The organism is Thiohalobacter thiocyanaticus (genome assembly GCF_002356355.1).
GTDB lineage: Bacteria > Pseudomonadota > Gammaproteobacteria > Thiohalobacterales > Thiohalobacteraceae > Thiohalobacter > Thiohalobacter thiocyanaticus_A.
Genome location: NZ_AP018052.1, coordinates 3,016,988 through 3,072,949, shown reverse-complemented (window position 1 = coordinate 3,072,949; position 55,962 = coordinate 3,016,988). Strand labels below are relative to the sequence as shown.

The window sequence follows — 55,962 nt, the reverse complement described above, 5'->3', positions numbered from 1 at the left end:
ATCCGCCGCCAGGCCGAGCCCTTCGGCGTCGAGGTGCAGGAACGCGACGACCTGGCCATGATCGCCGTCCAGGGGCCGAACGCACGGGAACACGTGCTGAACCTGTTGCCGGCCACCCTGCGTGACGGCGCGGCGGAACTCAAGCCCTTCTTCGCCGCGTTGAACGGCATGCAGGAATCCGGCTGGTTCGTGGCCCGCACCGGCTACACCGGCGAGGACGGCTTCGAGATCGTCCTGCCCGAAGCCGATGCCCCGCGCCTGTGGCAGGCCCTGTTCGACAATGGCGTCAGTCCCATCGGCCTGGGCGCGCGCGACACCCTGCGCCTGGAAGCGGGCATGAATCTCTACGGTTCCGACATGACCGAGGAGACCACGCCGCTGGAGTCCGGCCTGAGTTGGACCCTGGCCTGGGAGCCCGCCGAGCGTGACTTCATCGGCCGCGCGGCGCTCGAGGCCCAACGCGAGGCCGGGGTGGCAAGCAAGCTGGTCGGCCTGGTGCTCGAGGGCAAGGGCGTGATCCGCAATCACCAGAAGGTGATCACCGAGGCCGGCGAGGGCGAGGTGACCAGCGGCAGCTTCTCGCCCACGATCGGCGGCTCGATTGCGCTGGCACGCATCCCGGCCGCGGCCGGTGACAAGGTCGAGATCGAGATCCGCGGCAAGCGCATCCCGGCCCGCGTAGTCAAACCGCCCTTTGTCCGCCACGGCGAAGTCAGGGTCTGACTGAAGATCAGGAGCGCCACGGAATACACGGAAAGCACGGAAAATATGAATGTAACACCGTTAGTATCATCGCCTCGGCGCTACGCGCCCGGCGATGACAAAAAAACATTCAGTGTTTTCCGTGTATTCCGTGGCGCTCTTGATCTACGTGGCGCTCTTTAAATTACACCTCACAACGAAGAGGACAGATAGATGAGCGAAGTACCCGGCGAACTCAAATACACCAAAAGCCATGAATGGGTGCGCATCGAGGCCGACGGCAGCGTCGTGGTCGGCATCACCGATCACGCCCAGGACCAGCTCGGTGACATGGTCTATATCGAGGTGCCCGAGGCGGGAACCAGTTTCGCCGCGGGCGATGCCTGCGCCGTGGTGGAGTCCGTGAAGGCCGCTTCCGACGTCTACGCGCCCATTGCCGGCGAGGTCACCGAGGGCAACGATGCCCTGGCCGACAGCCCGGAACTGGTCAACCAGGATCCCTTCGGGGACGGCTGGCTGATGAAGCTCAACCCGGGCGACAGCAGCGAACTGGACGGACTGATGGATGCCGAAGCCTATCAGGCCTTCCTCGAGTCCGAGGAGCACTGATTCATGCCCAGAGTAGGATGGGTGGAGCGAAGCGCAACCCATCATTGCCTGGCCGCGATGGGTTACGGCGCTGCGCGCCTTCACCCATCCTACATTTGAGAATCTGCAGCTGATTGAATATGCCTTTTATTCCGCACACAGAAGATGACATCCGCGCCATGCTCGAGGCCATCGGGGCCGAGAGCATTGAGGCCCTGTTCGACGAGATCCCGCAGGATCTGCGCATCAAGCACCTGGACGGAGTGCCCGAGACCCTGGGCGAGCCCGAACTGGCCCGGCTGATGCTGGAGCGCGCCGAACAGGACGGCCGGCCGCTGAACTTCATCGGCGCCGGCGCCTACGAGCACCACATCCCGGCGGCGGTGTGGGAGATCACCACCCGTGGCGAGTTCTACAGCGCCTATACGCCCTACCAGGCCGAGGCCAGCCAGGGCACGCTGCAGGTGATCTACGAATACCAGACCATGATGACGCGGCTGATGGCCATGGACGCCTCCAACGCCTCGCTCTACGACGGCGCCTCGGCGCTGGCCGAGGCGGTGCTGATGGCGGTGCGGGCCAATCGCAAGTCGAAGTCGCGCAAGGTACTGATGCCGGTGGCCGTGCATCCGACCTATCGCGCCACCACCCGCACTATTGTCGACAATCAGGACATCGATCTGGTCGAGGTCCCCTACGATCCGGCCGGCGGCCATACCCCGGTCGAGGCACTGAAGCAGTACGAGGGCGAGGACATCACCGCCCTGGTGATCGCCCAGCCCAACTTCTTCGGCATCCTCGAGGACGTGGACGACCTGACCGACTGGGCCCACGCCAACGGCGCACTGGTCATCGCCGTGGCCAATCCCATGGCCGCGGCCCTGCTCACCCCGCCGGGGCGCTGGGGCGAGAAGGGTGCCGACATCGCCTGCGGCGAGGGCCAGCCGCTGGGCGTGCCGCTGTCCTCCGGCGGGCCCTACTACGGTTACATGTGCTGCCGCAAGGAACACGTGCGCCAGATGCCCGGGCGCATCGTCGGCCGCACCGTCGACCGCGACGGCCGCACCGGCTACACCCTGACCCTGCAGGCACGCGAGCAGCATATCCGCCGCTCCAAGGCGACCTCCAACATCTGCACCAATCAGGGCCTGCTGGTGACCGCCTCGACCATCTTCATGGCCATCGTCGGCGGCGCCGGGCTGCAGCGCATTGCCGCGGCCAGCCATGCCAACACCCGTGCGCTGGTGCAGCGGTTCCGCGACAACGCTCATGTCGGACCGGTGTTCAACCGGCCCTATTTCCACGAGTGCGTGCTCAAGGTGGGAGCGCCGCTGGACAGCATCCTACCCGGGCTGGCCGAGGATAACCTGATCGCCGGCTACGCCCTGGCGCAGGACTACCCCGAACTGGAGGACTGCCTGCTGGTCTGCGCCACCGAGACCAAGACCGGGCAGGACCTGGACCGCTACGCGGATGCGTTGAACCGGGTCGTTGGCGAGCGCGCCGATGCCGGGCGTACGTCCAAACCGAAGCTCGCCTGAGCGATTTGAGGCGATACGAGATGATGGCCACGGAAAACACGGAAAGCACGGACAGAAATAATGAACGCGTAGGTCGGGTTAGCCCGCAGGGCGTAACCCGACGAATTCCGCGGACGTTGTCGGGTTGCGCTGCGGTTGACCCTTGTACGGTGTCTTGTTGGGTTACGGCGCTTCGCGCCTAACCCAACCTACATGGAATTGTCCGTGCTTTCGGTGTTTTCCGTGGCTATGAAAACCGGAATCGGGATGTCATCAACACACAGGCACCAGGAGGTGGACCATGGCACAAATCACGCTGGAAGGTAATCCGATCAACACCATCGGCGAACTGCCGGCCGTCGGCAGCCAGCTGCCTGACTTCAAGCTGGTGGACAAGGATCTCAATGACGTGAGTCTGGCCAGCTTCAAGGGCAAGAAGAAGCTGATCAACATCGTGCCCAGCCTGGACACGGGCGTATGCGCCGCCTCCACGCGCAAGTTCGACCAGCTGGCCGGCGGCCGCGATGACGTGGTGGTGCTGACCGTCTCCGCCGACCTGCCCTTTGCCCTGGGTCGCTTCTGCAGCGCCGAGAACATCGACAAGGTGCAGGCCCTGTCGATGATGCGCGACCGCAACTTCGGCAAGGACTACGGCGTGCTGATCACCGACGGCCCGCTGGCGGGCATCAACTCCCGCGCCGTGGTGGTGGCTGACGAGAACGACCGGGTGGTCCACGCCGAGCAGGTGCCCGAGATCACCCAGGAGCCGGATTACGACAAGGCCATCGCGGCGTTGTGAATTTTTAAGATCAAGAGAAGAGCGCCACGGAATACACGGAAATCACGGAAATATCTATGTGACAGCCTTGGGTCATCGCCCGGGCGCTGCGCGCCCGGCGATGACAACAAAACATTCAGTGTTTTCCGTGTATTCCGTGGCGCTCTTGCAAGAACTTTTACCGACGAGACATTTGAATCATGCTGATTTTTGAACATTCCCGATCCGGCCGCGAGGCCCCCGGCCATTCGCCGCGCGAGCTGGCGGATGTCAGCGACATCCCCGCCGGCCTGCGACGCGAGGACGTGCCCGGGCTGCCCGAGGTGTCCGAGCTGCAGGCGGTGCGTCACTACACGCGGCTGTCGCAGAAGAACTTCTCCATCGACACCCAGTTCTATCCGCTGGGTTCCTGCACCATGAAGTACAATCCGCGGGCCTGCAACACCTACGCCATGCTGCCCGGCTTCCTGGGCCGGCATCCGCTGGCGCCGGCCGCGACCGGCCAGGGCTTCATGGCCTGCATGTACGAGTTGCAGGAGATGCTCAAGGATATCACCGGCATGAAGGCGGTCTCGCTGACCCCGGCCGCCGGCGCCCAGGGCGAGTTCACCGGTGTGGCCATGATCCGCGCCTATCACGACGCGCGTGGTGACACTGAACGCAGCGAGATCATCGTCCCGGATGCCGCCCATGGCACCAACCCGGCCACGGCCACCATGTGCGGTTACAAGGTGCGCGAGATCCCCACGCTGAAGGATGGCGATGTGGATCTCGAGGCCCTGAAGGAGGCCGTCGGCCCGCAGACGGCGGGCATCATGCTGACCAACCCGTCCACCCTGGGTGTGTTCGAGCGCAGGATCCAGGAGATCGCCCGCATCGTGCACGAGGCCGGCGGCCTGCTCTACTACGACGGTGCCAACCTCAACGCCATTCTGGGCAAGGTGCGCCCCGGCGTGATGGGTTTCGACGTCATCCACATGAACCTGCACAAGACCTTCTCCACCCCGCACGGCGGCGGCGGCCCGGGCGCCGGCCCGGTGGGCGTGTCCGAGCGCCTGGAGCCGTTCCTGCCGGTGCCGATGGTGGGCCGCGACGGCGACCGCTATCACTGGATCACCGAAAAGGAGAAGCCGCAGAGCATCGGCCGGCTGTCGGCCTTCATGGGCAATGCCGGCGTGCTGCTGCGTGCCTACATCTATGCCCGGCTGCTGGGCCGCGAGGGCATGCACCGCGTCGCCGACTTCGCCACGCTCAATGCCAACTACCTGATGGTGAAGCTGCGCGAGGCCGGCTTCGACCTGGCCTTCCCCGGGCGCCGCGCCACCCACGAGTTCATCGTCACCCTCAAGCGCCAGAAGAAGGAACTGGATGTGACGGCCATGGACTTCGCCAAGCGGCTGCTGGACTACGGCTATCACGCCCCGACCACCTACTTCCCGCTGCTGGTGCCTGAATGCCTGCTCATCGAGCCGACCGAGACCGAGGCGCGCGAGGAACTCGACGGCTTCGTCGAGGCCATGGTGAAGATCCAGGAGGAGGCCGAGACCAACGCCGAAGTGCTCAAGGAGGCCCCGCACACCCAGCCGGTGCGGCGTCTGGATGATGTGCGCGCCGCGCGCGAGCTGGATCTCGCCTGGGTGGAGAACTGAATGTGGGCAAACCGGATGGCAATACCGGTTTCATCCGTCTGATCAACGCCACCCGCTTCTCCTGGCGCGGCTGGAGCGCTGCACTGCGCCACGAGGCGGCCTTCCGCCAGGAAATGGCCGCCACCCTGGTATTCGTCCCCCTGGCGCTGTGGCTGGGCGAGACCGGTGTGGAAAAGGCCCTGATGATCGCCAGCTGGATGCTGGTGCCCATCGTCGAACTGCTCAACTCGGCCATGGAGACGGTCATCGACCGTTTCAGTGACGAGCACCACCCCCTGGCCGGTCGCGCCAAGGACATGGGTTCGGCGGCGGTGCTGACCAGTCTGCTGACGGCCGGCGCGGTCTGGGCGCTGATTTTGTTTTTCTGAGATGGCCACGGAAAACACGGAAAGCACGGACAAAGGCATAACCATTCAACAGGTGGAACCCGGCAGAATACATGGCTTCGGTATTACACCGTCATTCCCGCGTAGGCGGGAATCCATAAACCGCCGCGGCAACTGGATCCCCGCCTACGCGGGGATGACGGTGTCTCTGGTTCTGCAGGCGGCTTGTTGGGTTACGGCGCTGCGCGCCTGACCCAACCTGCTTTGAATTGTCCGTGCTTTCCGTGTATTCCGTGGCTATTACTCTGGTTCTTATCGAATTCATTTAAAGCTGTAACGGAGGTATCCGAATGTCTGCTCTGATCTGTGGTTCCATGGCCTATGACACCATCATGGTGTTCCACGACAAGTTCAAGAACCACATCCTGCCCGACAAGGTCCACATCCTGAACGTGGCCTTCCATGTGCCGGACATGCGCCGCGAGTTCGGCGGCTGCGCCGGCAACATCGCCTACAACCTCAAGCTGCTGGGCGGTGAGGGCAAGCCCATGGGCACGGTGGGCGCGGACTTCGGCCCCTATGCCGAATGGATGGACCAGCACGGCATCGCGCGCGACCACATCAAGCAGATCAACGAGACCTATACCGCGCAGGCCTTCATCACCACCGACATGGACGACAACCAGATCATCGCCTTCCATCCCGGTGCGATGGATCTGGCGCATCAGAACCGGGTCCAGGACGCCAGCGGCGTGACCCTGGGCATGGTCTCGCCCGACGGCCGGGATGGCATGATCGAGCACGCGACCCAGTTCGCCGAGGCCGGCATTCCCTTCATTTTCGACCCGGGCCAGGGGCTGCCCCTGTTCGGCGGCGACGACCTGAAGGATTTCATCGACAAGGCCAGCTATGTCTGCGTCAACGACTATGAGGGCGAACTGATCCAGGAACGCACCGGCTGGTCGCCGCACGAGATCGCCGAGCGGGTCGAGGCCCTGATCATCACCCGCGGCGCCAAGGGCTCGGAGATCTATCTCAAGAACAAGCGCATCGATATCCCGGCCGCCAGGCCGCACGAAATCAATGATCCGACCGGCTGCGGCGATGCCTTCCGCGCCGGCCTGCTCTACGGCCTGATGAATGATATGGATTGGGAGACCACCGGTCGCATCGCCGCCATGATGGGGGCGATCAAGATCGAGAAGCACGGCACCCAGAACCACAGCTTCAGCCGCGCCGAGTTCGAGGAGCGCTACAAGGAAAGCTTCGGCCACGGACTGGCCTGGTAAGTCGTCAAGCAACCAACGTCATCCCCGCCTGCGCGGGGATGACGTTGTTTAACCGTAGCCGCATATCCCGGTGCCCGAGGGACATGCAGTGAAAAGGCCTGACGGTCGAGGCTCGGGCCACAGATCTCCTCACTCCTCACTCCTCACTCTTTCACCGATTCCTCTAAAGTAATAATTGTTTCAATCCGTTAACATCGATATTGATGCCCGCTCCCATCCCCGCTAATATCCATTAAATTAATATGGTTATAATGGCCGGCGGTAATGGCAAGATAACTTCAGGTCTCTGAAAATAAAGATGAATACGCGTCTGGAAGAGGTGCTCCAGCCGTCCTGGCTGGGCTATCTGGCAGAGCCTTTCGCGGGCTGGCGCGGCTGGGTGGTCCCGCTCGGTCTGAGCCTGCTGCTGGTGTTGATCAGCCAGACCAACTTCGTCCTGTTCCATACCCTGGCCGAACTGTTCGCCATCATGGTGGCCATCATCCTGTCGGTGGTGGCGTGGCACACCTACAGTTTTTCCCGCAACCACTACCTGATGTATCTCGGGGTGGGGTATTTCTGGATCGCCATCCTGGACCTGCTGCATACATTGAGCTTTCCGGGTGTGAGTGTGATCCCCGCGCCCGATGCCGGGATGACGATCGAGTTCTGGATCGTAACCCGCTATTTCGAGGCCCTGCTGCTGCTGAGTGGCCCGCTGTTCTTCACCCGCAGGGTCCAGCCCGTACCGCTGCTGCTGCTGTTCGGCCTGATCGCCTGGCTGCTGGCGAGCTGGGTCTTCTCCGGCGTCATTCCCGACGCCTATGTCGAGGGTGAGGGGCTGACCCGGTTCAAGGTGCTCAGCGAATATGTGGTGATTCTGCTGCTGATGGCCTCGGCCGGCCTGTTGACCTGGTACCGCGGCCACATGGACCGGGACATCTATTTCCTGATGATCGGCGCCATCCTGCTCACCGTGGCCGCCGAACTGACCTTCACGCTCTACCACAGCGTCTACAGCACCCCGCTTCTGATCGGACACATTCTCAAGCTGCTGTCATTCTGGCTGATCTACTACGCCGTCATCCGCACCACCCTGACCGCGCCCTACCGGGTGCTGGCACGGGGGTCCAGCACCTATGACGCGATTCCCGACCCGACCCTGCTGGTGGATGCCGACGGCATCATCCGCCAGGTGAACCGGGCGGCGGCCACCCGGGCAGGCCGGGAGCCGGAGGCGGTGGTCGGGCGGCACTGCCATGATCTGTTCCACTCCGCGCAGTATTCCCAGGCCGAGTGCGTCATCTGCCAGCATGTCCACAGCAGCCAGCCGCTGTCCAGCTATGAGCAGTACCTGAGCGAGACGGGCGAATGGCGCGAGTACTCGCTGGCACCGTTCGGTCTCGTCGACGGCTTCAGGGGCATGGTGCATGTCGCCACCGACATCACCGCCCGCAAACGTGCCGAAGAGCAACTGATCCGTCAGGCCAACTATGATCAGCTGACGCACCTGCCCAACCGGGCGCTGGCCATGGACCGGCTGCAGGTCGGGCTGAGCCGGGCGGCGCACAATCACACCCAGGTCGCGGCCATGTTCATCGACCTCGACAATTTCAAGAACATCAATGATTCGCTCGGCCATCGGGTGGGCGACAAGCTGCTGGTGGAGGCAGCGGGGCGTTTCCAGGCGACGCTGGAGGCGGGTGAGACCCTGGCGCGCTGGGGCGGGGATGAGTTCCTGGTCCTGCTGCCCGAACTTCAGGGACTGGAACGCGCAGAAGCCGTTGCCGAACAGATCCTGCAGGCGATGTCCCGGCCCGTACAGATCGAACAGCGTGAACTGATTGTCTCCGCCAGTATCGGCATTGCGGTCTACCCGGATGACGGCCAGGACCCGGACGTGCTGCTCAGCGACGCCGATACCGCCATGTACCGGGCCAAGGCGGCCGGCAGAAACACCTATCGCTTCTTCACCCCGGAGATGAATCGCGACGCTGCCCTGCGCCTGGAACTGGAAACCGAGCTGCGCCACGCCGTCGAAAGAGGTGAGCTGTACATGGTTTATCAGCCCCAGGTTGACCTCGAGACCCGTCAGGTGATCGGCTGCGAGGCGCTGATGCGTTGGAGCAGCCGCCGTTTCGGCGAGGTGCCGCCGGACCGTTTCATCCCGCTGGCCGAGGAAAGCGGTCTCATCAATCCCATCGGTGAATGGATGCTCAACCGGGTGTTCGCGGACATCTCGGCCCTGAACCGGACCCTGGGGCGGCATCTGGCCGTCTCCATCAACATCTCCTCGCGCCAGCTCCGGGAGCCGAGCTTCCTGGAACGCTTCCGCCATTACCTGGACGAGTATGCGCTGGCACCGGACGGTCTGCTCATCGAGATCACCGAAAGCCTGCTGGTCGAGGACGACGAGGCCACCATGGGCTGTCTGGATGCCCTGGTGCGTATGGGCATGCGTCTGTCCATGGATGACTTCGGCACCGGTTATTCCTCGTTGAGCTACCTCAAGCGCTTCCCCTTCAGCGAAATCAAGATCGACCGCGATTTCGTCCGTGACATCTCCACCGACCCCGGCGATGCAGCCCTGTGTCTGGCCATTATCGCCATGGCGAAGGGGCTGGGCATCCAGGTGGTGGGCGAGGGCGTGGAAACCGAAGCCCAGGCTGACTTCCTGAGCGAACACGAAGCCGATATCGGCCAGGGTTACCTGTTCAGCCGGCCGCTGCGCCTGGAGGATCTGTGCGGGTATCTTGGTGTGGGAGTAAGGAGTGAGGAGTGAGAAGAATGCAGGTCGGGTCAGCCTGAAAGGCGTAACCCGACAGCTGCCGCGGGAAGTCGGGTTACGCTGCGCTAACCCGACCTACGGCTTATCCTCCCACACCTGCCCGTCCATCTCCAGCCGGCATTCCTCCGGGGTGATCACGAACCGCCCCTGCAGGGCCTCGATATCCTGTTCCAGCATCCAGGCATCGGCCCGTTCCAGCAGCCGCTGCAGCGCCAGGGCAATGGCCGCACGTTGTGCGTATTCCAGTCCCAGGCGTCGCCAGGCCTGTTCTGCTCGCTGCCGGCCCTGCTCGCCGAGTTCGAAGAAGCGGGTGATGAGTCGCTCGCGCAGCGCCTGCTCCCCGATTCGTTTCCGCAGCGCGTGCATGCGTTCGGCTGGCGTGCCCTGTTCGGGCAGCTGTCGTGCCAGGTCCGGCGGCAGAAAGGTCTCCGGCGCCTCGCCGTTGACCAGTCCCTGCAGGATATCCTCATCCACCATCTGGGAATAATCCGGGCGGATGTCCGTGCCGGTGCGTTCGCGCAGCTGAACCAGGGCCATGGCCTCGTCGCGGTGGCCGCTCAGGGTGAAGCCGCACAGATGATGGTCGACGATGTCATGAATCAGCACCGAGGTGGGGATGTTGCCGCCGGTATAGGCGGTGCTGGCGATGACGAATGCATCGTCGATGGCGATGTCCAGCTTCCAGCCGCGCGCACCGAAGCCGTCCTGCCATTCGCGGCGGTAGGTCACCGGTACATCGATCGGACCGGTTGTCTCTGCAGGTTGTGTCATTGTCGTGATTCCGTACTGTATCCAACGGCGTTCAGAAACAGCCCGATCAGCTGTTCGATCAGATCATCAAGGGCAATGTCACGATAGCGCGGGGCGTCGAGGATGCATTTGGCGTAAAGGGCCTCGCGCACCATGCCCTGGAACATCAGGCTGGCGGTGCGGCCATCCACCCGACCGACCTGATTCCCGGGTGCCAGTTCGGCCAGGCTGATCTCGATGAAGTCGGTGAAGCTCTTCCAACGCGAATCGAAAAACCGCTGGGCCACCGCCGCGTCCTCGAGCATGCCGTGCAGTTCCATGCGCAGGTAGTCCGGGTCGCGTGCCACACTGGCGGCGAACACCCGGGTCATGCGCAGCAGTACGCTGGCGAAATCCTCCGGCCCGCAAAGGGCTGCCTCCACGTAGCTTTCGCGCCGGCCGGCGATCTCGTCCAGCGCGGCCCCGTACAACGCCTCCTTGGAGTCGAAGTGGCGATAGAGCACGGCGGGGCTGACGCCCAACCGGCGTGCGATCTCATCCACCGACACCCCGTGAAAGCCCCGGTCGGCAAACAGCACCTTTGCCACCGCCAGGATCGAGGCCCGGCGTTCCGGGCCTTTCATGCGCCGGGTCATGTCGGGTCATGAAGTCTTGCGGATGAGGAATTCATATTCCCCGTTGCCCTCCCGGCTCGCGACCAGTTCGTGGCCGGTCTGCTGACAGAAGGCATCGAAATCCTTCACCGAGCCCGGGTCGGTGGCCACCACCTTGAGTACCTGACCGACGTTCATCGGGGTAATCGCCTTTTTCGCCCGCACAATGGGGAGGGGGCAGTTCAGGCCGCGTGCATCCAGTTCCTGGTCAAAGTCGCTCATGATTTGTCTCCATATATTTCAGTGAGTTGGAAATATATGCATGCACATCCCTGCATATAAGTGAGCGTTTACTAACTTATGTGAAGTAAGGCGTGCCGTCAAGTCACCACGGTATGGGGATGTACTGGTGCCGGGTTTGGGCTGTGCCCGGAGTGGAGAGATGGCGGGGTCTGCCTGGTCGCCGTGAACCCACCCTGTCAGGTTCTGTCCCGTGGCGGCAAACGGCTCGGAGTCCCAGGGTTTGAGGAATCGAGGGGATCGGCGATGGCGTATACTTTCCGCTCCGTTCGACAGGATGAAGTGAAAACCATGAGTGAATTACCCAGATGTCCGCAGTGCGGGTCGCAGTACACGTACATGGATGGCAGTCTGTACATCTGCCCCGAGTGCGCGCACGAATGGTCAATTGATGGCGAGGCAGAGACTGCTGATATGGGGCAGGTGGTCAAGGATGCCAATGGCAATGTCCTGCAGGACGGCGACAGCGTGGTTGTGATCAAGGACCTGAGGGTCAAGGGTTCGTCCTCGGTGGTGAAGGTCGGCACCAAGGTAAAGAATATCCGGCTGGTCGAGGGCGATCACAATATCGATTGCAGGATCGACGGCATTGGCGCCATGCAACTGAAATCGGAATTTGTGAAGAAGGCCTGATCAGGCCAGTGCCTCGCGGAGTTCTTCCCGCCTGCTGATCGGCGGCGAGCACCGGGTGCCCGTACAGATATAGGCGATCGTTCCTTCCCGCGGTATTTTCTCGGCAAGTGCCTCGGGCAGATCGGCGGCGTCATTCGGGATCGCCAGACACAGGCGCCTGGGGGCGCAGGCGGCGGCGCAATCCATCTGCCAGTCCTGGACGGCCTCGGTCTCGCCGCGCAGTATGACGGCCTCGCCGGGGTCGAGGAATTCCTCCAGGGCGTCGATCAGGCGGGTGCAGGCGAAGGCGTTCTGCTCCATCGGCAGCCACAGGGCGCGCAGGGTGGCCTCGGCGGCGTCCAGGTAGCGCGGCTCCGCCAGCAGGTGACCCAGGCGGACTAGCACGTGCGCCGCTACGCCGTTGCCGGCGGGCTGGGAGTCGTCATGCACCGGTTTGGGCCGCTGGATCAGGGCCTCGTGGTCGTCGGCGGTGAAGTAGAAGCCGCCGTCGTCGGCCTGGAAATGCCTGAGCACGACCTCGGTGAGTTCCAGGGCGAACTGCATGTCAGCGCTGTTCCAGCGCACCTGCAGCAGTTCCAGGATGGCGTCGATCAGGTAGACGTGATCATCCAGGTAGGCATTCAGATGCGCGCGTCCGTCCTTGCAGGTGGCCAGCAGCCGGCCGTCCTGCCACAGGGTGTTGCGGATGAACTCCAACGCCTGTTCGGCTGAGTCGGCATAGTCGGGCCGCTGCAGCTGGCGGGCGGCGATGGCCATGCCGCGGATCATGAGCGCGTTCCAGGCGGTGAGGATCTTGTCGTCGCGGCCGGGGCGCACCCGCTGCTCGCGCAGGGTGAAGAGTTTGTCCCGGGCACTGTCCAGCCGGCGTTCGACCTCAGCGGTATCGATGTTCAGATCGGCGGCAATGGTATCGATGCGCGCGAATACATGCGGATACCACCGGCCCTCGAAATTGGCCGCGCGCTCCAGGCCGTAGCGCGGGGCGAAGGCGGCGTATTCCTCCGCGCTCAGCGCGGCCTGCGCTTCGTCCGGCGTCCAGACATAGAACCTGCCTTCCTCGCCTTCAGAGTCGGCATCCAGGCTGGAGTAGTAGCCGCCTTCCGGAGATTGCATCTCGCGCATCACCCATTCGGCCGTGCTGTGTGCCGTGCGGGCGAACAGCGGCTCGCCGGTGGCGGCATGCAGCTGGCTGTACAGCGCCAGCAGCGGGCCGTTGTCATAGAGCATCTTCTCGAAGTGCGGGATCATCCAGTCGTCGTCGGTGGAGTAGCGGCAGAAGCCGCCGCCGATCTGGTCGTTGATCCCGCCCAGGGCCATGCGCTCGAGGGTGTGGGTGAGCATCTCCAGGGCGCGTGTGTCGGGGTTGCCCTGCCGGCGGCTGCGATCCCAGTGGCGCAGCAGCCGTTCCAGGCTGCCGGGGTGTGGAAACTTGGGTGCCTGGCCGAAGCCGCCGCGGGCCGCATCGTATTGCTCTTCCAGCTGGCGGCGCGCCACGTCCAGCGGCAGCAGGCTCAACTCGGCGGACTCGACCCGCTGCGGCGCGGCGATGGCCTGCATGGCGCGCATCAGGTCCTGGTTCTGGGTGGCGATGGCGTCCTTGCGCTCGCGGTAGAAGTCCGCGACCCGCTGCAGCAGTTCGGTGAAGCCGGGCAGGCCGAAGCGCGGCTGTTTGGGAAAGTAGGTGCCGCCGAAAAAGGGAATGCATTCCTCCGGGGTGAGGAACATGGTCAGCGGCCAGCCCCCGTTGCGCTGGGTGAGCAGGCTGTGGGCGACCTGGTAGATTTTGTCCAGGTCCGGGCGTTCCTCGCGGTCGACCTTGATGTTGACGAACAGTTCGTTCATCACCTGTGCGACCCCGGGATCCTCGAAGCTTTCGTGGGCCATGACATGGCACCAGTGGCAGGCCGAGTAGCCGATGGAAAGCAGGATGGGCTTGTCCTGGTTGCGGGCCAGTGCCAGGGCCTCCTCCCCCCAGGGATGCCAGTCCACCGGATTGTCGGCATGCTGCAGCAGGTAGGGGCTGGTCTCGCCGGCCAGGTGATTGGTCTTGACGTCAGTCATGCGGCCTCCGGACCTAACCTATATAATCTGGTGCCGACTATACCGGCCGGTTCCGGCCGAACTCAATTACACCGAGACGGCACATGGATTTATCGGTCGTGGTACCGGTCTTCAACGAAGCGGACAATATCCGGCCCCTGCTGGAGGAGATCCGCGCTGCGCTGGAAGGCCGCTTCGACTACGAGGTGATCTATGTGGACGACGGCAGCCGCGATGTCACCCTCACGCAGTTGCGCGACTGCCGGTATGAGTTTCCGCGCCTGCGCATCCTGTCTCATGCCGCCAGCTGTGGCCAGAGCGCGGCCATCCGCAGCGGGGTGCGGGCGGCGCACGCGCCCTGGATCGCCACCCTGGACGGCGACGGCCAGAACGATCCCGCCGATATCCCCCCGCTGTGGGCGCGGTTGCGTGCCGATCAGGGCAGTCCGCCCCTGTGGCTGATCGCCGGCTGGCGGCGACAGCGCCGCGACAGCGCGGCCAAACGCCTGGCCTCGCGCGTGGCCAACGGGGTGCGCCGCCGGCTGCTGGGCGACGACACGCCGGATACCGGCTGTGGACTGAAGCTGTTCCGCCGCGACGTCTTCCTCGAGTTGCCAGACTTCGATCACATGCACCGTTTTCTGCCTGCGCTGGTGCAGCGCGCCGGCGGTCGGGTGGTGTCGGTGACGGTGAATCACCGGCCGCGGGCGCGCGGGCAGAGCAAGTACGGGGTATTCGATCGGCTCTGGGTCGGCATCGTGGACCTGTGCGGGGTGGCCTGGCTGCAGCGTCGGGCGCAGCGGCCCCTGGTCTCGGAGGTGGACGCGGAGTGAACCGCCGTCTGCTGCTGCGAGGACTGATGCTCATGGCCGGCTTCGTGCTGGCCGGGCTGGTGATGAGCCGCTACCTCAATACCGCCTGGATCGATACCCATGTGCGCGGCCAGGCCTGGGGCGGGCTGGCCTATGTCGCGGTCGGCGCCCTGTTCATCGGTGCCGGCCTGTCGCGCCAGTTCGTTTCCTTTCTCGGCGGCTATGCCTTCGGTTTCATGCCCGGGGCGGTGTTCGCCCTGCTGGCCTCGGCGCTGGGCTGCATGCTGGCCTTCGGCTTCGGTCGCCTGGCCGGCCGGCGGCTGCTGCGGCCGCGGCTGGCCGGACGCATCCGCCGGGTGGACCGCTTCATCCATGACAACCCCTTCTCCATGACCCTGCTGATCCGGCTGCTGCCGGTGGGCTGGAACCTGATGGTCAACCTCGCCGCCGGGGTCTCCAGCGTGCGGCCGGCGCCCTTCTTTCTCGGTTCGGCCATCGGCTACATCCCGCAGACGGTCGTGTTTGCCCTGCTCGGCAGCGGCATGACCCTGCAGCCGGTGCTGCGCACGACGCTGTCGATCGTGCTGTTCATCATCTCCGGCGCCCTCGGCATCTATCTCTATCGGCGCTACCGTCGCGGCCGCACCCTGGACGAATCCCTGGACCGGGAACTGGGGGCATGAGTTCTGTCCGTCTGCCGGTGCCGGATGCGGCCGTCCTGCCGGCCCTAGTGGCCGCGCTCATGGCGGTGGTGCTGTGGCTGCGGCCCCTGCTGCCGGTGGACGAGACCCGATATGTGGCGGTGGCCTGGGAGATGTGGCTGCGCGGCGATTTCCTGGTGCCCCATCTCAACGGCCAGGCCTACCATCACAAGCCGCCGCTGCTGTTCTGGCTGATCCAGGCCGGCTGGGCGGTCTTCGGCGTCAACGACTGGTGGCCGCGTCTGGTCGCGCCCCTGCTCTCGCTTTTCAATCTTGTGTTAGTCGTGATGCTGGCGCGGCGGCTGTGGCCGCAGTTGGCGCTGGTGAGACAGCTTGCTCCCTGGCTGCTGCTCGGACTGCCGCTGTGGACGGCCTTTCTCACCCTGGTGCAGTTCGATCTGCTGCTGGTGGCCTGCACCCTGGCCGGGATGCTCGGGCTGTTGTCCGCGGCGGACGGCGCTCGGCGCGGCTGGTGGTGGCTGGGGCTGGCGATCGGACTCGGCGTACTCAGCAAGGGACCGGTGATTCTGCTGCACCTGCTGCCGACGGCGCTGTTGGCCCCCCTGTGGGCAGATGTCCGTCACGGCTGGCGGCGCTGGTATGCCGGCCTGCTCGGTGCCGTGGCGGTGGGCGCGGCGATCGCGCTGGCCTGGGCGGTGCCTGCGGGGATTGCCGGCGGTGCGGCCTATCGCGATGCCATCTTCTGGGGACAGACCGCGGGCCGGGTGGTGGATTCCTTCGCCCATCGCCAGCCCTGGTGGTGGTATCTGCCCTGGCTGCCTGTGCTCCTGCTGCCCTGGCTGTTGTGGGGGCGGCTCTGGCGCGGCCTGCGCTGCGGCGACTGGCGCGGGGAGCGGCAGCTGCGCTTCCTGCTCGCCTGGCTGTTGCCGGTGTTGCTCGCCTTCAGCCTGGTCAGCGGCAAGCAGGTCAAGTATCTGCTGCCGCTGGTCCCGGTCGCCGTGCTGCTGCTGGCGCGGCTGGCCGCTGCCCCTCCCGGGTTGCCGCGGCGGCCGGGACTGGCGGCGGCCTGGCTGATGCTCGGCGGCGGGCTGCTGGCCCTGGCGCCCATGCTGGTCCGTCCCGAGGCGGCTTTCTGGGTGCGGGATCTGCCGCTATGGCCGGGACTGGTCCTGGTGGGGGCCGGCCTGCTGACCCTGGCCGTGCCGCCGGTGTCGGTCCCGGCCCAGGCACGGCTGACCGCTGTGGCCACGGTACTGGTGGTGATGGCCGGCCATCTGACCGTTCTGCCGGCCGCGGCCCCTGCCTATGACCTGTGGCCGGCCGCCCGGCGTATCGCCGAACTGCAACAGGCCGGTGCGCCGGTGGCGCATGCGGGCAGATATCATGGCCAGTTCCAGTTTCCGGGCCGGCTGCAGCGGCCGCTGACCGAGCTCGAGCGGACGGCGGTGGCTGACTGGGTGCGCGCCCATCCCCGGGGATATGTGATTCTCTACCAGGCCGACTGGCCGGGACTGGGCCCGGGTGCGGTCGCGCTCTGGCCCTATCGCAGCGATGCCGCCGACCTGGCGCTGTGGCGTGCAGCAGACCTGGCCGGCGCCCTCGAAGGGTCCGGCCGGGACACAGGGACGCGCTGATGCAGCTGGGCCTGATCGTACTTGCCCTGTACCTGCTGATGCTGCCGGTCACCGGCATGGTGCCCGTACTGCGCGAACTGACGGTGGGCCGCTACCCGGACCTCGGTGAGTTCGCCCAGCACCTGTTCATGTCGGCCAACATGCTCGGCGCGCTGCTGTGCGTGCCGCTGGCCGGGCTGCTGTCCGACCTGTGGCAGCGGCGCCGGCCGATCATCGCCGGCGCCTTCGCCATGAACGCCCTGTCGCTGTTCATGCTGCTGCAGGACTGGAGCTATCCCGTCTATCTGGCCTGGCGCTTCGTCGAGGGCTGTGCCCATATCACCGCATTGAGCCTGCTGATGACCCTGGCCGCGGACCATGCCCGCCGCCGCGGCAGCGGCGCGGTGATGGGACTGGTGGGGGCGGCCATCAGTCTGGGCGTGGCCAGCGGCGCCCCCCTGGGCGGCTGGCTCGGCAATACGGACGCGGAACGGGTACTGCAGTGGGGGACGGGGCTGATGCTGCTGCTCACCCCGCTGTCCGCACTGGCGCTGCGCGACCTGCCCGTCGGGCGCAGCCACGGCGGACTGGGCCAGCTGCTGCGGGCATTGCCGGCCAACCGGCCGCTGCTGCTGCCCTATGCCTTCGCCTTCGTCGACCGGCTGACCGTGGGCTTCATCGTCTCCACCCTGTCGCTGTACCTCAGCCAGGTGATCGGCCTGGATGCGGGCCGCATCGGGCTGACCATGGCCCTGTTCCTGATCCCCTTCGCGTTGCTGACCTTCCCCGCCGGACTGTTGTCGAAGCGCTGGAACCCGCTGTTGATGATGCTGCTCGGGAGCGCGGCCTACGGCCTGACCCTGGCGGCGGTGGGGCTGGTGCCGGGCGCATCCATTCCCGGGCTGATGTTCGCCGGCGGCGTGACCGCCGCACTCATGTACGCGCCCTCGCTGGTGCTGGTGGCCGAGTTGTCGCGGCCCGAGCACAAGGCCCTGGCCATGAGCGGGTTCAATTTCGCCGGCTCGCTCGGCTTTGTGCTGGGCCCGCTCACCGGCGGCAGTCTGGTGAGCCTGTTCGGCAGCTATACCCCGGCCTTCGTGATCGTCGGCGGGCTGGAAGTGCTGTGTGCGCTGGTTTTCCTGCCGCTGGCGCTGCGTCGCCGGCCGTAGGATGGGTGAAGGCGCTTGCGCCGTAACCCATCGAACACCGCGCGCGATGGGTTGCGCTGCGCTTCACCCATCCTACCCCGGCCCTGCCCGACTTCGGTACAATGGCGGGCCTGACCGAGAAGGCCCGCCCCATGCCCCTTGCCGAAACCGCATCTCCGCTTGCCCCCCTGCGCCTGAAAAAACGCGAGGAGCGCCGGCTGCGCGCCGGCCACCTGTGGATCTACAGCAACGAGGTGGACACCCGCGCCACGCCGTTGACCGGTTTTGCGCCCGGCCAGCCGGTGCGTATCGAGGCCCACAACGGCCGACCGCTGGGCAGCGGCTATGTCAATCCGCATTCGCTCATCTGCGCCCGGCTGATCAGCCGGGATCCGGACCAGGTGCTGGACAAGTCGCTGCTGGTGCACCGGCTCAAGGTTGCCCTGTCCCTGCGCCAGCGCCTGTTCGATCAGCCCTGCTACCGGCTCTGCTACGGCGAGGCCGACGGCCTGCCGGGGCTGGTCGTCGACCGCTATGGTGACGTGCTGGCGGTGCAGCTGACCACCGCCGGCATGGAGGCCATGAAAGCGGCCGTGATCGTCGCGCTGGAACAGGTGCTGCAGCCGCGTGGCATCCTGCTGCGCAACGACGTCGAGGTGCGCCGGCTGGAAGGGCTGGAGACCTATGTCGAGACGCTGGGTGAGGTGCCGGAGCCGGTCGCGCTGAGCGAGAACGGGGCCCGGTTCGAGGTGTCGCTGCAGACCGGGCAGAAGACCGGCTGGTTTTTTGATCAGGCCGACAACCGGGTTCGGCTGCGCCGCTATGCGCGGGACGCGCGGGTGCTGGATGTGTTCAGCTATGTCGGCGCCTGGGGCGTGCAGGCCGCACTGGCCGGGGCCGCGGCCGTGACCTGCGTCGACAGTTCGGGCGAGGCGCTGGCGCGGGCCGGGCACAATGCCGGGCTGAACGGCGTCGGCGACAAGATGCAGACCCGCCAGGGCGATGCCTTCGAGGTGCTCAAGGCCCTGCGCGAGGCCGATGAGCGCTTCGACCTGGTGATCCTGGATCCGCCGGCCTTCATCAAGCGGCGCAAGGACATCGAGGCCGGCACCGAGGCCTACCAGCGGCTGAACCAGCTGGCCATCCGGCTGCTGGGCCGGGACGGTTTCCTGATCACCGCCTCCTGCTCGCATCATATGCAGCCGGAGGTCTTCCGCCGGACGGTGCACCGGGCGGCGCGCCATGTGGACCGGCGGCTGCAGATCCTGGAATGGGGGCAGCAGGCGGCGGATCATCCGCGCCATCCCGCCATCGTCGAGACCGACTACCTCAAGGCGATGTACTGTCGCGTGGTGAAGGACTGAGCATGCTGACCTACCCCGATATCGATCCTGCCATCGTCCGCTTCGGCGACTTCGCCCTGCACTGGTACGGGATGATGTACCTGGTGGGGTTCATCGGCGGTTGGTGGCTGGGCCGGGTACGGGCGCAACGGCCCGATTCCGGCTGGCAGGCACAGGAGATCGGCGATCTGCTGTTCTACGTCGCCCTGGGCGTGATCCTGGGCGGCCGGATCGGCTATATCCTGTTCTACAACTTCGGCCTGTTCCTGGAGGACCCGCTGATGCTGCTGCGCATCTGGCAGGGCGGTATGTCCTTCCACGGCGGGCTGCTGGGCGTGCTGCTGGCGATGTGGCTGTACGGGCGCCGGACCGGCCGCAGTTTCTTCCAGGTCACCGACTTCATCGCCCCGCTGGTGCCCATCGGCCTGGGCGCCGGGCGCATCGGCAACTTCATCAACGGCGAGTTGTGGGGGCGGCCCACCGATCTGCCCTGGGGCATGGTGTTCCCCTTCGTGGACAGCCAGCCGCGGCATCCGTCCATGCTCTACGAGGCCCTGCTGGAGGGGCTGGTGTTGTTCATCATCCTGTGGTGGTTCTCGTCGGGGCCGAGGCCGCGCATGGCGGTCTCGGGACTGTTCCTGCTGTGTTATGGTGGTTTCCGGTTCGCGGTGGAGTTCGTGCGCGAGCCCGACCGGCACCTCGGTTATCTGGCCTTCGACTGGCTGACCATGGGGCACCTGCTGTCGGTGCCGATGGTGCTGTTCGGCGCGCTGCTGCTGTGGCTGGCGTATCGTGGGCGTCGCAGTGAGGAGTGAGGAGTGAGGAGTGAGGAGTGAGGAGAAAAGCGTGAAAGTGGCGGCCATATCTTCCCGGGCCGCCGCGCTATCTTTGCCCGTCATCCCCGCGCAGGCGGGGATCCAGTGGCCGCAGCGGTATCCGGATACCTGCATGCATCGGAATGACGCACCAGTCAGGGTTTCCTGCAGTGCTTCACTCCTCACTCCTCACTCCTCACTCGAACAAGAGGCAACAACGTGAAGCAGTATCTCGATCTCATGCGCCATGTGCGCGAGCACGGCGTCAAGAAGGAGGACCGCACCGGCACCGGTACGCTCAGTGTGTTCGGTCACCAGATGCGGTTCGATCTGGGCGAGGGTTTCCCGGTGGTCACCACCAAGAAGCTGCACCTGCGCTCCATCATCCACGAACTGCTGTGGTTCCTGCAGGGCGATACCAATGTCAAATACCTGCATGACAACAAGGTGAGCATCTGGGACGAGTGGGCCGATGACAACGGCGATCTCGGGCCCGTCTACGGCTATCAGTGGCGCAGCTGGCCGACGCCCGACGGGCGCCACATCGACCAGATCGCGCAGGTGGTGGAGCAGCTCAAGCACAACCCGGACTCGCGCCGCATCATCGTCAGCGCCTGGAACGTGGCCGATATCGAGCGCATGGCGCTGCCGCCCTGTCATGCCTTCTTCCAGTTCTATGTCGCCGAAGGCCGGCTGTCCTGCCAGCTCTACCAGCGCAGCGCCGACATCTTCCTCGGTGTGCCATTCAATATCGCCTCCTACGCCCTGCTGACCCTGATGCTGGCGCAGGTGTGCGATCTGCAGCCGGGGGATTTCGTGCATACCCTGGGTGATGCGCATCTGTACCTGAATCATCTGGAACAGGCCGACGAACAGCTCACGCGCCGGCCCTATCCGCTGCCGGTGATGCGGGTCAATCCCGAGGTGAAGGATATCTTCGGCTTCCGTTTCGAGGACTTCGAACTGGTCGGCTACGAACACCATCCCCATATCAAGGCGCCGGTGGCGGTGTGATCATCGCCTTCGTCGTCGCTATGGATCGCAACCGGTTGATCGGCAGCCGCAACGGCCTGCCCTGGCACCTGCCGGCCGATCTGGCGCATTTCAAGCGGGTGACCCTGGGCAAGCCCATCATCATGGGCCGCAGGACCCATGAATCCATCGGCCGGGCGCTGCCGGGGCGGCAGAACATCGTGGTCAGCCGCAATCCGGCCTATCGGGCCACCGGCTGCGATGTGGTCGATTCATTCGATGCCGCGCTGGAAGCGGCCGACGCCGCCGCTGAGGTCATGGTCATCGGCGGCGCCGAACTCTTCGCCCTGACCCTGGAGCGGGCAGGACGTATCTATCTCACCGTGATCGAACACGACTTCGAGGGCGATACCTGGCTGCCGGAGTGGGACCCGACCGACTGGGTCGAGGTCAGTCGCGAAGCGCATGCACCGGATGACAGAAACCCCTATCCCTATCGCTTCGTCCAGATGGAGCGCCGGCGCGACTGACGTCGCCGCAGGGTGCGCCTGCGCACTTTCACTGGAGCCCTGATTTCACCTGCTTGCGGCAGTTTTCCGACACGGTTTCCCCGTCTGCCTCACCGGTGAATGTGACCTGCATCACAGATCCGTCAAGCCGCCCGTTTCCCCCATAACAATCGCTGTGGTGTCTGCTATTAATTAAGCCTGAATTCAGCTTGGCGGGCGCATGCTGTAGCCATCCTGAACACAACAGTATGGAGAGTTGAAATGAACGCAGTACGCAAAACCATCGTCCTTGCCATCGCAGCATTGACCCTGGCCGGCAGCGGCGCGGTGCTGGCTGCCGGCGGCGGTGGCGGTGGCGGCAATGGCATGGGCAAGGGCTACAGCAATGACAATTACGGCCAGGAGCGCAGCGCCGAGGTCCGTGAACGCAACGAGGAGCGCAAGCTGGAACAGGACCGCGACATGGATCAGGACCGGGAACGTTATCGCGACCCGGAGGCCGAGCGCGACGCCATGAAGGCCAAGGCGAAAGCCAAGGGCCAGGGCGAGGGCAACGGCCAGGGCATGGGCTATGGCAAGAACGGCGAAGGCAAGGGCGGACAGGTTCAGCAGCGCGACCAGGACCGCATCCATCAGGATGACGATGCGCCCCAGGGCAAGACCAAACGCTGGTGGTGGCCCTTCGACTGACGCCCGCGGGCAGTAAACGAATACACTTCCTCTGGCCTGCACTGAGGTCTTGGCCCTCCCTTCGGGGAGGGCCTTTTTTTGTTGAGTGAGGAGGATGGGTGGAACGAAGTGCAACCCATCACTTGGATCTGTCATGGCGATGGGTTTCGGCGCTGAGCGCCTGCACCTATCCTACCCGGGCCGGCGGGTGCCGGGGCAGTCGATGCTGATCCGCTGCGGCGTCGGTGTGTCCAGACGCAGGGCGGTGAGCTGCCGGCCCCACACGCAGCCGCTGTCCAGCGCAAACACGCCGGGGGCGTCGGTGGTCCCCCCCAGCGAGGCCCAGTGCCCGAACAGGAGCTTCAGATCGTGGCTGGCGCGGCCGGGGACCTCGAACCAGGGCAGGAAGCCGGGCGGCTGGTTCCCGGGCGGACCGCTGTGGCGGAATTCCATGGTTCCCTCCCGGGTGCAGAATCGCAGCCGGGTGCAGGCATTGACGATGCAGCGCAGGCGGTCATGGCCGCTGAGATCCGCCGACCAGGTATCGGGTTGATTGCCGTACATGTGGGCGAGGAAGTCGCGGCAGCGGTCGTCGTCGCGCAGCACGGTTTCCACTTCGCGGCTGCAGGCCAGGGCCAGTTCCAGGTCCCACTGCGGCGGCAGCCCGGCGTGCACCAGGCAGTAGCCCAACGCCGCATCGTGATGGACCAGCGGGCAACCGCGCAGCCAGTCCAGCAGCGCTTCGCGGTCGGGAGCCTCCAGGATCGGCAGCAGGGTGTCACGGGACTTCAGCCGGTCGGCATAGCGGCTGATGGCAAGCAGATGCAGGTCGTGATTGCCCAGCACGCTGATGGCAGCCGCGCCCAGCCCGCGGATGAAGCGCAGCGTCTCCAGTGACTTCGGGCCGCGGTTGACCAGATCGCCGGCGAACCAGAGCCGGTCGACGGCCGGGTCGAACTGCAGCCGGTCCAGCAGCCGCCGCAGTTCGTCCAGGCAGCCCTGGACGTCACCGATGGCGTAGACGGCCATGGCGGCGGGTTACCTGGGGTGTTTGTTCAACGCAGAGGCGCGCAGGCGCAGAGGACGCCAAGGATATTATGGATTCCGACATGCACCGGAATGAACCGAACAGTATCGGATGAATCTCACTGCTACGGCTGCAATCATACAAAGAAAAATCTCTGCGTTCTCTGCGCCTGCGCGCCTCTGCGTTGCGGTTTTGAAGTCCGTTCAATGCAGCGTACGCGGAATGGACAGGGTGAAGGCGGGGATCTCGGCGTCGAATTCCACGCCGTCGTCGGCGATCATCTGGTAGCTGCCGCGCATGCTGCCCACCGAGGTCTCGATCATGGTCCCGCTGGTGTACTGGAAGCGCTCGCCGGGCGTCAGGTGGGGCTGCTCGCCAACCACACCCTCGCCGCGCACCTCCTGGGTCTTGCCGTTGCTGTCGGTGATGATCCAGTGCCGCGTGAGCAGCTTGGCGGCCACGCTGCCGGTATTGTGGATGGTGATGGTGTAGGCGAAGACGTAGCGGTTGTCCTCCGGGCTGGACTGTTCCTCGATATAGCTGGTCTGTACCTCGACCTCGATATGATAGGGCGTGCTGCTCATGATGTGTCCTGTCGGTTCGCGAGTTGCATAGGATACGTATCGCGACCGCGTCTGCCAAAAACGGATCGAATAACCCCGGCCCGGAAGCGGCAATGGCCGCGGCAGACGGGCGTCGGTTCAGTCCGCGGCCGCCAGCTGCAGTGCGCCCAGCAGGCCCGGCTGGGGATGAGTGATGATGTGTACCGGAAAGCCCTGCATGAGTTCGCGCATCGGCCCCTTGGCATGGAAGGCGGCGAGGAAGCCCGGCCGTTGCAGCTGTTCCAGCAGGCGCGGGGCGATGCCGCCGGCGAGGTAGAGGCCGCCGTGGGGCAGGGTGGCCAGTGTCCAGTTGCCGGCCTGGGCGCCGTACAGACGCACGAATTCGGCCACGGCCTGTTCGGCTGCCGCGTCGCTGCCGGCGGCGGCTGCAGCGGTGATGCGCGCGGCGGCATCCGCGGCCGCCGGATCGATCGCGGGCGTGCCGTCGATCTGCCGGCACAGGAAACGGTACAGGCGCACCAGGCCGGGGCCGGACACCAGGTGCTCCCAGGAGACGCTGCCCAGCTCCGCCGCCAGCGCCTGGCGCAGTTCCCACTGCAGCGGGGTCTGCGGCGCGAAGTCGGTATGCCCGGCCTCGGCGGCGATGACCTCGCTGCCGCCGCTGGTGCAGGTCACCACGTTGGCATGGCCCAGGCCGGTGCCGGCGCCGATCACGGCGCGGTTGGCGCCGATGACCGGCCGGCCGGGCTGCAGGCAGGCCAGATCGTCCGGTTGCAGGGCGTCCAGTGCATGGCCGACGGCGGCGAAGTCGTTGATCAGCCGCACCCGCCCCAGGCCGTGGTGACGGGCAAGCGCAATGCTGTCCAGATCCCAGGGCAGGTTGGTCACCCGTGCCCGGCCCTGGTCCGGGCGGCCCAGCACCGGTCCGGCGACGGCCAGGCAGGCCCGGGCCGGCGGCGCTTCGCAGCTGTTCAGATAGTCGGCCAGCAGGTTGTCGAACGCGGCGAAATCGCTGCTGGCATAGCGACGTTCGTTGCGCCAGTCGCGCAGGTTCCCGGCCGGTGCCAGCACCAGCCGGGTGTGGGTGCCGCCGATGTCCCCGGCCAGGACCAGTTCCCGGGTCATGCCTGCAGGCCTCCCGCCGCTTGCGCGTCGAGATACCATTCCACCCGGCCCTGCGCCTTGATGCGCTGCGCCGGCAGCGGATCGGCGCCGGCGGGTGTCCCCAGCACCCGGGCGACGGCGCCGGCCTTGTCCGCGCCGGCGACCAGGAACAGCAGGTGGCGGGCGGCCTCGAGCACGGGCAGGGTCAGGGTCAGGCGCCAGTGCTCGCCCGGGCCAGGGTACACCGGTGCCACCCAGTGGGTACGCTCGTCCAGTACCGGGGTGTCGGGAAACAGCGAGGCGGTGTGGCCATCCGCGCCCAGACCAAGCAGGATGAGATCGAAAACAGGCACTCCTGCCTCATTGCGGGGCAGCCTGCGCTCCAGCAGGGCGGCATAGTCGGCCGCGTCCAGATCGATCCGCCCGGGATCGGCCGCCATGGGGTGGATCTGCCCGGCGGTCAGCGGGGCGCAGGCCAGCCAGGCGCTGCGGGCCATGCCGTAGTTGCTGTCCGGGTGGTCCGGCGGTACGGCACGCTCGTCGCCGAAGTAGATCTGCAGTGCCGGCCAGGGCAGCTGGCGCGACCAGTCCGGTTCGGCCAGCAGTGTGTACAGCTGCCGCGGCGTGCTGCCGCCGGCCAGGGCAAGATGGCAGGTGCCGCGTGCGGAGGCCGCTTGCCGGCACAGGGCCGTGACCCGCTCGGCCGCGGCGCGGCTGAGCGCTTCGCGGTCGGCATGGATGCGGCAGTCGAGGTGGGTCATGGCTGAAAAAACGATTGGCTGTCCGTGTCCTGCCGGATGCTCCGGATGATGGCACAAAGGACCTGGCGGGGAAACTGCAGGATTGACAGGGGTCAACACGAACGCAGGCGGAACGGCTATAGTTGTGGGTGACAGACAGTGCAAAGGAGACGGCATGTACCTCAAAGACAAAATCAATGGTGACCTGATCGAGATCCTGGACACGGGGGCCCTGTTCGACCCCTGTCGGGACGAGGTGACCGGACGCATGCATGCCGGCGAGGAAATGCAGGACCCGGCCAGCTATCCCAAGACCGGCCTGGTATTCCCCTCCGGCGAGGCGTTGCCGCGCTGCTGGGTCGATCCGAAATACCGCGGCTGAGCCGCATCCGGAGGCTACGCGACGGGGAGAATGTGACCCCCGTCACGGCAGGCAGCGCCCACCGGTCTAGAATTGCGTCGCAATTCCTCAAGTTTCGGTGCCATCGGACCGATCCTTGCATAACAAGAGGGGCGGGCAATCATGCCTGCCAGAGAGCGAGGGATATGCGACACCATTATCGAAAACCCGATCCGCTGGTCCTGCTGGCCGTGTTCGTCGGGCTGGGCGTGGTCGTGACCACCGGCACCCTGGCCGTGGGCACGGATCCGGCGCCGGCTGCCGTCACCTCGGCCGCGGCCGATCACCCGACCGTCTACGGCTACAGCCCCACGCTCCGGCGCTAAGGCTCAGGCCGGCCGGATCCGCACCGCCAGGACGTCGCAGGGCGCGCCCTGGAGCACCCCGTTGGCGGTCGATCCCAGCAGGCGGCCCAGGCCGTGGCGGCCATGGCTGCCGATCACGATCAGATCCGCCTTCTGTTCCTCGGCCACGCGCAGGATCTCGTGCTTGGTCGAGCCGGTCTCCAGATGGTGTTTGATCTCCCCCGGCCAGTCCATCGAGGCGGCCATTTCCGCGAGCTTGTTGCGCGCGGTTTCGATCACCTGGGTCTCCAGGGTCACGTCCTCCGGCAGTACCAGTTCGCTGGCCAGGTCCAGGTGCAGGAATTCCACCACGTGCACCAGCGACAGGCGGGCCTGGCCGTGGGCGGCGACCTGCATGGCGCGGCGGGTGACCTGCTCGAAGTCCGGCATGAAATCGACCGCGACCAGCACATGTGAATATTCGGACATCAGACAGGCTCCATGTTGAGGGGGGTCAGAGTGGACGGTTGGCGTCACCGACATCCTCGATGAACTGACTGTCACCGAACGGATCGCTCGGCGCGAACAGGATGACGAACACGAAGATGGCGACGATCAGACCGAAGCCAATCAGCATCACGAGTATATCGGTGGGCTTTTTCCTGCGCCTGGCCATGCCGGAGCCCTCCCTCCGTTGCTTGCCTGTCTCGAGTATATCGGCTGACCCTGGGCGGGGAAAGCCTGCGGTTCCATAAGATGTAGGTCGGGTTAGCCCGATAGGGCGTAACCCGACACTGGCTTCCGCATGTCGGGTTACGCTGCGCTAACCCGACCTACCATGCTGGCTTTGAAAGCCTCTGCGTTGAAATCATCCGTCCTGTAACGATGGCAGCATGCTCAGGCGGGCGAATTCCTCCAGGGTCAGGGTCTCGGCGCGGCGGCCGGGGTCGATGCCGGCGGCCTCGAGTTGCGCGGCATCGATCACGCCCTTCAGATTGTTGCGCAGGGTCTTGCGGCGCTGGGCGAAGGCCAGTCGCACCCGCCCGGCGAACCGCTCCGGGTCGATGGCATAACGCGGAGTGGGCAGCGGGGTCAGGCGCACGAAGGCTGAGTCCACCTTCGGCGGCGGACGGAAGGCGCCGGGGCCCACGGTGAACAGCGGTTCCACCTCGCACAGCATCTGCAGCATCACCGACAGCCGGCCGTAGTCCTTCCCGCCGGGCGCGGCGGCCATGCGCTCGACCACTTCCTTCTGCAGCAGAAAATGCATGTCGCGGATGCAGCCGGCCTGGCCCAGCAGATGGAACAGCAGCGGGGTGGAGATGTTGTAGGGCAGATTGCCCACCACCCGCAGCGGCGGCGGCTGCTCCAGGGCGCAGAAATCGGTCTTCAGGGCGTCGCCGCTGTGGATGATCAACTCGCCCGGATGCCGGCTGCGCTCGGTCTCCAGCCGGGCGCACAGGTCGCGGTCCAACTCGATGACCTCCAGCCGGCCCAGGCGCGACAGCAGATCCCAGGTGAGCGCGCCCTGGCCGGGGCCGATCTCCACCAGGGCCTGGCCCGGCTGCGGGTCGATGGCGGCGAGCATGCGCTCGAGGCTGCCGCGGTCATGGAGAAAGTTCTGGCCGAAGCGCTTGCGCGGCCGATGGGCGGACGTCAATTTGTTTTACTCCTACGCCTTCATGATACCGCGGCTGCCGTAGGTCGGATCAGCCTGAAAGGCGTAATCCGACACCGCGCGCGGAGCCCGCGTCGGGTTACGCTGCGCTAACCCGACCTACGTAACACATCCTTGACGTACCATTTTCAGCGCCGTGGCGATGGCCAGGCGCAGGCTGGCGTCGCTGGCCCGGCCGCTGCCGGCCAGTTCCAGCGCGGTGCCGTGATCGACCGAGGTGCGGGCAAAGGGCAGGCCCAGGGTGATATTCACGGCCCGGCCGAAGCCCTTGTATTTCAGCACCGGCAGGCCCTGGTCGTGATACATCGCCAGCACCGCGTCGGCCTCGTCCAGGTACCTGGGCGTGAACAGGGTGTCGGCGGGCAGCGGACCGATGAGCTGCATGTGCTCCTGCTCACGCAGTTCCTCCAGTACCGGGGCGATGATCTCGATCTCCTCGCGGCCGAGATGGCCGCCTTCCCCGGCGTGGGGGTTGAGGCCGGCGACCAGGATGCGGGGCCGCGCCAGGCCGAACCAGCGTTGCAGGTCGCGCTCGAGGATGCGCAGCACCTGCCGCAGACTGCTGCGGGTGATGTGGCGCGGGATGTCGCTCACGGCCAGGTGGGTGGTGGCCAGGGCCACGCGCAGGCCCTCGGTGGCCAGCATCATCACCACGTTCGCCGTGCCGGTGCGCTCGGCCAGGTACTCGGTGTGGCCGGTGAAGGCGATGCCGGCCTCGTTGATCACGCCCTTGTGCAGCGGCGCGGTGACCAGGGCGTCGAAACGCCCGTCGATGCAGCCATCGATGGCGGCATCCAGGGTGTGCAGGACATAGGGGGCGTTGGCCGGGTCCAGCTGGCCGCTGCGGCAGGGGCGGGCCAGCGAGATCGGCAGTACGTTCAGCCGTCCCTGGCGGTGGGTTTCGGTGGCCGGGTGCGTATCGAGTTCGACCGCCAGCCCGAGTTCGTCCGCCCGCTGCGCCAGCAGGTCGGGGTCGGCGACCACCGTCAGGGCGCAGGGCAGTTCGGCGGCGGCCAGGGCCAGGCACAGATCGGGACCGATGCCGGCGGGTTCGCCGGGGGTCAGGGCCAGATGGGCGGGTGCGGTCATGCCCCGGAGGGTGGCTCCAGCCGGTACTCGATGTAGGATTCGTCGCGCAGCCGCCGCAACCAGAGTTCCATCTCCTCGTCGGTCTTGCGCTGGCGGATCATCTCCCGGGCGCGGGCGCGCTGGTAGTCTTCCGTGCTGTCGCGCTCGCGCCGCTCCAGGACCTGGATCAGGTGCCAGCCGAAGCGACTCTGGACCGGCTCGCTGATCTCGCCCGGGGCGAGTTTGTTCATGGCCTGTTCGAACTCGGGCACCATGTCGCCCGGGTTGACCCAGCCCAGGTCGCCGCCGTTGGAGGCCGAGACCTTGTCGGTGGAATGCGAGCGCGCCAGTTCGGCGAAATCGGCCCCGGTTTCCAGCCGGCCGCGCAGCTGCTCGATGCGCAGCCGGACATCGGCCTCGCTGGTCATCTCGTCCGGCTGGAGCAGGATATGGCGCACCCGGCTCTGGGTGATGACGTGGCGCTCTTCGCCGCGCACGTCGATCAGCTTGATGATGTGAAAGCCGCTGGGGCTGCGGATCAGATCGCTGATCTCGCCCGGTTGCATGTCGCGTACGACGTCGGCGAACAGGCTGGGCAGCTGGGCAGCCTTGCGCCAGCCGAGGTCGCCGCCCTCGAGAGCGGTCTCGCTCTCGGAGACGGCCACGGCGGTCTCGCTGAAATCGGCGCCGCCGCGCAGTCGATCCAGCACCCCGGTGGCCTTGCGCTCGGCGGCCTGGATCTGTTCGGGAGAGGCGGCCTCGGGCGTGGCGATGAGGATATGGCCCAGGTGATAGTCGCGGGTCTGATCGCTCCAGGCGGTCTGGCTGGCCAGCAGGTTGTCGACCTCCTGGTCACTGATGTCGATGCGGTTGATGACCGTCTGCTGGCGCAGGCGGTTGATCATGATCTGGCTGCGCAGTTCCTCGCGGAAGGCGGCGTAGTCCATGCCCTCGCGTTCCAGGGTCTGGCGGAACTCGGTGAGGGTGACGCCGTTCTGGGCCGCGATATTGCGCAGGTTGGCGTTGAGGGTCTCGTCATCGACCTCGATGTTGTTGCGTTCGGCCACCTGCAGCTGGAGCCGCTCCATGATCAGTCGCTCCAGCACCTGGCGTTCCAGCTGGGCCGGGTCGGGCGCCTGGGTGTTCTGCTGCGCCAGCTGCGAACGCACCAGCTGCACCTTGTCCTCCAGTTCGCTGGCGAGGATGACGTCGTCGTTGACCACGGCCACGATGCGGTTGATGGGCTGGGCGGCGGCCGGCGCGGACAGGCCGAGCAGCAGGCCCAGGAACATGAATATCGGCAGGAGTCTCGTATGCATGGCGTCCATGATATCAGATGTGCCGGGGTCGGATAGCTCAGGGGCGGTAGCCGAGCACACTCTCCTCGATCAGTTCCTGCACCGGCAGCCCCAGGCTGGTCAGGCCCTTGAACTCGAACTGCAGCATGATCGCGAGGTTGCGCTCGCCGGAACTGCCGGCGGTGCCGCTGGTGACCGAGTTGATGAAGTCGCGCACCGCCAGCCGGGCGATCCAGCAGCAGCTTTCGTATTCCACCCCGGCCAGGGCCTCGAGCAGCTGGTCGTCCTCCAGCGAGTAGTACCAGCGGCCCACGGCGTGCCAGCGCTCGGTCAGGTACCAGAAGCCGTTGATGTCGACCTGCTCCAGGGTGCCGTCGCGGAAGCGGTGCGAGAGATTGAGGATATGGCGCGCATCCGGTCGGTATTGCAGACGGTAGCTCTGGCGGTCGACCCGCTCGGCCTCGGGGTCGTACTGGATGCCGGCGTTGAAGCTGAGCGCCCGGGTGATGTTCAGGTTCAGGTCGGCGACGATGTTGGAACTGTCACGCGTCTCGGGTGCCTGTCCCGGGTTGAGGGTCACATCGCGGTCGCGGAAGTAGTACAGCTGACCGATGCCGAAGCGCAGCCGCTCATAGCCGGTGCGCGGGTCCAGGATGCGCGAGGTGATCGCGGCGGCCAGCTGGTTGGCGTCGCCGAAGCGGTCGCGGCCGCTGAAGCGGTTGACCGCGAACAGCTGCGAGAAGCGGAAGTCGGACAGGCCGGTGTCGAAGCGCGGGATGTCGTCCTGGTCCTCGTGCGGTGCGTAGAGATAGAACAGCCGCGGCTCCAGGGTATGCAGGTAGGTGTCGCCGCCCAGCCGCAGGTCGCGTTCCAGGAACAGGGTGGCGTCCAGGAAGCCGTAGGGGACGGTCAGGTCGGGTTCCTCGGGGGCGCCTGCGGCGGTGTTGTCCAGCTGGTAACGGGTGTGGAACAGACCCGCGCCGGGCGTGATGTGATAGGCGTTGCGCAGCCAGGGCAGTTCCAGTACCGGTTCCAGGTGCCCGCGGGTGCCGGTGACGCGGGTGTCGTGCTCGAAACGCACCAGTTCGCTGTTGAGGCGCAGGTCCAGCCCCCAGGGATTCCAGCCCGGGGCCGGGTGGGCGCTGAACAGCAGCTGGGGCAGGCGCTGCAGCGGTTCGGTGGTGATGCTGGGGTCGGCGACCACATAGTCGTCGACGCGGCCGGTGAGATTCCAGCCCCGGCCCTGATAGCGGGCCTGGGCATAGCGGCGGATATAGGTACGGCTGGTGTCGTCCAGATTGCTGCCCAGATCCTCGAAGTAATGGCGGTCGGAGATGTCGAGAAAATCGATCTGGGTGCTCAGATGCGGGCTGATCCGGGCCTCGTGCTCGAAGCCGAGCAGGTAGCGATCGTCGTCGAATTCCTGATCCGCGGGCAGCCCCTCCAGATCCAGCTGGCCTGAGTGGCTTGGCTGCAGGAAGCGGTACTCACCGATCAGCTGTACGCCGCGCTTGCTCATCAGACGCGGCGTGATGGTGGCGTCATGGTTCGGTGCGATGTTCCAGTAATAGGGGATGGAAATGTCGGCCCCCGTCTCTTCCGAAGCGCCCAGGCTGGGCACCAGAAACCCGGACTTGCGCCGGTCGTCCAGCGGAAAGCTCAGGTAGGGCGTGTACAGGATGGGGACGTCCTTGACGCGCAGGGTGGCGTGCCAGGCCCGGCCCTCGCCCTTGTCCTGGTGCAGGTAGACCTCGCGGGCCTGGATATGCCAGTCGCTGCGGCCGGGATCGCAGGTGGTGTAGGTGGCTCGTTCCAGACGCTTGAGGATGTCGGATTCCTGGTACACGACCTCGGCTTCGCCGCGGCCGTGGCGCTGGGGTACCTGGTAGATCACCTGGTGGATCTCGCCGGTGTCGTCGGCCAGGTTGAGATGGCCCCATTGGCCCTGGGTCAGGATGTCGGGCTGCTCGATGCGCAGGTTACCTTCGGCCTCGACCCGGGAAGCGGCGTCGTCATAGGTCAGGCGATCGGCCAGGATGCGCTCGCCGTCGCGTTCGACCAGGGCGCTGCCGGTCAGGACATAGATCTGCTGCTGACGGATCTCGGCCTGATCGCCTTCGAGGTAGGTCTGACGCCGGTCCGGTGCCGGCAGCGGTGCCGACGGTGCGGCGGCGGGCCGGCACAGCCGCCAGGTGGGGTCGGCGGCCGGCGGCGTGGCTGCAGGGGCCGCGGCAGGTGCGCGGCCGGTTGGCGGCGAGCTCGGGGCAACCGCAGCGGGCGCGGCCGCTGTCGGCGGCGGTGTGGTGCCGCCCGTGGCCGGCACGGCCGGTGCGGTGGCGGTCGCCGCCGCGGCCGGTCGGCAGTCCCAGCCGTCGCCAGCGGCGGCCGGTCGGCACTGCCAGGGTGTGGCGGCCTGGGCCGGGGACAGGCTGGCAGCCAGCACGGCGGTGCTGCAGGCCGCGCGGGTCAGCAGGGTCAAAACAGGGGATCGGCTCACGGTCGGCTGTATATTTATGTTTGCAAAGGCTCCTGGCGGGCGCCCCGTAAAATCGCATAGAATGGGTTTTCCTTCAAATCCCGCCGCTTCCGACACCGTAAAACCCCGCCCCGTGATTCGATCCAGGTTCCCGTACAAATCCCTGTCGCTGCTGGCCCTGGTCGCGATTGCCGTCGCCCTGGTGCTGACCCGGCCGGCCCCGCCGCCGGCTGCGGGCGAGCCGCCGCCGCTGCGGGTACGGGTCGCGACCGTGGCGCAGGAGGACGTCACGCCGCTGGAGCGGGTCAGCGGCCGGCTGCAGGCCGCGCGCCAGAGCCGGCTGCGGTTCGAGGTCGGCGGCCAGGTGGAGCGGCGCCGGGTGGAGCCGGGGATGCAGGTCGGCGCCGGCCAGCCGCTGCTGGAACTGGACGCCGCCGATCTGCGTGCCGCCGTGACCGAGGCCCGGGCCGGGTTCAGCCAGGAACAGACCCAGATCGAGCGCGACCGGCGGCTGCTGGTACTGGCGCGGGACAATGTGGCGTTGCAGCGGGACGAGGTGCGGCGGCTGGAATCGCTCAGCGCGCGCGAACTCGGCTCGGCCAGCCAGCTCGACGCGGCCCGCGGGCAGCTGCTGCAGCTGGAGGCTGAACTGGCCCGGCTGCAGGCCGGCGTGGACACCGCCGAGGCGCGCCTGGCGCTGCGCCGGACCGCGCTGGAACGGGCCGAACGCGACCTGGCGCGCAGCGTGCTGAAGGCGCCCTTCGCCGGTGTGGTCAATGCGGTCGCGCTGGAGACGGGCGACTATGTCACCCCCGGGGGCGAGGCGGTGACGCTGGTCGATCCGACGGCGCTGGATTTCTATGCCGAGTTGCGCGGCGAGGTGGCGCGCGCCCTGGCCCCGGGGCAGGCGGTGACCGTCGAGGTCGACGGCCGGATGCTGGAGGGGCGCATCCTGGCCCTGCAGGCCGAGCCGGACGAGACCACCTTCACCCACGCCGTGCGGGTACGCCTTGACGGGGCGCATGCCAGTCCGGGTGAGCTGGCCATGGCGGCGTTTCCCCTGCGCCGGCGCGAGGCCGCCCGGCTGATTCCGGTGACCGCGGTGCTGCGCGACGAGGGCCGCAGCTATGTGTTCCGGGTGACCGACGGCCGGCTGGAACGGCTGCCGGTCGAACTGGGGCTGCGTCTGGATTCACGCTATATCGTCCGCACCGGGCCGGCGGCGGGGCAGGTCATCGTGGCCCGTGACGTGGCCGCACTGAGCGACGGCCAGCCGGTCGAGATCGTCGGCGACTAGCTGCAGCCTTCCATGATTCGTTATGCCATCGACCATCCCCTGATCATCAACCTGCTGCTGGCGGTGGTGGTGATCATCGGCGTGACCTCCTGGCAGGCCATGCCGCAGGAGATGTTCCCGGTGGTGGAGAAGGACATGGTGCGCATCGACACCGTGTTCGAGGGTGCCTCGCCCGAGGAGGTCGAGCAGCAGGTGACTCTGCCCATCGAGGACGCCTTCGACGGCATGTCCGACATCGAGACCCTGACCTCGACCAGCAACGAGGGCCTGTCCAACGTCACCATCGAACTCAAGCCCACCGCCGACGTGGACCAGTTCATGCGCGACGCCCAGACCGCGCTGGACCAGATCGACGATCTGCCCGAAGAGGCCGAGGAGCCGGAACTGCGCCGGCTGGAGACGCGGTTTCCGGTCATCAGCATGAGCCTGTACGGCGAGGTGGCGCGCGGCTATCTCTACGACACGGCCGAGGACGTCAAGCGGCGCATGCTCAACGTGCCGGGTGTGGCGGCGGTGGGCGTGGCCGGCGACCGCGAATGGGAATTGTGGATCGAGATCGACCCGCATGTGCTGGCCGCCTACCGGGTGGCGGTCCCCGACCTGGTGCGGGCGGTGCGCGAGAACCTGCGCGATCTGCCGGGCGGTTCGATCGAGGCCGCCGAGGGCGACATCCTGCTGCGCGGCAAGGGCGCCCGGCCGCAGCCGCAGGACGTGGCGCAGATCGTGGTCCGCGCAAGCCCCAGCGGCGGCCAGCTCACCCTGGGCATGCTGGCCGAGGTCGGGCTGCGGCTGGAGGAGCCGCTCACTCTGGGCCGTTTCAACGGCAAGCCCTCGGTCAACCTGACCGTGACCAAGACCGCCGATGCCTCCACCATCGAGGTGTCCGAACGCATCCGCGCCCTGGCCGCACAGCTGGATCGCGAACTGCCGCCCAGCATCCGCACCGGCCTGTTCAGCGATCTGTCGGTGTACGTGAAGAACCGCCTGGACACGGTCAAGTCCTCCGGCGCCGTGGGGCTGGTGCTGCTGTTGCTGTCGCTGTATCTGTTCCTCAATTTCCGCATCGCGCTCATTACGGCGCTGGGCATCCCGGTCTCATTCCTGGTGGCGGTGGCGGCCATTCACTACCTGGGCTTCACCATCAACATGGTGTCGCTGTTCGCCTTCCTCATCGCCCTGGGCCTGATCGTCGACGACGCCATCATCGTCAACGAGAACATCTACCGTCACATGGAGGAGGGACTGCCCGCCCGCCAGGCGGCCGAGACCGGCGCGCGCGAGGTGTTCTGGCCGGTGGTGGCCTCCACCGCCACCACCATAGCCGCCTTCATTCCCATGTTCGCCATCGGCGGCACCATGGGCGCCTTCATCCAGGTCATCCCGGTGGTGGTCAGCGCCGCCCTGCTGGGCTCGCTGTGGGAGGCCTTCGGCGTGTTGCCCTCGCATGCCAACGAACTGCTGCGGGTGCGCCCGCGCGGCGCCCGGGCCACCCGCATCGACTGGCAGGGCTGGCTGAAACGCTACCTCGGCGTACTCGACTGGAGCCTGCGCAACCGTTACTTCGTCACCCTGTTCGCGCTGCTCACGCTGGTGCTGGCGCTGGCCTATGCGCTCACGCGCCTGCCCTATGAGCAGTTCGGCAATGTCGACATCGGCCAGTTCTTCGTCAACGCCGAGGCGCCCAACACCTACAGCCTGGAGGACTCCGAGCGCCTGGCGCGCGACATGGAGCGGGTGGTGTTCGAGACCCTGGACGAGCATGAGTTGGACACCCTGCTGACCAACGTCGGCGTGAGCCTGATCGATTTCAACCGCTCGAAAATGGGCAGCCATTACATCCAGCTCATCATCGACCTGAAGAAGCCCCGGCCGCGCGGTTTCATCGAGCGCTTCGTCAACCCGGTGGTGAATCTCAGCTTCAGCTGGGAAGGCGAGCGCGAGCGTCGGACCGAAGCCATCATCAACGACATCCGCCAGCGCCTGCAGCGCCTGCCGGGGCTGCAGCGCATGTCCATCCTGCGCCCGCAGGGCGGGCCGGCCGGGGCCGACATCGAGGTCGGGGTGGTGGGGCGCGACATCGAGCGCCTGCGCGGCGAGGCCGAGCGCGTCATGGACTGGCTGCGCCGTCAGCCCGGCGTGTATGACGTGCAGCAGGACCTGGAGACCGGCAAGCTGGAATACCTGTACCGGCTGAACGCTCGCGGGCGCGAACTGGGCGTGACCCAGGAGCAGCTGGCGCAGGCGGTGCGCACCGGCTACCTGGGCCAGGAAGTGGTGCAGGTCACCCACCGCGAAGAGCGTATCCCGGCGCGGGTCATCTACACCGAGCCGGTACGCGAGCAGGCGCAGCTGGAGGCGCTGCCGGTGGTGCTGGTCGACGGCCGGCTGGTCTACCTGGGCGATGTGGCCAGCCTGGAGCTGGACCGCGGCCTGAGCACCATCCACCGCCGTGACGGTCAGCGCCTGGCCACCATCACCGCCGAGGTCGACAGCCGGATCAACACCTCGCTGGAGGTGGCCGACGGCCTGCGCGCGGCCTTCCCGGAGCTGGACCGTGCCGACGGCGACTACCGGCTGCTGTTCCTGGGCGAGAAGAAGGAGGCGGCCGATTCCATGGCCGATGCCCGGCGGGCATTGATCATTTCGCTGTTCATCATCTTTCTGATCCTGGCGGCGCTGTTCAATTCCATCCTGGATCCGCTGGTGGTCATGTTCGCCATCCCCTTCGGCCTGGTCGGTGTGGTGTTCGGCCATGCCCTGTTCGATTACAACCTGCAGTTCCTGTCGGTGATCGGCTTCCTGGCCCTGACCGGTATCGTGGTCAACGATTCCCTGATCCTGGTGGATTTCGCCAAGCGGCGCCGGGCGGAAGGGCTGGACCGCATCCAGGCCCTGGTCGAGGCCGGCCGGGTGCGCATTCGGCCGATCCTGCTCACCAGCATAACCACCTTCCTGGGCATCTCGCCGCTGATCTTCTTCGCCAGCGGTCAGACCGCCTTTCTCTCGCCCATGGCGGTGAGTCTGGGATTCGGGTTAATGTTTGCCACGGCGCTGATTCTGGTCGGGGTGCCCTGCTTCTATCTCATCGCCGATGATGTGCGGGCGAAGGTGAGGGGGCGCTGGCTGCCGGCGAAGACCTTAACGTAGGATGGGTGGAGCGCAGCGCAACCCATCGTCGTCTGCCATGTTGATGGGTTACAGCGCTTCGCGCTTCCACCCATCCTACGGTCTGATAACAAGGAGTATGCTTGGACCAACGTCTGGAACAACTCAAACAATGGCTCGCCGACATCGGCCAGCCTTTCGACGCCATCGAGCCGGCCTCGGCCGATGCCAGTTTCCGCCGTTATTTCCGCCTGACCGACGGCGAGTCCACCCGTATTGTCATGGACGCGCCGCCGGAGAAGGAGGACAGCGCGCCCTTCGTCGATATCGCCGCTCGGCTGCAGGAGGCCGGGGTCAGCGTGCCCGGCGTGCTGGAGCAGGACCTGGCCCAGGGCTTCGTGCTGCTGGGCGACCTGGGCCATACCCTCTATCTCGACGCACTGGACGCGGACACCGTGGAGGGATTGTATGGTGACGCCCTCGAGGCCCTGGTGGCCATGCAGGCCGGTGCCGACACGAAGGGGCTGCCGCCCTACGACACCGAACTGCTGGACCGCGAGATGCGCCTGTTCAGCGATTGGCTGCTGCAGCGTCAACTCGGTCTCGAACTGACCGCCGCCGACCGTGATCTGCTGGAGACGGCCTTCGCCGGCCTGATCGACACTGCACTGCAACAGCCGCAGGTGTTCGTGCACCGGGACTATCATTCCCGCAACCTGATGCTGTTGCCCACCCAGAATCCCGGCATTATCGATTTCCAGGATGCGGTGCGCGGCCCGCTGACCTACGACCTGGTCTCGCTGCTGCGCGACTGCTACATCGCCTGGCCGCGCGAGCAGGTCAATACCTGGGCGCTGGGTTACCGGGCACTGGCCATCCGCTCCGGCGTGCTGGCCCCGGAGGCCGCGACCGAACAGGATTTCCTGCGCTGGTTCGACTGGATGGGGGTGCAGCGGCATCTGAAGGCCGTCGGCATTTTCGCCCGCCTCAACCTGCGTGACCGCAAGCCCGGCTATCTCAAGGATATTCCCCGCACCCTGGGCTACATCGTCGAGGTCGCACCGGACTACGACGAGTTGCGTCCCTTGGGCGAGTTCATCCGCGCGCGGGTGCTGCCGGGCCTTGGCTGAGAGGGACGCCCCCGCTTCTTTGTGTCGATTGTCCGTTTTGTGGTTAAGTTGCCCCCATGAAAGCCATGATCCTGGCCGCCGGCCGCGGCGAGCGCATGCGGCCGCTGACCGACCATACCCCCAAGCCGCTGCTGCCGGTGGCCGGCCGGGCGCTGATCGATTATCACCTCGAGGCGCTGGCCCGGGCCGGGCTGCGCGAGGTGGTGATCAACCATGCCCATCTGGGCGTGCAGATCGAGGCCGCGCTGGGCAATGGCAGCCGCCACGGCCTGCGCATCAGCTATTCGCCCGAGCCTGAGGGGGCGCTGGAGACCGGCGGCGGCATCCTGCAGGCCCTGTCCAAGCTCGGGCCGGATCCGTTCCTGGTCATCAATGGCGACATCTGGACCGACTATGACTATGCCCGGCTGCCGCAGCGACTCGACGGGCTGGCGCACCTGGTGTTGGTCGACAATCCGCCCCAGCATCCCGACGGCGATTTCCATCTCCACACTGACGGCCGACTGCGCGAGACCGGCGGAGTGCGCCTGACCTTCAGCGGCATCGGCGTCTATCATCCGGACCTGTTCACCGGCTGCGAGCCGGGCCGCTTCCCGCTGGCGCCGCTGCTGCGTCGGGCCATCGCGCAGGGGCAGGTCAGCGGCGAACACTTTACCGGCCGCTGGGTCGATGTCGGCACGCCGGAAAGGCTGCGCGAGCTGGACCGTGCATTGATTGCCGCCGCCGGTAGTCCGGACTGACATGGGCCAGGAGATCCAGCAGTACCATTTCAGCAGCGCCGATTTCGACAGCTTCCGGGAGCGCGTGCGCAACGAGACCCTGCGCCTGGCGGAGTGGTTCCGCGACGGGGCCTTCTCCACCCGCGACCGGGTGATCGGGCTGGAACTGGAAGCCTGGCTGATCGACCGCGAGGCGCAGCCGGCGCCCATCAACACCGAGTATCTACGAACCCTCAACGACCCCATGGCCGTGCCCGAACTGGCCCGCTTCAATATCGAACTCAACGTGCATCCCCAGTCGTTGACCGGCACGGCCCTGTCGAAGCTGCATGCCGACCTGCGCCGCACCTGGGAGCACTGCTACCACGTGGCCGAGGACTTCGATGCCCGGCTGCTGATGACCGGTATTCTGCCCACGCTGGAGGACCGGCATCTGGTCATGGCCAACATGTCGGAGATGAAACGCTACCGGGCGCTGAACGAACAGGTGCTGCTGCAGCGCCAGGGCCGGCCGCTGCGGCTGGACATCCGCGGCAACGAGACCCTGCGCACCGAACACCGGGACGTGATGCTGGAATCCGCCTCGACCTCCTTCCAGTTGCACCTGAAGGTCAATCTCGACCGTGCCGCCCGCTACTACAACCTGGCGCAGATGCTGTCGGCGCCGCTGGTCGCCGTGTCCGCCAACTCGCCCTACCTGTTCGGGCGCGACCTGTGGGACGAGACCCGCATCCCGGTGTTCGAGCAGTCGGTCGAGGTCGGCGGCCACGCCGCCGCCTCTCACGGCCCGGTGCACCGGGTCAGCTTCGGCACCGGCTATGTGCACGGCTCGCTGTTCGAGACCTTCCAGGAGAACTGCGACCACTTTCCGGTGCTGCTGCCGATCGAATACGATGTGCCGCCGGAGCAGCTGGCTCACCTGCGCCTGCACAACGGGACCATCTGGCGCTGGAACCGGCCGCTGATCGGCTTCGACGACGACGGCACCCCGCACCTGCGCATCGAACACCGGGTGATCCCGGCCGGCCCGACCCTGGCCGACGGCATCGCCAATGCCGCTTTCTTCTACGGCCTGATCTTCGAATTGGGCGAGCGTGACGAGGTGTTGGAATGGCGGCTGCCCTTTGCCACTGCACGTGACAATTTCTACGCCGCCGCGCGCCACGGCCTGGAGGCCCAGGTCACCTGGTTCGACGGGAAGCGGGTACGCATGCAGGCCCTGCTGGTCGACAAACTGCTGCCGCTGGCACGCCGTGGGCTGGAGCGGTTGGAACTGGATGGCGATGACATCGAGCACTACACCGGGATCATCAGGCAGCGCCTGCGCAACGGCTGCAACGGCGCCGCCTGGCAGCGGGCCTGGGTGGCCCGGCACGGTCGTGACTGGCAGGGGCTGACCGAGGCCTGCCTGGAGCGTCAGCGCACCGATACGCCGGTGCATGAGTGGGATATCTGAACCGACATGCTCAATATCAGCGAACGGATACCCGATGGTTTGTTGAGCGCCGAGGCCACCGAGTTGGAGGCGCTGTTCGGCGGTCCCACCCTGCTGCACCTGCCGGGGCGGCAGGAAGCGCCCCTGTTCGTCTCAGTGCTGCTGCACGGCAACGAAGACACGGGCTTCTATGCCGTGCGCAAGCTGCTGAACAAGTATCAGGGTCGGGAACTGCCGCGGGGCCTGTCGATCTTCTTCGGCAATGTTGCTGCCGCCGCTCAGGGTCGTCGGCGGTTGGACGGTCAGCCCGACTACAATCGGGTCTGGCCCGGCAGCGAGCAGCCGGAATGCGCCGAGCAGGCCATGCTGCGCGAGGTGGTGCAGCAGATGGAGGCGCGCAGGGTATTCGCGGCCATCGACGTGCACAACAATACCGGCCTGAATCCGCATTACGCCTGCGTCAACCGCATCGATCACCGCTATTTCCACCTGGCGACCCTGTTCTCGCGCACCCTGGTCTACTTCACCCGTCCGCGCGGCGTGGCCTCGCTGGCCTTCGCGCCCCTGTGCCCGTCGGTGACAGTGGAATGCGGACGTCCGGGCCAGGCCCATGGCGTGGACCATGCCATGGAGTTCATCGAGGCGGCGCTGCACCTTTCGGAGATTCCGGTGCATCCGGTGGCCCCGCATGACATCGATCTGTTCCATACCGTGGTCACGGTCAAGGTGCCGGACGGGATCGACTTCGGGTTCGGTCGCCCGGGTGCGGCCCTGGACTTCCTGCCCGATATCGATCATCTGAACTTCCGTGAACTGTCCACGGGCACCGAGCTGGCGCGGGTGAACGGCGTCGGCGGGGAACTGCTGGAAGCGCGTGACGAGCGCGGCCGCAATGTATGGGACGCGTACTTCTACATTGAAGATGACCGGCTGCGGCTGCGGCGCCCGGTCATGCCCTCCATGTTCACCCTGGATGAGCGCATCGTGCGTCAGGACTGCCTGTGCTACCTGATGGAGCGCTACGAACTGGTGCCGCCGGAGCAGGACTGAAACCATCCCTTGCCCATGCGTCTGCTGACTGCCATCACACCCCACGGCTACGGCCATGCCGCTCAGGCGCTGGTCGTGCTCGAGGCCCTGTGTGCGCGTCGCCCGGACCTCGAGCTGCACATCGCCACCACGGTACCCGAGGCCTTCCTGCGCAGCCGCCTGGATCATCCCTTCCACTACCATATGCGTGCCACCGACTTCGGGCTGAAGATGAGCTCGGCCCTGGAGATCGATCTGCCGGCCAGTGCCGAGGCCTATGCCGCGCAGGCGCGGATGTGGGATTCGCTGCTCGAGGCCGAAACCGCCTTTCTGGATGCCCTGCGGCCCGATCTGCTGCTGGCCGATGTGCCCTACCTGCCGCTGGCTGCGGCGCAGCGCACCGGGGTGCCGGCCGTGGCCCTGTGCTCGCTCAACTGGGCCGATATCCACAGCCACTATTTCCATGACCGGCCCGAGGCGGGGCAGGTCCGGGAACGGCTGCTCGCGGCCTACAACAGTGCCCGGGTGTTTCTGGCACCGGAACCGCACATGCCCATGCCCGATCTGGTTAACCTGCGGACCATCGGGCCATTGGCGCGCACGGGCGCGAACCGCCGCGCGACAATCGATGCCAGGCTGGGCCTTGCCCCCGACGACCGCCTGGTGCTGATCGCGCTCGGTGGGGTGCAGGGCCGGTTGCCTATGGAGCGGTGGCCGCGAACCCCGGGCCTGCACTGGCTGGTCCGGGAGGACTGGCGGGTGGAGCGTCCCGATTGCCATGCCATCGAGTCGCTGCAGATGCCGTTCACGGATATCCTCACCAGCTGCGACGCCCTGCTGGGCAAGATCGGTTACGGCAGCGTGACCGAATGCGCGGTCAACACAACCCCCATGCTGTATATCCCGCGCGCCGACTGGCCGGAGGAGCCGTATCTCGCCGGCTGGCTGGAGCGGCATGGCATTATTGCGCGGGTGGAGCAGCAACAGGTGGAGACAGGGGATCTGGCTGCGCGAGTGGAGCAGATGCTGCGTTGCCCCCGTCCGTCTGCCCCCCTCGCCGATGGCGCAGAAGAGGCGGCCGGGTTTCTGCTGAGGTAGGTCCGGATCGCGGATGAACCCGGTTCAGCATGGATGAGGTGTACTCATGGCTGGCGTCGTGGCCGGATCTCACCCCGGCATACGTTTGCAGTACCGGTCCATCCGCCTGCCTGGAGCGGCAAGGCGGTGCGGCGGGCAAGAGGCGGTGCCGGATCTATGCCAGCGTTGAACCGGGCTCCTCCCGCGACATCCGTGCCAGTGCCGCCGTCAGCCGCTCGTCCCTGCGGGTGAAGGCCATGGCACTGCCGCTGTCATCCACGCGCACCACGCGGGATGGCACGATGTGCAGACCGAAGTGGGTCTTGAAGGCCAGCCTGACGGTGTCGCCGGGTTTCATCCGTTGTTCCGGCGTCAGTTCGATGTAGATGCCGTTGCCGCTGATATTGCGGATTCTGCCGCCGAGCAGTCCGTTGCCGCCCTTGTGCAGGACGACATTCATGGTCCTGAGGATTCTTTTCTCTGTGCGGTTTTCGGGTCGCTGTTCCATTCCTGTTCTCTGCGGGATTCAGGGCGCCTTGTCCTGTCCCGTTTATTGTTTTCGTTCCTGACTGTATCGGGACGTCTATCCCTGCAGCCTGCGCCCGAAACCGGTCACATCGCGATAGAAGTCCTCCGGCAGGTCCTTCGCCAGCACCAGGCCGGTCCCTTTCCGCTCCGAACTGTGAATGACCAGCGCGCGGGTCCGCCAGTGATGTTCCTCGCCGGGATCGGAGATTGTCACCTCGACCATGCGGTGGGGCTCAAGGTCGGGATGCGTCAGGGGCAGGTTGAGGCCATGACGGCTGATGTTGCGGGTAAGCGCGACCAGAGGGCGGGATTGGTCGAGATGGATCCGGGTGGTGAGTTGAACGTCGTGCCGGCGACCAAAGCGGTGCTCCATGGCTTCCTGCTCCAATGATTAATGTATGGAACTGGAATATATCCCTGTCAGGTGTTGCATGAGTATGACAAATATCACGAAATGCAACGGTCGTCGCACAATTGTGCCACGGCAGCGGGAAATCCCTGTGATGCGCGGCGGGTGTGGGGCACAGAGATGATTCCATGCCCGCCGGACAGGGACAGACACCGGGGTCAGACAGGAATGGCGCTTGCTTAACCCGGTTTGCACCGGTCATTTGAAGTAAGTGCCATTCGGGTCAGGCGGGCTTTAACTGCTGAAGGTGCCCGCTGCCTGCTGATCGGCGTGATAGGAGGAGCGCACCATCGGGCCGCTGGCGACCTGCTTGAAGCCCAACTCACGCGCCACTTCACCCAGGCGGTCGAACTCCTCGGGAGTGACGAAGCGATCCACCGGCAGGTGGTGCAGGCTGGGTTGCAGGTACTGGCCCAGGGTCAGCATGTCGCAGTCGTGGGCGCGCAGGTCGCGCATCACCTCGACCACCTCGTCGAATGCCTCGCCCAGGCCCAGCATCAGCCCGGACTTGGTCGGCACCTGCGGATGGGTGGCCTTGAACTTCTGCAGCAGATCCAGCGACCACTGGTAGTCGGCACCGGGACGGGCCTTCTTGTACAGGCGCGGCACCGTCTCCAGGTTGTGGTTGAACACGTCCGGCGGTGCCTGGGTGAAGATGTCCAGCGCCCGGTCCATGCGGCCGCGGAAGTCGGGCACCAGCACCTCGACCGTGGTCTGCGGGTTGTGCTCGCGCACCGCCCCGATGCAGGCGACGAAGTGGCCGGCGCCGCCGTCGCGCAGGTCGTCGCGGTCGACCGAGGTGATGACCACATAGTTCAGGCCCATGGCCTTGATGGTGCGGGCCAGGTTGAGCGGCTCCTCGGTATCCAGCGGATCGGGCCGGCCGTGGGAGACGTCGCAGAAGGGGCAGCGCCGGGTGCAGATGTCGCCCATGATCATGAAGGTCGCCGTGCCGTGGCCGAAGCACTCGCCCAGGTTGGGGCAGGAGGCCTCCTCGCACACGGTGTAGAGGCGGTTGTCGCGCAACACCTGCTTGAGCCGCTGCACCTCGGGGCCGGCCGGGGATTTGGCGCGGATCCATTTGGGCTTGCGCAGCGGCTTCTCGGTCGGCTCGATCTTGATCGGGATGCGGGCGGTCTTGTCGGCGCCGCGCTGGCGCTTGATCGGGGTCTCGTTCATCTGCTGACTACCTGATGTACGGGGAGAAAAATTGCCGATTCCCGCGGCGGGGCGGGGTGTTGCTCAATCGGAGGAGGCCCCAGTGTAGCCCATTTCACGGGTGATTTGCGAGACCAGGTCCGCCGCCACCCTGTGGATATCATGGGAAATCCCAAGGTTTTTCAACTGAGTAACGGCCATGCCGGGGTGGCCGCAGGGGTTGATGCGGGAGAAGGGTTCCAGGTCCATGTCGATGTTGAAGGCCAGGCCGTGATAACTGCCGCCGCGCTTGATGCGCAGGCCCAGGGCGGCGATCTTGCCGGCCTCGACATAGACCCCGGGGGCCTCGCGATCGGCCCAGGCCTCGATGCCGTAACCCGCCAGCACCTCGATGATGGCCTGTTCCAGCTTGCGCACCAGGGCCTGCACGCCGAGCCCGCGGCGGCGGATGTCTGCCAGCAGGTAGGCCACCAGCTGGCCCGGGCCGTGGTAGGTCACCTGACCGCCGCGGTCGATCTGCACCACTGGGATGTCGCCGGGGGCGAGCAGATGCTCCGGCTTCGCCGCCTGGCCCAGGGTGAACACCGGCGGGTGCTGGACCAGCCAGAGCTCGTCGGGTGTGTCGGGGCCGCGGTTGGCGGTGAAGTCCTGCATTGCCCGCCAGACCGGTTCATAGTCGCGCAGGCCCAGGTCGCGCACGATCAGCTTGTCCACTGAGGTCATAAGACCATCACGATTTCATCGGCCGCGGTCAGTTCGCGATAGATGGCATCGAGCTGGTCCTTGCTGGTGGCGCGCACCGTGACGGTTACGGAAAGGTAGTTGCCCTTGGCCGAGGCCTGGGTGCGCACCGCGCCCTCGCCGAGGTCCGGCACGTGGCGCCGCACCAGGCTGACCACCAGACCCTCGAACTCCTCGGTCCAGGCGCCCATGGCCTTGATGGGGAAATCGCAGGGGAATTCCAGCAGGGTTTCGTCGTCGGAATCCATGCTTGGAAGTATATCGCGAAACCGCGCGGGTTTTCAGACCCGGTTCGGAAGGCTTCCGACTCCGAAAGCCCGGAGAAATTCGTGACCTCGCTTACTTCAGCCGCGTCATCCCCGCGAAGGCGGGGATCCATGTTTGTGAGTTCTCCGAGCCGTGGATTCCTGCCTTCGCGGGAATGACGGATGGTTGTGCAAGCCGGGATACGCGCAGCGTTTCCGGCAATCCGTGCATGGCCGGGGGCGGGGTGCGCCGCTGTCCTATGGCGACTGCCTGCCTTTCCCCTTGTTTCCAGGGCCCGCGGCCGGTAGGCTGAAACCGCTATGCACTACTGGCGACACATGGCACGCAGACACCCGCTGATCATCCTGTGCATGATCGCGGCCTTCCTGTGTCTGTCGCTGCTGCCGGCCCATCTGCATGTGTATCACGCGCCGGCGGACGGGCATGCGGCCGCGGAGCACGGGGTGCATGCCCATTTCGCCCTGGATCCCGACCATGTGGGCGAACATCGCCACGTGGTCGACATGGGCGGGGACACCCTGGTCAAGAAGCTCACCGATCCGCTGGAGCCGGCAGCGGCTCTGCTGCTGGTGCTGCTCCTGCTGCTGCCGTTGTCCCTGACGCGGCCGGATCATGCCCCGGCCCGTTCGGTCACGCCGCCACACGCCCATCCGGCTGCATTGCTGCCCCCCCTGCGCGCACCGCCGCGTTCCTGATTCCGTTCCCGTTATAACCCTGGTCGCGTGAGCCGGCGCGGGCATTCGTGTCCGCTGCCCGGCGCGTCGGCTCGAACGAGCCGGACAGACGGAGTCATATCCATGAAAAATGCCATTGTTGCGCCACTGCTGGGCGCCTGCCTGCTGGTCGCCATGACGCCGGTCGCGGCGACACAGGCCGATGCCGGGTTGCGGCTGGAGCAGGTGGTCGGCCGGGTGCTGGCCCGCAACCCGCAGCTGCAGCAGTTCGACACCGAGGCGCGCGCCGCCGGCGCCCGGGTCCGCCAGGCCGGGCAGGGCACGCCCTACCGACTGGGCCTGGAACTGGAGAACATCCTGGGCACCGGCCCCTTCGAGGGGATGGACACGCCGGAGGCCACCCTGAGCCTGTCGCGGGTGCTGGAGACAGGCGGCAAGCCCGGTCATCGGGCCGAGCTGGCACGCTCCCGGCTCGGGCAGCTGCGCACCGAGCAGGATGCCCGCCGTCTGGACGTGCTGGCTGCGGCGGCGCGGCAGTTCGTCCGCGTGGTCGGGCTGCAGCAGCAGGTCGGGCTGGCGCGGGACGAACTGGAGCTGGTGCGCGCCAACCGGGAATCGGTGCGTCGTCGGGTAGAGGCCGGGCGCAGTCCCGACGCCGACCTGGCGCGGGCCGACATCGCCGTGGATCGCACCGAACTGGCGTTGGCGCAGGCGCACAGCGAGCTGGACAGCGCCCGGCTCGGGCTGGCCGTTCACTGGGCGGCCACCACGCCGGATTTCAACCGCGCCGAGGCCGATCTGTTCCGGCTGCCCGGGGTCGAGCCCTTCGACCACTATGCCGCGCAGCTGGAGCGCAACCCCGACCTGGCCCGCTTCGCCACCCGGGCGCGGCTGGCCGAGGCCCGCCAGCGGCTGGCCGCGGCGCGGGCGACCCCCGACGTCGAGCTCGGCGGCGGGCTGCGCTACCTGGGCGAGGGCGATGAGGCGGCACTGCTGTTCTCGGCCCGCATCCCGCTGGGCAGCCGTTCGCGCGCCGAGCCCTACCGGGCCGAGGCCGACAACCTGGCCCTGCTCACACCCTGGCAGCGGGAGCAGCAGCGGCTGGAACTGCATGCCGCCCTCTATGCCATCCACCGGCAACTGCGGCAGGCGCGGGAGCGGACCCTGCGGCTGCGCGGCGAGATCATCCCCGCCGCCGAGCGGGTACTGGATGACTACAGCCGCGGCTATGCCCGGGGGCGCTACTCGCTGCTGGATCTGACCCAGGCCCGCCGCACCCTGCTGGAACTGCGGCGCGAGGCGCTCGCCGCCGCGACCGACTATCACCTGTCACGCGTTGAGCTCGACCGTCTGATCGGCGTCGGGCCTGACGCTGGAGTACAACCCTGATGCGAAACCTGATTCTGATCATTGCCATTGTGGCGCTGACGGCCACCGCCGCCGTCTGGCTGACCCGGCACGAGCCGGCGCATGCCGCCGGCGAGGCCGATCATGGGCACGGCCATACCGAGGGGGGCGAGGGGCACGCTGCCGAGCCCGAAACCGGCCCGCACGGCGGCCGGCTGCTGCACGCCGGCGACACCCGGCTCGAACTGAGTGTGTTCGAACAGGGCGTGCCGCCGCGGTTTCACGTGTATGCCCGGCATGCGGGAAAACCCGTGGCCCCGGAGGACATGCAGGTCGAGGTATGGCTCACCCGGCTGGGGGGAGAGATCGAGTATTACAGTTTCATGCCGCAGGATGATTACCTGCGCAGTCGCGAGAGCGTCGGCGAGCCGCATTCCTTCGACGTGGAGGTGAATGCCGTCATTGCCGGTGAACAGCATCACTGGCAGTACTCCAGCCATGAGGGCCGTACCCGCATCCCCGCCGAACTGGCGCAGGAGATGGGCATCGTCACGGAGACGGCCGGCCCGCAGACCCTCGCCGAACGGCTGGCCGTCACCGGCCGGGTGCGCACCGACCCCGACCGCCTGGCGCGGGTGCGGCCGCGCTATGCCGGTCAGCTGGAGTCGATCGAGGTCGGGCTGGGTGCAGCGGTGGAGGAGGGCCAGGTGCTGGCCCGCATCCGCAGCCATGAAAGCCTGCAGACCTACGCAGTGCGGGCGCCGATCGCCGGGGTCGTGCTCCGGCGCGATGCCCAGCCGGGGGAGAACACCGGCGAGACGCCGCTGTTCGTCATCGCCGATGTGTCGCAGGTGTGGGTCGAGCTGGATCTGTTCGGCCGCGCGCTCGGCCGGGTCCGGCCGGGGCAGCCGGTGCGGGTCGAGACCCTGGACGGCGCCAACGCCGACGGGGTGATCGACTGGGTATCGCCGCTGGCCGCCCACGCCAGCCAGAGCGTGGTCGCCCGGGTGGTGCTGCCCAATCCGCAGGGCCGTTTCCGCCCGGGCCAGTTCGTGCGCGGCGCGGTCACCGTCGATGAGACCGAGGCGGCGCTGGCGGTGCGGGAATCGGCGCTGCAGCGCTTCCGTGAGTTCGACGTCGTCTATGCCCGCGTCGGCGAGACCTACGAGGTGCGCATGCTCGAACTGGGCCGGCGCGGCGGCGGCTGGGTCGAGGTGCTCGACGGGCTGGCGCCGGGCACGGCGTACGTGACCGGCAACAGTTACCTGGTCAAGGCGGACATCGAGAAGTCCGGCGCGGCGCACGCCCACTAGGAGGGAATGATGCTGAATCATATCGTTGCGCTTTCCCTACGCCAGCGCTGGCTGGTCCTGATCGTGGTCACGGCGCTGGCCGCGCTCGGGATCCGCAACTATCAGCAACTGCCCATCGACGCGGTGCCGGACATCACCAACGTCCAGGTGCAGATCAACACCGAGGCGCCGGGTTACACCCCGCTGGAGACCGAGCAGCGCATCACCTTCGTGGTGGAGACCGCCATGGCCGGGCTGCCGCAGCTCGACTATACCCGTTCGCTGTCGCGCTACGGCCTGTCGCAGGTCACGGTGGTGTTCGAGGAGGGCACCGACATCTACTGGGCGCGCCAGCTCATCGGCGAGCGCCTGGCCGAGGTCAAGTCCAAGCTGCCGGTCGGGCTGGAACCGGCCATGGGACCCATCGCCACCGGCCTGGGCGAGATCCTGATGTACACCATCGCCAATCAGCCGGGTTACGACCATACACCCATGGATCTGCGCACCTACCAGGACTGGATCGTGCGCCCGCAGTTGCGGCTGACAAAGGGCGTGGTCGAGGTCAACACCATCGGCGGCTATACCAAGCAGTTCCATGTGCTGCCCGACCCGGACCGGTTGCTGGCCCATGATCTGACCCTGCAGGATGTCATGGCCGCCCTGGCGCGCAACAACCGCAATGCCGGCGCCGGCTACATCGAGCGTCACGGCGCGCAGTACCTGATCCGCTCCCCCGGCCTGCTCACCGACATGGAGGATATCCGCGGCATCACCGTGGCCAAGCGCCAGGGCGTGCCGATTCATCTGGAAGCGCTCGCCGAGGTCCGGCTGGGCCAGCCGCTGCGCACCGGCGCGGCCACCGGCGACGGCGAGGAGATCGTGCTGGGGACGGCCTTCATGCTCAAGGGCGAGAACAGCCGCGAGGTGGCGCAGGCGGCGGCCGCGCGGCTGGACCAGATCCGGCCCTCCCTGCCCGAAGGCGTCGAACTCAATACGGTCTACAACCGCACCGAGCTGGTGGACAAGACCATCGCCACGGTCCGCAAGAACCTGGCCGAGGGCGCGCTGCTGGTGATCGCGGTGCTGTTCCTGCTGCTGGGCAACTGGCGCGCAGCCCTGGTCACGGCGGCGGTCATCCCGCTGGCCATGCTGATGACCATCACCGGCATGGTGGAGTCCGGGGTCTCAGGCAACCTGATGAGCCTGGGCGCGCTGGACTTCGGCCTGATCGTGGACGGCGCGGTGATCATCGTGGAGAACTGCCTGGCCCACCTGTCGGCCTACCAGCGCATGCACGGCAGCCTGCCGGGGCTGAAGGAACGCCTGCGCGTCGTGCGCGAGGCGACGGTGGAGGTGATCCGGCCCAGCGTGTTCGGGGTGACCATCATTCTCATCGTGTATGTCCCGATCTTCGCCCTCGGCGGGGTGGAGGGCAAGATGTTCCACCCCATGGCGCTGACCGTGGTCATGGCCCTGAGTGCGGCCCTGATCCTGTCGCTGACCTTCGTGCCGGCCGCCGTGGCGCTGTTTGTGCGCGGGCGCATTGCCGAGGGCGAGAACCGCCTGATGCGCGGCCTGGGTCGCGTCTACGTCCCGGTGCTGGACCTGGCCCTGCGTCACCGCCTGCCGGTGGTGGTGGCCGCCGTCGCCCTGGTGCTGCTGGCCGGGCTGCAGTTCACCCGCATGGGGGCGGAGTTCGTGCCGCAGCTGGACGAGGGCGACATCGCCACCCACGCCCTGCGCGTGACCGGCACCGGCCTGCAGCAGTCCATCGGCATGCAGCAGGAGGTGGAGGCGCGGGTGAGGCGTTTCGCGGAGGTCGAGCGGGTGTTCTCCAAGATCGGCACGCCGGAGGTGGCCACCGACCCCATGCCCCCGAATGTTGCCGACACCTTCATCATCCTGAAGCCGCGCGCGCAGTGGCCGGACCCGCGTCGCCCCAAGGCCGACCTGGTGGCCGAGATGGAACGGGTGCTGAGCGAGCTGCCGGGCAACAAGTACGAATTCACCCAGCCCATCGAGATGCGCTTCAACGAGCTCATCTCGGGCGTGCGCGCCGACCTGGCGGTGAAGGTCTACGGCGACGACCTGGACACCCTGGTCGAGTTGGCGCACCGCATCGAGGGGGTGGTGGCCGGCGTGCCCGGCGCGGCCGATGTGCGCACCGAGCAGGTCACCGGCCTGCCGGTGCTGACCGTCACTCCGGACCGCGAACGCCTGGCCTATTACGGGATGGACGTGGCCGACGTGCAGGACACCCTGCGCATCGCCATGGGCGGCGGCACCGCCGGGCAGATCTTCGAGGGCGACCGGCGCTTCGACCTGGTGGTGCGGCTGCCGGAGGCCCTGCGCACCGACCCCAACACCCTGGAACGGCTGCCGGTGCGCCTGCCCGCGGAGCGCGATCCGGAGGTGGTCGGTGATGCCGATGTCACCGGGGTCGCCGCCGCCGCGCCCGAGGCCGTACCGCTGGGCGAACTGGCGACGATCGAATACGTCACCGGCCCCAACCAGATCAGCCGCGAGAACGCCAAGCGGCGGGTGTTCGTCACCGCCAATGTGCGCGGCCGCGACCTGGGCAGTTTCGTCGAGGACGTGCAGGCGGCGGTGCGGGATCAGGTGGCGCTGCCGTCCGGCTACTGGCTGGATTACGGCGGTACCTTCGAGCAGCTGATTTCGGCCACGCAGCGCCTGTCACTGGTGGTGCCGGCGACCCTGCTGATCATCTTCGGGCTGCTGTTCATGGCCTTCAACTCGGCCCGGGACGCGGCCCTGGTGTTCAGCGGGGTGCCGCTGGCGCTGACCGGCGGCGTGGCCGCGCTGGCCCTGCGCGACCTGCCGCTGTCGATCTCCGCCGCGGTCGGCTTCATCGCCCTGTCCGGCGTGGCCGTGCTCAACGGCGTGGTGATGCTGGCCTTCATCCGCGACCTGCGCCGCCAGGGCGTGGCGCTGGAACAGGCGATCCGCGACGGCGCCCGGCGCCGGCTGCGGCCGGTGCTGATGACCGCGCTGGTGGCGAGCCTGGGCTTCGTGCCCATGGCGCTCAATGTCGGTATCGGCGCCGAGGTGCAGCGGCCCCTGGCCACGGTGGTGGTCGGCGGCATCATCTCCTCGACCCTGCTGACCCTGGTGGTGCTGCCGGCGCTGTACCGGCTGGCCTATCGCCGGGCGGCGTGAGCGGGCCCGGCGCGGGTTGCCGGGAACGCTGCGCTTATCCCGGCCTGCGCTGCCCGTCATTCCCACGCAAGCGGGACAAAAGCGCGAAGCGCGTTGAACGCCGGCACGGCGGCCTTTATGCTCTATGGGTACGTAGGGCGAGCGCAGCGAGTAATCCATATACCGCCGCGGTTTCTGGATCCCCGCCTGCGCGGGGATGACGGCGTCTTCGATGTTGTGGCCAATAATCCTGACTGCTGTGTAATGTCAGGCTGGTTTCAGCCGGCCCGGCCTTCCCGCACCGCCTGCTTGTATTCCCGGTAGATCCCGTGCATCTGCCGGTACAGCGGGCCGGGGCGGCCGTCGCCGACCGGCACGCCGTCCAATGTGGTGACCGGCATGATCTCCTTGGTCGAACTGGTCAGCCAGACCTCGTCGGCGCCGCGCAGCTCTGCCTCGCTGATGGCGCCCTCACGGTAGGGTATGCCGTGGCGGGCGGCCAGTTCGATGACCAGGTCGCGGGTGATGCCGGGCAGCAGCAGCGGGCCCTTGGGCGGCGTGATCAACAGCCCGTCGCGGACGATGAACAGATTGCTGGCCGCGCCCTCGGTGGCCTCGCCGTCACGGAGCAGAATGGCCTCGGCCGCACCGGCCTCCACCGCCTGCTGGCGCAGCAGCACGTTGGGCAACAGGGTGATGGCCTTGATGTGGCAGGACTGCCAGCGGATGTCGTCCAGGCTGATCGCGGTGATCCCGTGTTCGGCCAGTGCCGGATCCGGTTCAGGGATCGGGTTGCTCATGGCGAACACGGTCGGCTTGAGATCCGCCGGGAAGGCATGATCCCGCCGCTCCATCACGCCGCGTGTGACCTGCAGGTACACGGACTGGTCTGTTCCCGCGTTTTCTCCTACCAGCTCCTCCAGGATGCCCTGCCACTGCGGCTCGGTGTAGGGGTTGGGGATGCGTACTGCCTGCAGACTGTTGTCCAGGCGCTGCAGGTGCGGCTGCAACCGGAACAGGTGCCCGCCATAGGCCGGGATGACTTCGTAGACGCCGTCGCCGAACAGAAAGCCGCGGTCCATGACGGAGACGCGGGCCTGGTCGTGGGGGAGGAATTCGCCGTTGAGGAAGACGGTGGGCATGTAAAAGTCCAGTGAGGAACGAGGAGTCTTTGCCTTAGTCCGTCAACCCGGCGCAGGCCGGAATGACGGATTAGTGAGTGATGTAGGTCGGGTTATGCCTTTGGCCAATCCGGCCTACGCAATGCCTCACTCGAAATACAACCACACCTCATCCACCGTGCGCTGCCAGAAGGAGCCTTCGGCCACGGATTCCAGCGCCACCAGCGGCACCTCGGTCAGTGCATTGCCATCCAGGTTGATAACCAGGCTGCCCTGGCGTTCACCGGCGGCGACCGGTGCGATGATGCGCGGGGCCCGCTGCACATTGGCCTGCAGGTCTTCATAGCGGCCGCGCGGAATGGTCAGATACAGCGGGGTCTCCACGCCGAGCGGCAGGACTTCGCTGGCACCCTTCCACACCCGGGCGTCGACCAGCTTGGCGCCGGCATCGTAGAGCTTGTGCGTCTCGAAGAAGCGGAAACCGTAGTTGAGCAGGGCCTGGCTGGCGTCGGCGCGCGCCTCCTCGCTGCCGGTGCCGAGCACCACCGAGATCAGGCGCATGTCCTCGCGCTGGGCGGAAGTGACCAGGCAGTAGCCGGCCGCCTCGGTGTGGCCGGTCTTGATGCCGTCGACCGAGGCGTCGCGCCACAGCAGCTTGTTGCGGTTGTGCTGGGTAATGTCGTTGTAGGTGAAACTTTTCTGCGAGTACCACTGGTAGTGCTCGGGAAACTCCTGGATCAGGGCGCGGGCCACCCTGGCGATATCGGCCGCGGACATGTAATGCTCCGGGTCCGGCAGGCCGGTACTGTTGGTGAAGTGGCTGTTCTCCAGGCCCAGGTCCGCGGCGTATTTGTTCATGTATTCGGCGAAGGTGTCCTCGCTGCCGGCGATATGCTCGGCCAGCGCCACGGTGGCGTCGTTGCCGCTCTGGACGATCACGCCCTTGAGCAGGTCCTCGACGCTGACCCGGTTGCCCACCTCGATGAACATGCGCGAGCCGGGCATGCGCCAGGCGCGCTCGCTGACCCTGACCTGATCCTCGAGGCTCAGGGCCCCCTTCTGTAATTCCTTGAACACCACATAGACGGCCATCATCTTGGTGATGCTGGCCGGCTCCACCGGGTTGTGACTGTTCTTCTCCGCCAGTACCTGACCGCTGTGATGATCGATCAGCAGGTAGGATTCGGCACCCACTTCGGGGGCCTTGGGCACCGGCATGGGGGCGGCGGCGGCAGTCTGGAAGGACAGCAGGAGCAGGAGGGTCAGGAAGCTGTGGGCGAAGTGCAGAAAGGATTTCATCATTGCTTGGCGTTTCGGTTCCGGTCAGACATTGATAACGGGGCGGTCGCGACGACGTCGCGAGAGCCCCTAGTCTACCACGACGTGGGGGCGCTGGATGCCGAAACGGGTCAGGGATTCGGCCATGCGGTCGGCATCCTCGATGCTGGCGAGCGGGCCGATGCGCACGCGGAACACCGGGCGCTGGTCGCTGTAGCCCTGCTGGATCTCGATCCCGGGCAGGTCGATGTCCTGCAGCCGGTGGCTCAGCCGTTCGGCATTGTGGCGGGAACTGAAGGCGCCCACCTGCAGGTACAGATCGGGGTTGCCATCGCGGGCCGGCATCACTGCCGGCCGGGGGGCGGCGCTGGCGCTGCGCAGCTGCGGTTCGGACTGGCCCGGATTCAGGGCCACGACCTCGACCGGGGCCGTACCGGTGGCGACGATATCGAGTTTCTTCGCTGCCACATAGGACAGGTCGATGATGCGGCCCTCGTGGAAGGGGCCGCGATCGTTGATCTTGACCACGATGGAGCGGCCGTTGCGCAGGTTGGTCACGCGGGCGTAGGTGGGCAGCGGCAGGCTCTTGTGGGCGGCGGTCATGGCGTACATGTCGTAGGGCTCGCCGCTGGAGGTGCGTCGGCCGTGGAACTTGGTGCCGTACCAGGAGGCGATGCCGCGCTCGGCATAGCCATGGCTCGAGTCCATGACGTAATAGCGCTTGCCGAAGACCTCGTAGGAACTGGGGTTGCCGTAGCGGCTGCGGGGCTCATGTCGCGGGACGGCGTCGGGGATGGAGGCCACATCCACATCGCGGCCGGGCGCGCCGTCGCGGTCGACATAGGCCCCGCCGCCGCAGGCGCTCAGCAGCAGGGCGATCAGGCCATAGAGAAGAGGGCGTGTGACGGACATGGTGTGTTTCCTCATGTGCAGCATCCCGTTATCGGTCCCGGTGTGACTGGCCTGAATTGCGTAGATGGGTGAAGCGCAGCGCAACCCATCATTGTCCGGCGGTCGTTGATGGGTTACGGCGCTGCGCGCCTTCACCCATCCTGCTTGCTATTCCTGCACCCGTCCCTGTTC

Annotated in this window: 54 protein-coding genes (2 of these 54 only partly in view); 31 read left to right on the top strand and 23 right to left on the bottom strand. The window is 66.6% G+C overall.

Going from position 1 to position 55,962, the window contains the following annotated elements; genetic code table 11:
• The 8 genes from gcvT to CFK21_RS14170 form a co-directional block, all read left to right on the top strand.
• Positions 1-723 carry the 3' portion of a glycine cleavage system aminomethyltransferase GcvT gene (gcvT, locus tag CFK21_RS14205; protein WP_096367268.1) on the top strand. The gene continues 372 nt to the left of window position 1, outside the view, so 723 of the gene's 1,095 nt are visible here — the last part of the coding sequence; the start codon falls outside the window, past its left edge; its stop codon occupies positions 721-723.
• Between the two features lie 192 nt (positions 724-915).
• A complete protein-coding gene (gcvH, locus tag CFK21_RS14200; RefSeq protein ID WP_096367267.1) occupies positions 916-1,311 on the top strand; it encodes a glycine cleavage system protein GcvH in 396 nt (131 codons plus the stop codon).
• A gap of 119 nt (positions 1,312-1,430) precedes the next feature.
• Positions 1,431-2,831 (top strand): aminomethyl-transferring glycine dehydrogenase subunit GcvPA, encoded by a 1,401-nt coding sequence (gene gcvPA, locus CFK21_RS14195; RefSeq protein ID WP_096367266.1) that lies wholly within the window; start codon positions 1,431-1,433, stop codon positions 2,829-2,831.
• Between the two features lie 280 nt (positions 2,832-3,111).
• A complete protein-coding gene (tpx, locus tag CFK21_RS14190) occupies positions 3,112-3,609 on the top strand; it encodes a thiol peroxidase (protein WP_096367265.1) in 498 nt (165 codons plus the stop codon).
• A gap of 179 nt (positions 3,610-3,788) precedes the next feature.
• Positions 3,789-5,237 (top strand): aminomethyl-transferring glycine dehydrogenase subunit GcvPB, encoded by a 1,449-nt coding sequence (gcvPB, locus tag CFK21_RS14185; protein WP_096367264.1) that lies wholly within the window; start codon positions 3,789-3,791, stop codon positions 5,235-5,237.
• A gap of 2 nt (positions 5,238-5,239) precedes the next feature.
• Entirely contained in the window at positions 5,240-5,605 is a 366-nt protein-coding gene (locus CFK21_RS14180) for a diacylglycerol kinase (RefSeq protein WP_096367263.1), read from the top strand.
• A 308-nt stretch (positions 5,606-5,913) separates the two neighbouring features.
• Positions 5,914-6,852 carry a carbohydrate kinase family protein gene (locus tag CFK21_RS14175; RefSeq protein ID WP_096367262.1) on the top strand — a complete coding sequence of 313 codons (939 nt, stop codon included), beginning with the start codon at positions 5,914-5,916 and terminating at the stop codon, positions 6,850-6,852.
• 298 nt (positions 6,853-7,150) lie between these two features.
• Positions 7,151-9,613: a putative bifunctional diguanylate cyclase/phosphodiesterase gene (locus CFK21_RS14170; RefSeq protein ID WP_096367261.1), complete on the top strand. Its 2,463-nt coding sequence runs from the start codon at positions 7,151-7,153 to the stop codon at positions 9,611-9,613.
• Positions 9,614-9,694: 81 nt separating this feature from the next.
• Here CFK21_RS14170 and CFK21_RS14165 read toward each other — a convergent pair whose 3' ends face one another.
• The 3 genes from CFK21_RS14165 to CFK21_RS14155 are packed head-to-tail and all read right to left on the bottom strand — an operon-like array spanning position 9,695 to position 11,244.
• A complete protein-coding gene (locus tag CFK21_RS14165; protein WP_096367260.1) occupies positions 9,695-10,390 on the bottom strand; it encodes a hypothetical protein in 696 nt (231 codons plus the stop codon).
• Positions 10,387-10,992, bottom strand: coding sequence for a TetR/AcrR family transcriptional regulator (locus CFK21_RS14160; protein WP_231971526.1), 606 nt, complete (start codon positions 10,990-10,992; stop codon positions 10,387-10,389). Before CFK21_RS14160 ends, CFK21_RS14165 begins: the two co-directional genes overlap by 4 nt.
• An 18-nt stretch (positions 10,993-11,010) precedes the next feature.
• Positions 11,011-11,244: a sulfurtransferase TusA family protein gene (locus CFK21_RS14155; protein ID WP_096367258.1), complete on the bottom strand. Its 234-nt coding sequence runs from the start codon at positions 11,242-11,244 to the stop codon at positions 11,011-11,013.
• Positions 11,245-11,553: 309 nt separating this feature from the next.
• Here CFK21_RS14155 and CFK21_RS14150 point away from each other — a divergent pair, with 309 nt between their 5' ends.
• The gene (locus tag CFK21_RS14150) at positions 11,554-11,895 is read left to right on the top strand and encodes a zinc ribbon domain-containing protein YjdM (protein ID WP_096367637.1); all 342 of its coding nucleotides are present in this window, start codon (positions 11,554-11,556) and stop codon (positions 11,893-11,895) included.
• On the opposite strand, the gene CFK21_RS14145 is transcribed toward CFK21_RS14150, so the two are convergent.
• On the bottom strand, positions 11,896-13,956 hold the full coding sequence (locus CFK21_RS14145; protein ID WP_096367257.1) for a thioredoxin domain-containing protein: 2,061 nt from the start codon (positions 13,954-13,956) through the stop codon (positions 11,896-11,898).
• A gap of 83 nt (positions 13,957-14,039) precedes the next feature.
• Here CFK21_RS14145 and CFK21_RS14140 point away from each other — a divergent pair, with 83 nt between their 5' ends.
• The 9 genes from CFK21_RS14140 (at position 14,040) to CFK21_RS14100 (ending at position 22,499) form a co-directional block, all read left to right on the top strand.
• Positions 14,040-14,768 carry a glycosyltransferase family 2 protein gene (locus CFK21_RS14140; protein ID WP_096367256.1) on the top strand — a complete coding sequence of 243 codons (729 nt, stop codon included), beginning with the start codon at positions 14,040-14,042 and terminating at the stop codon, positions 14,766-14,768.
• Positions 14,765-15,430 (top strand): TVP38/TMEM64 family protein, encoded by a 666-nt coding sequence (locus CFK21_RS14135; protein ID WP_197702963.1) that lies wholly within the window; start codon positions 14,765-14,767, stop codon positions 15,428-15,430. The genes CFK21_RS14140 and CFK21_RS14135 overlap by 4 nt, the downstream gene beginning before the upstream one ends.
• Positions 15,427-17,043: an ArnT family glycosyltransferase gene (locus CFK21_RS14130; protein WP_096367255.1), complete on the top strand. Its 1,617-nt coding sequence runs from the start codon at positions 15,427-15,429 to the stop codon at positions 17,041-17,043. Before CFK21_RS14135 ends, CFK21_RS14130 begins: the two co-directional genes overlap by 4 nt.
• Complete coding sequence (locus CFK21_RS14125; protein ID WP_096367254.1) at positions 17,043-18,191, top strand: MFS transporter; 1,149 nt, start codon at positions 17,043-17,045, stop codon at positions 18,189-18,191. The genes CFK21_RS14130 and CFK21_RS14125 overlap by 1 nt, the downstream gene beginning before the upstream one ends.
• A 101-nt stretch (positions 18,192-18,292) precedes the next feature.
• Positions 18,293-19,534, top strand: a complete 1,242-nt coding sequence (locus CFK21_RS14120) for a class I SAM-dependent rRNA methyltransferase (RefSeq protein WP_231971525.1) — start codon at positions 18,293-18,295, stop codon at positions 19,532-19,534.
• Positions 19,535-19,536: 2 nt separating this feature from the next.
• Complete coding sequence (gene lgt / locus CFK21_RS14115; RefSeq protein WP_096367253.1) at positions 19,537-20,328, top strand: prolipoprotein diacylglyceryl transferase; 792 nt, start codon at positions 19,537-19,539, stop codon at positions 20,326-20,328.
• Between the two features lie 219 nt (positions 20,329-20,547).
• The gene (locus CFK21_RS14110; RefSeq protein WP_096367252.1) at positions 20,548-21,342 is read left to right on the top strand and encodes a thymidylate synthase; all 795 of its coding nucleotides are present in this window, start codon (positions 20,548-20,550) and stop codon (positions 21,340-21,342) included.
• Complete coding sequence (gene folA / locus CFK21_RS14105) at positions 21,339-21,830, top strand: type 3 dihydrofolate reductase (protein ID WP_096367251.1); 492 nt, start codon at positions 21,339-21,341, stop codon at positions 21,828-21,830. The genes CFK21_RS14110 and folA overlap by 4 nt, the downstream gene beginning before the upstream one ends.
• Positions 21,831-22,070: 240 nt before the next feature.
• The gene (locus CFK21_RS14100; protein ID WP_096367250.1) at positions 22,071-22,499 is read left to right on the top strand and encodes a hypothetical protein; all 429 of its coding nucleotides are present in this window, start codon (positions 22,071-22,073) and stop codon (positions 22,497-22,499) included.
• A 171-nt stretch (positions 22,500-22,670) separates the two neighbouring features.
• On the opposite strand, the gene CFK21_RS14095 is transcribed toward CFK21_RS14100, so the two are convergent.
• The 4 genes from CFK21_RS14095 to pgl form a co-directional block, all read right to left on the bottom strand.
• Entirely contained in the window at positions 22,671-23,507 is an 837-nt protein-coding gene (locus tag CFK21_RS14095; RefSeq protein WP_096367249.1) for a symmetrical bis(5'-nucleosyl)-tetraphosphatase, read from the bottom strand.
• 201 nt (positions 23,508-23,708) lie between these two features.
• On the bottom strand, positions 23,709-24,089 hold the full coding sequence (apaG, locus tag CFK21_RS14090) for a Co2+/Mg2+ efflux protein ApaG (RefSeq protein ID WP_096367248.1): 381 nt from the start codon (positions 24,087-24,089) through the stop codon (positions 23,709-23,711).
• Between the two features lie 117 nt (positions 24,090-24,206).
• The gene (glk, locus tag CFK21_RS14085; RefSeq protein ID WP_157745712.1) at positions 24,207-25,193 is read right to left on the bottom strand and encodes a glucokinase; all 987 of its coding nucleotides are present in this window, start codon (positions 25,191-25,193) and stop codon (positions 24,207-24,209) included.
• Positions 25,190-25,933: a 6-phosphogluconolactonase gene (gene pgl / locus CFK21_RS14080; protein WP_096367246.1), complete on the bottom strand. Its 744-nt coding sequence runs from the start codon at positions 25,931-25,933 to the stop codon at positions 25,190-25,192. Before pgl ends, glk begins: the two co-directional genes overlap by 4 nt.
• Before the next feature lie 154 nt (positions 25,934-26,087).
• Between pgl and CFK21_RS14075 the strand changes: the two genes are divergently transcribed.
• Entirely contained in the window at positions 26,088-26,294 is a 207-nt protein-coding gene (locus tag CFK21_RS14075; RefSeq protein ID WP_096367245.1) for an acetyltransferase, read from the top strand.
• 164 nt (positions 26,295-26,458) lie between these two features.
• The gene (locus CFK21_RS14070; RefSeq protein WP_096367244.1) at positions 26,459-26,638 is read left to right on the top strand and encodes a hypothetical protein; all 180 of its coding nucleotides are present in this window, start codon (positions 26,459-26,461) and stop codon (positions 26,636-26,638) included.
• A 3-nt stretch (positions 26,639-26,641) separates the two neighbouring features.
• On the opposite strand, the gene CFK21_RS14065 is transcribed toward CFK21_RS14070, so the two are convergent.
• From CFK21_RS14065 to CFK21_RS14045, 6 genes are all read right to left on the bottom strand, one after another.
• Positions 26,642-27,085 (bottom strand): universal stress protein, encoded by a 444-nt coding sequence (locus CFK21_RS14065; protein WP_096367243.1) that lies wholly within the window; start codon positions 27,083-27,085, stop codon positions 26,642-26,644.
• A 25-nt stretch (positions 27,086-27,110) separates the two neighbouring features.
• The gene (locus CFK21_RS15340) at positions 27,111-27,272 is read right to left on the bottom strand and encodes a hypothetical protein (RefSeq protein WP_157745710.1); all 162 of its coding nucleotides are present in this window, start codon (positions 27,270-27,272) and stop codon (positions 27,111-27,113) included.
• A gap of 192 nt (positions 27,273-27,464) precedes the next feature.
• Positions 27,465-28,256: a 16S rRNA (adenine(1518)-N(6)/adenine(1519)-N(6))-dimethyltransferase RsmA gene (rsmA, locus tag CFK21_RS14060; RefSeq protein WP_096367242.1), complete on the bottom strand. Its 792-nt coding sequence runs from the start codon at positions 28,254-28,256 to the stop codon at positions 27,465-27,467.
• Between the two features lie 117 nt (positions 28,257-28,373).
• Positions 28,374-29,363: a 4-hydroxythreonine-4-phosphate dehydrogenase PdxA gene (gene pdxA, locus CFK21_RS14055; protein ID WP_096367241.1), complete on the bottom strand. Its 990-nt coding sequence runs from the start codon at positions 29,361-29,363 to the stop codon at positions 28,374-28,376.
• Positions 29,360-30,634 carry a peptidylprolyl isomerase gene (locus CFK21_RS14050; RefSeq protein ID WP_096367634.1) on the bottom strand — a complete coding sequence of 425 codons (1,275 nt, stop codon included), beginning with the start codon at positions 30,632-30,634 and terminating at the stop codon, positions 29,360-29,362. The genes pdxA and CFK21_RS14050 overlap by 4 nt, the downstream gene beginning before the upstream one ends.
• Positions 30,635-30,698: 64 nt before the next feature.
• Positions 30,699-33,119: an LPS-assembly protein LptD gene (locus CFK21_RS14045; protein ID WP_096367240.1), complete on the bottom strand. Its 2,421-nt coding sequence runs from the start codon at positions 33,117-33,119 to the stop codon at positions 30,699-30,701.
• Positions 33,120-33,249: 130 nt separating this feature from the next.
• Here CFK21_RS14045 and CFK21_RS14040 point away from each other — a divergent pair, with 130 nt between their 5' ends.
• The 7 genes from CFK21_RS14040 (at position 33,250) to CFK21_RS14010 (ending at position 42,929) form a co-directional block, all read left to right on the top strand.
• Complete coding sequence (locus CFK21_RS14040; RefSeq protein ID WP_157745708.1) at positions 33,250-34,413, top strand: efflux RND transporter periplasmic adaptor subunit; 1,164 nt, start codon at positions 33,250-33,252, stop codon at positions 34,411-34,413.
• 12 nt (positions 34,414-34,425) lie between these two features.
• Positions 34,426-37,560 carry an efflux RND transporter permease subunit gene (locus CFK21_RS14035; protein ID WP_096367238.1) on the top strand — a complete coding sequence of 1,045 codons (3,135 nt, stop codon included), beginning with the start codon at positions 34,426-34,428 and terminating at the stop codon, positions 37,558-37,560.
• A 101-nt stretch (positions 37,561-37,661) separates the two neighbouring features.
• Positions 37,662-38,648, top strand: coding sequence for an aminoglycoside phosphotransferase family protein (locus tag CFK21_RS14030; protein ID WP_096367237.1), 987 nt, complete (start codon positions 37,662-37,664; stop codon positions 38,646-38,648).
• 56 nt (positions 38,649-38,704) lie between these two features.
• Positions 38,705-39,388, top strand: a complete 684-nt coding sequence (murU, locus tag CFK21_RS14025) for an N-acetylmuramate alpha-1-phosphate uridylyltransferase MurU (RefSeq protein WP_096367236.1) — start codon at positions 38,705-38,707, stop codon at positions 39,386-39,388.
• Between the two features lies 1 nt (position 39,389).
• Positions 39,390-40,823 carry a glutamate-cysteine ligase family protein gene (locus CFK21_RS14020; RefSeq protein ID WP_096367235.1) on the top strand — a complete coding sequence of 478 codons (1,434 nt, stop codon included), beginning with the start codon at positions 39,390-39,392 and terminating at the stop codon, positions 40,821-40,823.
• 6 nt (positions 40,824-40,829) lie between these two features.
• Positions 40,830-41,852 (top strand): M14 family metallopeptidase, encoded by a 1,023-nt coding sequence (locus tag CFK21_RS14015; protein ID WP_096367234.1) that lies wholly within the window; start codon positions 40,830-40,832, stop codon positions 41,850-41,852.
• A 15-nt stretch (positions 41,853-41,867) separates the two neighbouring features.
• Complete coding sequence (locus CFK21_RS14010) at positions 41,868-42,929, top strand: hypothetical protein (protein WP_096367233.1); 1,062 nt, start codon at positions 41,868-41,870, stop codon at positions 42,927-42,929.
• A gap of 154 nt (positions 42,930-43,083) precedes the next feature.
• On the opposite strand, the gene CFK21_RS14005 is transcribed toward CFK21_RS14010, so the two are convergent.
• The 5 genes from CFK21_RS14005 to CFK21_RS13990 all read right to left on the bottom strand — a co-directional run bounded on the left by CFK21_RS14005 (position 43,084) and on the right by CFK21_RS13990 (position 45,992).
• Positions 43,084-43,368, bottom strand: a complete 285-nt coding sequence (locus CFK21_RS14005; RefSeq protein ID WP_157745706.1) for a PilZ domain-containing protein — start codon at positions 43,366-43,368, stop codon at positions 43,084-43,086.
• 123 nt (positions 43,369-43,491) lie between these two features.
• Positions 43,492-43,809: a PilZ domain-containing protein gene (locus CFK21_RS15335; protein ID WP_157745704.1), complete on the bottom strand. Its 318-nt coding sequence runs from the start codon at positions 43,807-43,809 to the stop codon at positions 43,492-43,494.
• 270 nt (positions 43,810-44,079) lie between these two features.
• A complete protein-coding gene (gene lipA, locus CFK21_RS14000) occupies positions 44,080-45,024 on the bottom strand; it encodes a lipoyl synthase (RefSeq protein ID WP_096367231.1) in 945 nt (314 codons plus the stop codon).
• A 63-nt stretch (positions 45,025-45,087) separates the two neighbouring features.
• The gene (gene lipB, locus CFK21_RS13995) at positions 45,088-45,726 is read right to left on the bottom strand and encodes a lipoyl(octanoyl) transferase LipB (RefSeq protein ID WP_096367230.1); all 639 of its coding nucleotides are present in this window, start codon (positions 45,724-45,726) and stop codon (positions 45,088-45,090) included.
• Positions 45,723-45,992, bottom strand: a complete 270-nt coding sequence (locus CFK21_RS13990) for a YbeD family protein (protein ID WP_096367229.1) — start codon at positions 45,990-45,992, stop codon at positions 45,723-45,725. Before CFK21_RS13990 ends, lipB begins: the two co-directional genes overlap by 4 nt.
• A gap of 336 nt (positions 45,993-46,328) precedes the next feature.
• Here CFK21_RS13990 and CFK21_RS13985 point away from each other — a divergent pair, with 336 nt between their 5' ends.
• The 4 genes from CFK21_RS13985 to CFK21_RS13970 all read left to right on the top strand — a co-directional run bounded on the left by CFK21_RS13985 (position 46,329) and on the right by CFK21_RS13970 (position 52,501).
• Positions 46,329-46,706, top strand: coding sequence for a hypothetical protein (locus CFK21_RS13985; protein WP_157745702.1), 378 nt, complete (start codon positions 46,329-46,331; stop codon positions 46,704-46,706).
• Between the two features lie 102 nt (positions 46,707-46,808).
• A complete protein-coding gene (locus CFK21_RS13980) occupies positions 46,809-48,074 on the top strand; it encodes a TolC family protein (RefSeq protein WP_096367227.1) in 1,266 nt (421 codons plus the stop codon).
• Positions 48,074-49,345 carry an efflux RND transporter periplasmic adaptor subunit gene (locus CFK21_RS13975; RefSeq protein ID WP_096367226.1) on the top strand — a complete coding sequence of 424 codons (1,272 nt, stop codon included), beginning with the start codon at positions 48,074-48,076 and terminating at the stop codon, positions 49,343-49,345. Before CFK21_RS13980 ends, CFK21_RS13975 begins: the two co-directional genes overlap by 1 nt.
• A 9-nt stretch (positions 49,346-49,354) precedes the next feature.
• The gene (locus tag CFK21_RS13970) at positions 49,355-52,501 is read left to right on the top strand and encodes an efflux RND transporter permease subunit (protein ID WP_096367633.1); all 3,147 of its coding nucleotides are present in this window, start codon (positions 49,355-49,357) and stop codon (positions 52,499-52,501) included.
• Between the two features lie 257 nt (positions 52,502-52,758).
• Here CFK21_RS13970 and CFK21_RS13965 read toward each other — a convergent pair whose 3' ends face one another.
• From CFK21_RS13965 to mltB, 4 genes are all read right to left on the bottom strand, one after another.
• Positions 52,759-53,622, bottom strand: coding sequence for a D-amino acid aminotransferase (locus tag CFK21_RS13965; RefSeq protein ID WP_096367225.1), 864 nt, complete (start codon positions 53,620-53,622; stop codon positions 52,759-52,761).
• Positions 53,623-53,748: 126 nt separating this feature from the next.
• Positions 53,749-54,903 (bottom strand): D-alanyl-D-alanine carboxypeptidase family protein, encoded by a 1,155-nt coding sequence (locus CFK21_RS13960; protein WP_096367224.1) that lies wholly within the window; start codon positions 54,901-54,903, stop codon positions 53,749-53,751.
• 66 nt (positions 54,904-54,969) lie between these two features.
• Positions 54,970-55,791 (bottom strand): septal ring lytic transglycosylase RlpA family protein, encoded by an 822-nt coding sequence (locus tag CFK21_RS13955; protein ID WP_096367223.1) that lies wholly within the window; start codon positions 55,789-55,791, stop codon positions 54,970-54,972.
• Between the two features lie 147 nt (positions 55,792-55,938).
• On the bottom strand, positions 55,939-55,962 hold the 3' portion of the coding sequence (gene mltB / locus CFK21_RS13950) for a lytic murein transglycosylase B (RefSeq protein ID WP_096367222.1). It continues 963 nt past the right edge of the window; only the last 24 of its 987 coding nucleotides appear in the window; its start codon lies off the right edge, out of view; the stop codon is at positions 55,939-55,941.

Coding starts and splice junctions, on each gene's coding strand:
- gcvH (WP_096367267.1), top strand. CDS start 916: ATGAGCGAAGTACCCGGCGAACTCAAATACACCAAAAGCCATGAATGG.
- gcvPA (WP_096367266.1), top strand. CDS start 1,431: ATGCCTTTTATTCCGCACACAGAAGATGACATCCGCGCCATGCTCGAG.
- tpx (WP_096367265.1), top strand. CDS start 3,112: ATGGCACAAATCACGCTGGAAGGTAATCCGATCAACACCATCGGCGAA.
- gcvPB (WP_096367264.1), top strand. CDS start 3,789: ATGCTGATTTTTGAACATTCCCGATCCGGCCGCGAGGCCCCCGGCCAT.
- CFK21_RS14175 (WP_096367262.1), top strand. CDS start 5,914: ATGTCTGCTCTGATCTGTGGTTCCATGGCCTATGACACCATCATGGTG.
- CFK21_RS14170 (WP_096367261.1), top strand. CDS start 7,151: ATGAATACGCGTCTGGAAGAGGTGCTCCAGCCGTCCTGGCTGGGCTAT.
- CFK21_RS14165 (WP_096367260.1), bottom strand. CDS start 10,390: ATGACACAACCTGCAGAGACAACCGGTCCGATCGATGTACCGGTGACC.
- CFK21_RS14160 (WP_231971526.1), bottom strand. CDS start 10,992: ATGAAAGGCCCGGAACGCCGGGCCTCGATCCTGGCGGTGGCAAAGGTG.
- CFK21_RS14155 (WP_096367258.1), bottom strand. CDS start 11,244: ATGAGCGACTTTGACCAGGAACTGGATGCACGCGGCCTGAACTGCCCC.
- CFK21_RS14150 (WP_096367637.1), top strand. CDS start 11,554: ATGAGTGAATTACCCAGATGTCCGCAGTGCGGGTCGCAGTACACGTAC.
- CFK21_RS14145 (WP_096367257.1), bottom strand. CDS start 13,956: ATGACTGACGTCAAGACCAATCACCTGGCCGGCGAGACCAGCCCCTAC.
- CFK21_RS14140 (WP_096367256.1), top strand. CDS start 14,040: ATGGATTTATCGGTCGTGGTACCGGTCTTCAACGAAGCGGACAATATC.
- CFK21_RS14130 (WP_096367255.1), top strand. CDS start 15,427: ATGAGTTCTGTCCGTCTGCCGGTGCCGGATGCGGCCGTCCTGCCGGCC.
- CFK21_RS14125 (WP_096367254.1), top strand. CDS start 17,043: ATGCAGCTGGGCCTGATCGTACTTGCCCTGTACCTGCTGATGCTGCCG.
- CFK21_RS14120 (WP_231971525.1), top strand. CDS start 18,293: ATGGCGGGCCTGACCGAGAAGGCCCGCCCCATGCCCCTTGCCGAAACC.
- lgt (WP_096367253.1), top strand. CDS start 19,537: ATGCTGACCTACCCCGATATCGATCCTGCCATCGTCCGCTTCGGCGAC.
- CFK21_RS14100 (WP_096367250.1), top strand. CDS start 22,071: ATGAACGCAGTACGCAAAACCATCGTCCTTGCCATCGCAGCATTGACC.
- CFK21_RS14095 (WP_096367249.1), bottom strand. CDS start 23,507: ATGGCCGTCTACGCCATCGGTGACGTCCAGGGCTGCCTGGACGAACTG.
- apaG (WP_096367248.1), bottom strand. CDS start 24,089: ATGAGCAGCACGCCCTATCATATCGAGGTCGAGGTACAGACCAGCTAT.
- glk (WP_157745712.1), bottom strand. CDS start 25,193: ATGACCCGGGAACTGGTCCTGGCCGGGGACATCGGCGGCACCCACACC.
- pgl (WP_096367246.1), bottom strand. CDS start 25,933: ATGACCCACCTCGACTGCCGCATCCATGCCGACCGCGAAGCGCTCAGC.
- CFK21_RS14075 (WP_096367245.1), top strand. CDS start 26,088: ATGTACCTCAAAGACAAAATCAATGGTGACCTGATCGAGATCCTGGAC.
- CFK21_RS14070 (WP_096367244.1), top strand. CDS start 26,459: ATGCGACACCATTATCGAAAACCCGATCCGCTGGTCCTGCTGGCCGTG.
- CFK21_RS14065 (WP_096367243.1), bottom strand. CDS start 27,085: ATGTCCGAATATTCACATGTGCTGGTCGCGGTCGATTTCATGCCGGAC.
- CFK21_RS15340 (WP_157745710.1), bottom strand. CDS start 27,272: ATGGCCAGGCGCAGGAAAAAGCCCACCGATATACTCGTGATGCTGATT.
- pdxA (WP_096367241.1), bottom strand. CDS start 29,363: ATGACCGCACCCGCCCATCTGGCCCTGACCCCCGGCGAACCCGCCGGC.
- CFK21_RS14050 (WP_096367634.1), bottom strand. CDS start 30,634: ATGTTCCTGGGCCTGCTGCTCGGCCTGTCCGCGCCGGCCGCCGCCCAG.
- CFK21_RS14035 (WP_096367238.1), top strand. CDS start 34,426: ATGATTCGTTATGCCATCGACCATCCCCTGATCATCAACCTGCTGCTG.
- murU (WP_096367236.1), top strand. CDS start 38,705: ATGAAAGCCATGATCCTGGCCGCCGGCCGCGGCGAGCGCATGCGGCCG.
- CFK21_RS14020 (WP_096367235.1), top strand. CDS start 39,390: ATGGGCCAGGAGATCCAGCAGTACCATTTCAGCAGCGCCGATTTCGAC.
- CFK21_RS14015 (WP_096367234.1), top strand. CDS start 40,830: ATGCTCAATATCAGCGAACGGATACCCGATGGTTTGTTGAGCGCCGAG.
- CFK21_RS14010 (WP_096367233.1), top strand. CDS start 41,868: ATGCGTCTGCTGACTGCCATCACACCCCACGGCTACGGCCATGCCGCT.
- CFK21_RS14005 (WP_157745706.1), bottom strand. CDS start 43,368: ATGAATGTCGTCCTGCACAAGGGCGGCAACGGACTGCTCGGCGGCAGA.
- CFK21_RS15335 (WP_157745704.1), bottom strand. CDS start 43,809: ATGGAGCACCGCTTTGGTCGCCGGCACGACGTTCAACTCACCACCCGG.
- lipA (WP_096367231.1), bottom strand. CDS start 45,024: ATGAACGAGACCCCGATCAAGCGCCAGCGCGGCGCCGACAAGACCGCC.
- lipB (WP_096367230.1), bottom strand. CDS start 45,726: ATGACCTCAGTGGACAAGCTGATCGTGCGCGACCTGGGCCTGCGCGAC.
- CFK21_RS13990 (WP_096367229.1), bottom strand. CDS start 45,992: ATGGATTCCGACGACGAAACCCTGCTGGAATTCCCCTGCGATTTCCCC.
- CFK21_RS13985 (WP_157745702.1), top strand. CDS start 46,329: ATGGCACGCAGACACCCGCTGATCATCCTGTGCATGATCGCGGCCTTC.
- CFK21_RS13980 (WP_096367227.1), top strand. CDS start 46,809: ATGAAAAATGCCATTGTTGCGCCACTGCTGGGCGCCTGCCTGCTGGTC.
- CFK21_RS13975 (WP_096367226.1), top strand. CDS start 48,074: ATGCGAAACCTGATTCTGATCATTGCCATTGTGGCGCTGACGGCCACC.
- CFK21_RS13970 (WP_096367633.1), top strand. CDS start 49,355: ATGCTGAATCATATCGTTGCGCTTTCCCTACGCCAGCGCTGGCTGGTC.
- CFK21_RS13965 (WP_096367225.1), bottom strand. CDS start 53,622: ATGCCCACCGTCTTCCTCAACGGCGAATTCCTCCCCCACGACCAGGCC.
- CFK21_RS13960 (WP_096367224.1), bottom strand. CDS start 54,903: ATGATGAAATCCTTTCTGCACTTCGCCCACAGCTTCCTGACCCTCCTG.
- CFK21_RS13955 (WP_096367223.1), bottom strand. CDS start 55,791: ATGTCCGTCACACGCCCTCTTCTCTATGGCCTGATCGCCCTGCTGCTG.